Source organism: Streptomyces sp. NPDC001980, from assembly GCF_040296885.1.
Lineage (GTDB): Bacteria > Actinomycetota > Actinomycetes > Streptomycetales > Streptomycetaceae > Streptomyces.
The window spans coordinates 1-55,430 of sequence record NZ_JBEOYD010000027.1; the positions used below are offsets into that span (position 1 = coordinate 1).

The 55,430-nt window shown below is 69.9% G+C and carries 66 protein-coding genes and 2 pseudogenes (1 of these 68 running past the window's edge); 34 read left to right on the top strand and 34 right to left on the bottom strand.

Annotation, left to right across the window (positions count from 1 at the left end; all coding sequences use genetic code 11):
• The 6 genes from ABT137_RS33105 to ABT137_RS33130 form a co-directional block, all read right to left on the bottom strand.
• On the bottom strand, positions 1-989 hold a 989-nt coding region (locus ABT137_RS33105), incomplete at its 3' end, for a maleylacetate reductase (protein ID WP_351714800.1).
• Between the two features lie 28 nt (positions 990-1,017).
• Complete coding sequence (locus tag ABT137_RS33110) at positions 1,018-1,614, bottom strand: nuclear transport factor 2 family protein (protein ID WP_351714801.1); 597 nt, start codon at positions 1,612-1,614, stop codon at positions 1,018-1,020.
• Between the two features lie 245 nt (positions 1,615-1,859).
• Positions 1,860-3,350, bottom strand: coding sequence for an aldehyde dehydrogenase (locus ABT137_RS33115; RefSeq protein WP_351714802.1), 1,491 nt, complete (start codon positions 3,348-3,350; stop codon positions 1,860-1,862).
• A gap of 153 nt (positions 3,351-3,503) precedes the next feature.
• A complete protein-coding gene (locus ABT137_RS33120) occupies positions 3,504-3,911 on the bottom strand; it encodes a nuclear transport factor 2 family protein (protein WP_351714803.1) in 408 nt (135 codons plus the stop codon).
• On the bottom strand, positions 3,908-4,870 hold the full coding sequence (locus tag ABT137_RS33125; RefSeq protein ID WP_351714804.1) for a PDR/VanB family oxidoreductase: 963 nt from the start codon (positions 4,868-4,870) through the stop codon (positions 3,908-3,910). The genes ABT137_RS33120 and ABT137_RS33125 overlap by 4 nt, the downstream gene beginning before the upstream one ends.
• Positions 4,871-4,879: 9 nt before the next feature.
• A complete protein-coding gene (locus ABT137_RS33130; protein ID WP_351714805.1) occupies positions 4,880-6,172 on the bottom strand; it encodes a Rieske 2Fe-2S domain-containing protein in 1,293 nt (430 codons plus the stop codon).
• A 335-nt stretch (positions 6,173-6,507) separates the two neighbouring features.
• On the opposite strand from ABT137_RS33130, the gene ABT137_RS33135 reads away from it, so the two are divergent.
• Both ABT137_RS33135 and ABT137_RS33140 read left to right on the top strand, forming a co-directional pair.
• Positions 6,508-7,149, top strand: a complete 642-nt coding sequence (locus tag ABT137_RS33135) for a TetR/AcrR family transcriptional regulator (RefSeq protein ID WP_351714806.1) — start codon at positions 6,508-6,510, stop codon at positions 7,147-7,149.
• Positions 7,150-7,335: 186 nt separating this feature from the next.
• Complete coding sequence (locus ABT137_RS33140) at positions 7,336-7,758, top strand: GlcG/HbpS family heme-binding protein (protein WP_189323844.1); 423 nt, start codon at positions 7,336-7,338, stop codon at positions 7,756-7,758.
• A 300-nt stretch (positions 7,759-8,058) separates the two neighbouring features.
• Here ABT137_RS33140 and ABT137_RS33145 read toward each other — a convergent pair whose 3' ends face one another.
• Positions 8,059-8,940, bottom strand: coding sequence for a LysR substrate-binding domain-containing protein (locus ABT137_RS33145; RefSeq protein ID WP_351714807.1), 882 nt, complete (start codon positions 8,938-8,940; stop codon positions 8,059-8,061).
• A 70-nt stretch (positions 8,941-9,010) separates the two neighbouring features.
• On the opposite strand from ABT137_RS33145, the gene ABT137_RS33150 reads away from it, so the two are divergent.
• From ABT137_RS33150 to ABT137_RS33160, 3 genes are read left to right on the top strand one after another with little or no spacing between them, the layout of a single operon-like run.
• A complete protein-coding gene (locus tag ABT137_RS33150) occupies positions 9,011-10,216 on the top strand; it encodes a thiolase family protein (RefSeq protein WP_351714808.1) in 1,206 nt (401 codons plus the stop codon).
• On the top strand, positions 10,213-10,908 hold the full coding sequence (locus ABT137_RS33155) for a 3-oxoacid CoA-transferase subunit A (protein ID WP_351714809.1): 696 nt from the start codon (positions 10,213-10,215) through the stop codon (positions 10,906-10,908). Before ABT137_RS33150 ends, ABT137_RS33155 begins: the two co-directional genes overlap by 4 nt.
• A complete protein-coding gene (locus ABT137_RS33160; RefSeq protein ID WP_351714810.1) occupies positions 10,905-11,588 on the top strand; it encodes a 3-oxoacid CoA-transferase subunit B in 684 nt (227 codons plus the stop codon). The genes ABT137_RS33155 and ABT137_RS33160 overlap by 4 nt, the downstream gene beginning before the upstream one ends.
• Here ABT137_RS33160 and ABT137_RS33165 read toward each other — a convergent pair.
• Positions 11,580-12,209, bottom strand: coding sequence for a helix-turn-helix domain-containing protein (locus tag ABT137_RS33165; protein WP_351714811.1), 630 nt, complete (start codon positions 12,207-12,209; stop codon positions 11,580-11,582). The two genes, ABT137_RS33160 and ABT137_RS33165, sit on opposite strands and share 9 nt — an antisense overlap.
• Before the next feature lie 588 nt (positions 12,210-12,797).
• Between ABT137_RS33165 and ABT137_RS33170 the strand changes: the two genes are divergently transcribed.
• The 3 genes from ABT137_RS33170 (at position 12,798) to ABT137_RS33180 (ending at position 16,032) form a co-directional block, all read left to right on the top strand.
• Positions 12,798-13,883 carry a PucR family transcriptional regulator gene (locus ABT137_RS33170; protein WP_351714812.1) on the top strand — a complete coding sequence of 362 codons (1,086 nt, stop codon included), beginning with the start codon at positions 12,798-12,800 and terminating at the stop codon, positions 13,881-13,883.
• Between the two features lie 268 nt (positions 13,884-14,151).
• Entirely contained in the window at positions 14,152-15,375 is a 1,224-nt protein-coding gene (locus ABT137_RS33175) for an acyl-CoA dehydrogenase family protein (RefSeq protein ID WP_351714813.1), read from the top strand.
• Positions 15,376-15,456: 81 nt separating this feature from the next.
• A complete protein-coding gene (locus ABT137_RS33180) occupies positions 15,457-16,032 on the top strand; it encodes a flavin reductase family protein (protein ID WP_351714814.1) in 576 nt (191 codons plus the stop codon).
• Positions 16,033-16,696: 664 nt separating this feature from the next.
• Here ABT137_RS33180 and ABT137_RS33185 read toward each other — a convergent pair.
• Both ABT137_RS33185 and ABT137_RS33190 read right to left on the bottom strand, forming a co-directional pair.
• A pseudogene (locus ABT137_RS33185) lies at positions 16,697-16,930 on the bottom strand (3-oxoadipyl-CoA thiolase); the annotation flags it as partial.
• 114 nt (positions 16,931-17,044) lie between these two features.
• Positions 17,045-17,509 carry a MarR family winged helix-turn-helix transcriptional regulator gene (locus tag ABT137_RS33190; protein WP_351714815.1) on the bottom strand — a complete coding sequence of 155 codons (465 nt, stop codon included), beginning with the start codon at positions 17,507-17,509 and terminating at the stop codon, positions 17,045-17,047.
• Between the two features lie 140 nt (positions 17,510-17,649).
• Here ABT137_RS33190 and ABT137_RS33195 point away from each other — a divergent pair, with 140 nt between their 5' ends.
• From ABT137_RS33195 to ABT137_RS33205, 3 genes are all read left to right on the top strand, one after another.
• Complete coding sequence (locus ABT137_RS33195) at positions 17,650-18,252, top strand: ester cyclase (protein WP_351714816.1); 603 nt, start codon at positions 17,650-17,652, stop codon at positions 18,250-18,252.
• A gap of 437 nt (positions 18,253-18,689) precedes the next feature.
• Positions 18,690-19,160 carry an MMPL family transporter gene (locus ABT137_RS33200; RefSeq protein WP_351714817.1) on the top strand — a complete coding sequence of 157 codons (471 nt, stop codon included), beginning with the start codon at positions 18,690-18,692 and terminating at the stop codon, positions 19,158-19,160.
• The gene (locus ABT137_RS33205) at positions 19,145-19,492 is read left to right on the top strand and encodes a hypothetical protein (protein WP_351714818.1); all 348 of its coding nucleotides are present in this window, start codon (positions 19,145-19,147) and stop codon (positions 19,490-19,492) included. Before ABT137_RS33200 ends, ABT137_RS33205 begins: the two co-directional genes overlap by 16 nt.
• A gap of 59 nt (positions 19,493-19,551) precedes the next feature.
• Here ABT137_RS33205 and ABT137_RS33210 read toward each other — a convergent pair whose 3' ends face one another.
• From ABT137_RS33210 to ABT137_RS33305, 20 genes and pseudogenes are all read right to left on the bottom strand, one after another.
• Positions 19,552-19,953 (bottom strand): transposase, encoded by a 402-nt coding sequence (locus tag ABT137_RS33210; protein WP_351714819.1) that lies wholly within the window; start codon positions 19,951-19,953, stop codon positions 19,552-19,554.
• Between the two features lie 196 nt (positions 19,954-20,149).
• Positions 20,150-20,353, bottom strand: a pseudogene (locus ABT137_RS33215) (transposase); the annotation flags it as partial.
• A 72-nt stretch (positions 20,354-20,425) separates the two neighbouring features.
• Positions 20,426-21,430 (bottom strand): SpaA isopeptide-forming pilin-related protein, encoded by a 1,005-nt coding sequence (locus ABT137_RS33220; RefSeq protein ID WP_351714820.1) that lies wholly within the window; start codon positions 21,428-21,430, stop codon positions 20,426-20,428.
• A gap of 37 nt (positions 21,431-21,467) precedes the next feature.
• A complete protein-coding gene (locus ABT137_RS33225; RefSeq protein WP_351714821.1) occupies positions 21,468-22,271 on the bottom strand; it encodes an SPDY domain-containing protein in 804 nt (267 codons plus the stop codon).
• A gap of 58 nt (positions 22,272-22,329) precedes the next feature.
• The gene (locus ABT137_RS33230; protein WP_351714822.1) at positions 22,330-22,818 is read right to left on the bottom strand and encodes a hypothetical protein; all 489 of its coding nucleotides are present in this window, start codon (positions 22,816-22,818) and stop codon (positions 22,330-22,332) included.
• A gap of 30 nt (positions 22,819-22,848) precedes the next feature.
• Positions 22,849-23,721, bottom strand: a complete 873-nt coding sequence (locus tag ABT137_RS33235) for an SPDY domain-containing protein (protein ID WP_351714823.1) — start codon at positions 23,719-23,721, stop codon at positions 22,849-22,851.
• On the bottom strand, positions 23,718-24,947 hold the full coding sequence (locus ABT137_RS33240) for an ATP-grasp domain-containing protein (RefSeq protein WP_351714824.1): 1,230 nt from the start codon (positions 24,945-24,947) through the stop codon (positions 23,718-23,720). Before ABT137_RS33240 ends, ABT137_RS33235 begins: the two co-directional genes overlap by 4 nt.
• A 52-nt stretch (positions 24,948-24,999) precedes the next feature.
• Positions 25,000-25,302: a hypothetical protein gene (locus ABT137_RS33245; protein ID WP_351714825.1), complete on the bottom strand. Its 303-nt coding sequence runs from the start codon at positions 25,300-25,302 to the stop codon at positions 25,000-25,002.
• Between the two features lie 32 nt (positions 25,303-25,334).
• Positions 25,335-26,570 (bottom strand): MFS transporter, encoded by a 1,236-nt coding sequence (locus tag ABT137_RS33250; protein WP_351714826.1) that lies wholly within the window; start codon positions 26,568-26,570, stop codon positions 25,335-25,337.
• Complete coding sequence (locus tag ABT137_RS33255; RefSeq protein ID WP_351714827.1) at positions 26,567-27,046, bottom strand: regulator; 480 nt, start codon at positions 27,044-27,046, stop codon at positions 26,567-26,569. The genes ABT137_RS33250 and ABT137_RS33255 overlap by 4 nt, the downstream gene beginning before the upstream one ends.
• On the bottom strand, positions 27,043-27,885 hold the full coding sequence (locus ABT137_RS33260; protein WP_351714828.1) for a winged helix-turn-helix transcriptional regulator: 843 nt from the start codon (positions 27,883-27,885) through the stop codon (positions 27,043-27,045). The genes ABT137_RS33255 and ABT137_RS33260 overlap by 4 nt, the downstream gene beginning before the upstream one ends.
• Positions 27,886-27,928: 43 nt before the next feature.
• Positions 27,929-28,342 (bottom strand): hypothetical protein, encoded by a 414-nt coding sequence (locus ABT137_RS33265; RefSeq protein ID WP_351714829.1) that lies wholly within the window; start codon positions 28,340-28,342, stop codon positions 27,929-27,931.
• A 10-nt stretch (positions 28,343-28,352) separates the two neighbouring features.
• Entirely contained in the window at positions 28,353-28,796 is a 444-nt protein-coding gene (locus ABT137_RS33270; RefSeq protein WP_351714830.1) for a hypothetical protein, read from the bottom strand.
• Positions 28,793-29,275, bottom strand: coding sequence for a hypothetical protein (locus ABT137_RS33275; protein WP_351714831.1), 483 nt, complete (start codon positions 29,273-29,275; stop codon positions 28,793-28,795). Before ABT137_RS33275 ends, ABT137_RS33270 begins: the two co-directional genes overlap by 4 nt.
• 97 nt (positions 29,276-29,372) lie before the next feature.
• On the bottom strand, positions 29,373-29,717 hold the full coding sequence (locus tag ABT137_RS33280) for an SH3 domain-containing protein (protein ID WP_351714832.1): 345 nt from the start codon (positions 29,715-29,717) through the stop codon (positions 29,373-29,375).
• Positions 29,718-29,864: 147 nt separating this feature from the next.
• Entirely contained in the window at positions 29,865-30,563 is a 699-nt protein-coding gene (locus tag ABT137_RS33285; RefSeq protein WP_351714833.1) for a hypothetical protein, read from the bottom strand.
• A 57-nt stretch (positions 30,564-30,620) separates the two neighbouring features.
• Positions 30,621-31,319, bottom strand: coding sequence for a hypothetical protein (locus ABT137_RS33290; RefSeq protein WP_351714835.1), 699 nt, complete (start codon positions 31,317-31,319; stop codon positions 30,621-30,623).
• 18 nt (positions 31,320-31,337) lie between these two features.
• A complete protein-coding gene (locus ABT137_RS33295; RefSeq protein ID WP_351714836.1) occupies positions 31,338-31,823 on the bottom strand; it encodes a hypothetical protein in 486 nt (161 codons plus the stop codon).
• Entirely contained in the window at positions 31,820-32,362 is a 543-nt protein-coding gene (locus ABT137_RS33300; RefSeq protein ID WP_351714945.1) for a DUF4913 domain-containing protein, read from the bottom strand. The genes ABT137_RS33295 and ABT137_RS33300 overlap by 4 nt, the downstream gene beginning before the upstream one ends.
• A gap of 388 nt (positions 32,363-32,750) precedes the next feature.
• Positions 32,751-33,533 (bottom strand): hypothetical protein, encoded by a 783-nt coding sequence (locus tag ABT137_RS33305; RefSeq protein ID WP_351714837.1) that lies wholly within the window; start codon positions 33,531-33,533, stop codon positions 32,751-32,753.
• Positions 33,534-33,703: 170 nt separating this feature from the next.
• Here ABT137_RS33305 and ABT137_RS33310 point away from each other — a divergent pair, with 170 nt between their 5' ends.
• Positions 33,704-34,219: a hypothetical protein gene (locus tag ABT137_RS33310; protein ID WP_351714838.1), complete on the top strand. Its 516-nt coding sequence runs from the start codon at positions 33,704-33,706 to the stop codon at positions 34,217-34,219.
• Between the two features lie 26 nt (positions 34,220-34,245).
• On the opposite strand, the gene ABT137_RS33315 is transcribed toward ABT137_RS33310, so the two are convergent.
• The 4 genes from ABT137_RS33315 to ABT137_RS33330 form a co-directional block, all read right to left on the bottom strand.
• Positions 34,246-35,436: a hypothetical protein gene (locus ABT137_RS33315; protein ID WP_351714839.1), complete on the bottom strand. Its 1,191-nt coding sequence runs from the start codon at positions 35,434-35,436 to the stop codon at positions 34,246-34,248.
• Positions 35,437-36,621: 1,185 nt separating this feature from the next.
• A complete protein-coding gene (locus tag ABT137_RS33320) occupies positions 36,622-36,948 on the bottom strand; it encodes a helix-turn-helix domain-containing protein (protein WP_351714840.1) in 327 nt (108 codons plus the stop codon).
• Positions 36,945-38,090: a tyrosine-type recombinase/integrase gene (locus tag ABT137_RS33325; protein WP_351714841.1), complete on the bottom strand. Its 1,146-nt coding sequence runs from the start codon at positions 38,088-38,090 to the stop codon at positions 36,945-36,947. The genes ABT137_RS33320 and ABT137_RS33325 overlap by 4 nt, the downstream gene beginning before the upstream one ends.
• A gap of 80 nt (positions 38,091-38,170) precedes the next feature.
• On the bottom strand, positions 38,171-38,938 hold the full coding sequence (locus ABT137_RS33330; protein ID WP_351714842.1) for a DNA-methyltransferase: 768 nt from the start codon (positions 38,936-38,938) through the stop codon (positions 38,171-38,173).
• Between the two features lie 515 nt (positions 38,939-39,453).
• Between ABT137_RS33330 and ABT137_RS33335 the strand changes: the two genes are divergently transcribed.
• The 22 genes from ABT137_RS33335 to ABT137_RS33440 all read left to right on the top strand — a co-directional run.
• Positions 39,454-40,578: a C40 family peptidase gene (locus ABT137_RS33335; RefSeq protein WP_351714843.1), complete on the top strand. Its 1,125-nt coding sequence runs from the start codon at positions 39,454-39,456 to the stop codon at positions 40,576-40,578.
• A gap of 70 nt (positions 40,579-40,648) precedes the next feature.
• On the top strand, positions 40,649-41,005 hold the full coding sequence (locus ABT137_RS33340) for a hypothetical protein (RefSeq protein ID WP_351714844.1): 357 nt from the start codon (positions 40,649-40,651) through the stop codon (positions 41,003-41,005).
• Between the two features lie 246 nt (positions 41,006-41,251).
• The gene (locus ABT137_RS33345) at positions 41,252-41,566 is read left to right on the top strand and encodes a DUF6112 family protein (protein WP_351714845.1); all 315 of its coding nucleotides are present in this window, start codon (positions 41,252-41,254) and stop codon (positions 41,564-41,566) included.
• Entirely contained in the window at positions 41,566-42,258 is a 693-nt protein-coding gene (locus tag ABT137_RS33350) for a hypothetical protein (RefSeq protein ID WP_351714846.1), read from the top strand. The genes ABT137_RS33345 and ABT137_RS33350 overlap by 1 nt, the downstream gene beginning before the upstream one ends.
• A gap of 36 nt (positions 42,259-42,294) precedes the next feature.
• A complete protein-coding gene (locus ABT137_RS33355; RefSeq protein ID WP_351714848.1) occupies positions 42,295-43,665 on the top strand; it encodes an SCO6881 family protein in 1,371 nt (456 codons plus the stop codon).
• Between the two features lie 81 nt (positions 43,666-43,746).
• Positions 43,747-45,219, top strand: coding sequence for an SCO6880 family protein (locus tag ABT137_RS33360; RefSeq protein WP_351714849.1), 1,473 nt, complete (start codon positions 43,747-43,749; stop codon positions 45,217-45,219).
• A 100-nt stretch (positions 45,220-45,319) separates the two neighbouring features.
• Complete coding sequence (locus tag ABT137_RS33365) at positions 45,320-45,781, top strand: DUF6238 family protein (protein WP_351714850.1); 462 nt, start codon at positions 45,320-45,322, stop codon at positions 45,779-45,781.
• Between the two features lie 28 nt (positions 45,782-45,809).
• Positions 45,810-47,324: a VirB4 family type IV secretion system protein gene (locus ABT137_RS33370; protein WP_351714851.1), complete on the top strand. Its 1,515-nt coding sequence runs from the start codon at positions 45,810-45,812 to the stop codon at positions 47,322-47,324.
• Positions 47,325-47,338: 14 nt separating this feature from the next.
• Positions 47,339-47,911, top strand: coding sequence for a hypothetical protein (locus ABT137_RS33375; RefSeq protein WP_351714852.1), 573 nt, complete (start codon positions 47,339-47,341; stop codon positions 47,909-47,911).
• A gap of 121 nt (positions 47,912-48,032) precedes the next feature.
• Positions 48,033-48,200, top strand: a complete 168-nt coding sequence (locus ABT137_RS33380) for a hypothetical protein (protein WP_351714853.1) — start codon at positions 48,033-48,035, stop codon at positions 48,198-48,200.
• On the top strand, positions 48,190-49,113 hold the full coding sequence (locus ABT137_RS33385; RefSeq protein ID WP_351714854.1) for a hypothetical protein: 924 nt from the start codon (positions 48,190-48,192) through the stop codon (positions 49,111-49,113). Before ABT137_RS33380 ends, ABT137_RS33385 begins: the two co-directional genes overlap by 11 nt.
• A 512-nt stretch (positions 49,114-49,625) precedes the next feature.
• A complete protein-coding gene (locus ABT137_RS33390) occupies positions 49,626-49,835 on the top strand; it encodes a hypothetical protein (RefSeq protein ID WP_351714855.1) in 210 nt (69 codons plus the stop codon).
• 48 nt (positions 49,836-49,883) lie between these two features.
• Positions 49,884-50,381 (top strand): hypothetical protein, encoded by a 498-nt coding sequence (locus ABT137_RS33395; RefSeq protein ID WP_351714857.1) that lies wholly within the window; start codon positions 49,884-49,886, stop codon positions 50,379-50,381.
• A gap of 99 nt (positions 50,382-50,480) precedes the next feature.
• Positions 50,481-50,906, top strand: a complete 426-nt coding sequence (locus ABT137_RS33400; protein ID WP_351714858.1) for a hypothetical protein — start codon at positions 50,481-50,483, stop codon at positions 50,904-50,906.
• Positions 50,903-51,748, top strand: a complete 846-nt coding sequence (locus tag ABT137_RS33405; protein ID WP_351714859.1) for a relaxase/mobilization nuclease — start codon at positions 50,903-50,905, stop codon at positions 51,746-51,748. The genes ABT137_RS33400 and ABT137_RS33405 overlap by 4 nt, the downstream gene beginning before the upstream one ends.
• A 13-nt stretch (positions 51,749-51,761) precedes the next feature.
• Positions 51,762-52,457 carry a hypothetical protein gene (locus ABT137_RS33410; RefSeq protein WP_351714860.1) on the top strand — a complete coding sequence of 232 codons (696 nt, stop codon included), beginning with the start codon at positions 51,762-51,764 and terminating at the stop codon, positions 52,455-52,457.
• Between the two features lie 23 nt (positions 52,458-52,480).
• On the top strand, positions 52,481-53,239 hold the full coding sequence (locus ABT137_RS33415; RefSeq protein WP_351714861.1) for a hypothetical protein: 759 nt from the start codon (positions 52,481-52,483) through the stop codon (positions 53,237-53,239).
• Positions 53,236-53,517, top strand: coding sequence for a hypothetical protein (locus ABT137_RS33420; protein ID WP_351714862.1), 282 nt, complete (start codon positions 53,236-53,238; stop codon positions 53,515-53,517). The genes ABT137_RS33415 and ABT137_RS33420 overlap by 4 nt, the downstream gene beginning before the upstream one ends.
• Positions 53,518-53,721: 204 nt before the next feature.
• Positions 53,722-54,105, top strand: a complete 384-nt coding sequence (locus ABT137_RS33425) for a hypothetical protein (protein ID WP_351714863.1) — start codon at positions 53,722-53,724, stop codon at positions 54,103-54,105.
• Positions 54,102-54,899, top strand: a complete 798-nt coding sequence (locus ABT137_RS33430; RefSeq protein WP_351714864.1) for an SPDY domain-containing protein — start codon at positions 54,102-54,104, stop codon at positions 54,897-54,899. The genes ABT137_RS33425 and ABT137_RS33430 overlap by 4 nt, the downstream gene beginning before the upstream one ends.
• A gap of 28 nt (positions 54,900-54,927) precedes the next feature.
• Complete coding sequence (locus tag ABT137_RS33435) at positions 54,928-55,284, top strand: hypothetical protein (protein WP_351714865.1); 357 nt, start codon at positions 54,928-54,930, stop codon at positions 55,282-55,284.
• On the top strand, positions 55,275-55,430 hold the 5' portion of the coding sequence (locus ABT137_RS33440) for an SPDY domain-containing protein (RefSeq protein WP_351714866.1). It continues 663 nt past the right edge of the window; only the first 156 of its 819 coding nucleotides appear in the window; its start codon is at positions 55,275-55,277; its stop codon lies beyond the right edge, outside the window. Before ABT137_RS33435 ends, ABT137_RS33440 begins: the two co-directional genes overlap by 10 nt.

A 55,430-nucleotide genomic window follows, 5' to 3' on the forward strand; every position in this document is an offset into this window, starting at 1 on the left:
GCCGGGATCGCCTTCATGATCGGCCCCAGCGCTTTGGCGATGCCGTCCTCGGGCATGCCGTAGTCGCGCAGTGCCCGCGGCGCGTTCAGCGCCTGGCGCAGGGCGCCCAGCCCGGCGCTCGCCCCGTCGGTGGGGAAGACCGTGCCGAAGGCCTGGGCGATACGCGACTCCGCCTCGGGCGCGTGCGGGGAGTTGAAGGCCAGGACGTGGGGCAGCACGACGGCGTGGGTCTGGGCGTGCGGGAGGTTGAACATGCCGCCGAGGACATGGCAGATCTTGTGATGCATACCGGAGCCGGCCGAGGCGAAGGCGACCGCGGCGAGGTAGGCGCCGTACAGCGTCTGCTCGATGCCCTCGACGCTGGTCGAGTCCTCGGCCACCGCCGGCAGGCCGGTCGCCAGGGAGCGGATGCCCTCCTGCGCCAGCGCCCGGTCGATCGGGTCGGCACGCGGGCCCCACATCGAGTCCACGCAGTGCGCCATCGCGTTCAGGCCGCTGGCGACCGTCATCTCGCCGGGCAGCGTGGTCAGGAGGCCTGCGTCGTACACGACCGACGCGGGCAGCACCTTGTCGTCCACACCGGTGGTCTTGGTCTCCCCCTCGGTCAGCCCCCAGACGTTGGTCGCCTCGGAGCCGGCGTAGGTGGTGGGTACCGCGACGATCGGCAGCCCGGTGGTCAGCGCCACCGCCTTGGCCAGACCCGTGGTCGAGCCGCCGCCGACACTGACCAGGATGTCCGCGCCCGCGTCGGAGGCCGCACGAAGGGCTCGCCCGGCGACCTCGACCGGTACGTGCATCACGACCTCCTCGTGACGCAGTACGAGCGGGATCTCCTTGGCGATCGGATCGGCCAGTTCCCTCTCACGGTCCGACGCGATCAGCATGACCTTGGAACCGCCGAGTGCCTCGACCTCCGCCGCCACAGCGGCGGGCGACTCCCCGGCCGCGAACACCACCCGCTGGGGAAGGGTCTCGTGCGTGAATCTCATCGCTTGCTCCTTCGGTGGCTCTGCGGCCTCAGGCCCCGGCCAGCCATCGCGTGCCTTCGGAGTAGAGGTGCTCGACCGCTGGGCCGGTGAGACCGGGGAGCCCGTCCTTCACCATGAAGCCCGCCTTGGTCTGCAGGTAGGCCAAGTGCCGGTAGCCGACCGGGAACCGGTCCAGGAGCTCGGGATCCAATGCCAGTGAGACAGCGGGGTCGACGACGTCGAGCCGGTCCTTCTCGTAGATCGGTTGCCGGCGCACGAGGGTCCAGCGCCCCTCGTGCCGGGAGAGGAAGTCGTAGAAGCGGCCGGTGCAGACGACATCGACCTCGAAGCCGTCGATGGTCTCGCGCTGGTTGATCGTCATCTTCGTCTGGGCGATGGCCCGTTCGCCGACGATGTCCGCGGTGTGACCGCCCAGGAAGTGGAGAATGCTGACTCCGTTCTCGAAGCCCTCACGACTGGCCTTGATGAAATCGGTGGCACTTCCCTGGAACCAGGTGGCGCTCATCCAGCCGTCGCGCGGATGCCAGACCGTGGCGAAGCGGCCCCAGTCCCCGGCATCGCGCCATAGCGCCCAGTTCTCGATGAGCTGCCGGATCTCGTGGCGGTCGCTGTCGACCTGCGACATTGTTGACTCCTTGGAAGGGTGGAGATCCCTGGTACAGGGGCCTCGTCAGAAGGACCGGAGGAACTCCTCCACCTCTCGGTGGAGCTGCTCGAGGGCCTCTGTCTCTCGGACCTCCGCCAGCCATGCCGCTCCTACCGCCGGGCTGAAAGCCGCGGCAAGGCACCACATCCACCCGGGCAAGGCCCGGGGGCCCGGCGCACGCCGTGTCACGTGCGCCCTACGACCTCGTCGGCCTGGTCGCATCGTCAGATGGGGTAGTGGCGGGATCCGGACTGGATGGTGATCCAGCGCAGCTCGGTGAACTCCTCCAGCGCGGCGCGGGAGCCGAAGCGGCCCCAGCCGCTGGCGCCTACACCGCCGAAGGGCATCTGGGGCTCGTCGTGCACGGTGGCGCCGTTGATGTGGCAGATGCCGGACTTGATCCGGCGGGCGACGTCGAGTGCCGCGGCCGCGTCCTTGCCGAAGACCGCTGCGGAGAGTCCGTACTCGGTGTCATTGGCCACCGTGACGGCTTCGTCGGTGGAGTCGACCTCGATGATCGAGACGACCGGTCCGAAGGACTCCTCGCTGTAGATGCGCATGTCCGGGGTGACACCGCGCACCACGGTGGGCTGCACGAACAGGCCGTCGGCCGTGCCACCGGTCAGGATCTGCGCGCCCTTGGCACGGGCGTCCTCGATCAACGCGACCACGTGGTCCCGGGCGACGGCGTGGACCAGCGGGCCGATCTGTGAGGCGGGATCGCTCGGAGGACCGACGACCAGCTTCGCGGCACGCTCGGCCAGGCGGGAGGAGAACTCGTCGGCGACGGTCCGGTCGACGATGACACGCTCGGTCGACATGCAGATCTCGCCCTGGTTCATGAACGCACCGAAGCTGGCCGCGGCGGCGGCCTCCTCCAGGTCCGCGTCGGGGAGCACCAGGAAGGGCGCCTTGCCACCGAGTTCAAGGACCACACGGGTCAGGTGGCGGCCACCGAGTTCGCCGATGACACGGCCGACGCGGCTGGAGCCGGTGAAGTTCACGCGCCTCACGGCGGGGTGGGCGATCAGGGCCTCGACGACGCGCGGACCGTCCTCGGGCGCGTTGCTGATGAGGTTGACCGCTCCGGCGGGCACGCCGGCGTCGTGCAGCACCTGGACGATGGCGGCCTGGGTGAGCGGCGTCTGCTCGGAGGACTTCAGGACCACGGTGTTGCCCCATACCAGGGGCCACACGACGGCACGCACACCGAGGATCAGCGGCGCGTTCCACGGGGCGATGCCGACGACGACGCCGACCGGCTGACGCACGCCGAGGGCGGTCAGGCCGGGCACGTCCGACGGAATGACCTCGCCGACGGCCGCATAGGCCTGGGCGGCCGCCTCGACGAGCATGCCCTTCGCGACGTGCACGTTGAAGCCGCACCAGGGCAGAGTGGCACCCATCTCACGGCTCATCGTGGCGACGATCTCGTCGGTGCGCTCGCCGAGCAGGACGGCCGCCCGCTCCAGGACCGACCGCCGCGCGGCCGGCGGAAGGCCCGACCACTCGGGAAGGGCGGTCGCCGCCGCGTCCACCGCGCGGTTGACATCGTCGACGGAGGCTGCCGCGACCCTCGCGATCGGCTCACCGGTCAGGGCCTCGATCGTCTCGAAGTAGCGGCCGTCCTTGGCCGGGACGTGCTCGCCCGCGATGAGGAGGTCGCTGGTCCGGACCGCGCCGGACGTGGGTGCCTTGATCTCAGTAGCTGACATTGTTGTCGCCTCGCCTCCACAACAGCGGCGATCGTCGTCGATCGCCGCGGGAACCTTCATGTCGAACTCTCTGCCGCCGGCCGCCCGCCCTGAAGCCTCTTGTCCGTTCATCGAACAGCGGTGTGAGGGGGATGCTGCCGGCCTTCCCGGGTGTCAGGCCGGCGGCATGCGCTTGGACTGGTGCATGTGCGCCAGGCGCCAGCCCTCCGCGGTCTTCTCCCAGACCCGGGTCATCACCTCCTGTACGGGGAAGGGCGGGAGGTTCTCGTCGAAGAAGATGTGCATCTCCTGGAGACACGTGGTGATCGCGGTGTCGCCGTGGACCGTGATGCTCAGTTCCTCGGCCTTGGCGAAGACGGTGCGGCGGCGGGTCGAGGCGAAGTGGGCGAAGGCCTCCCGGCCGTCGATCTTCCCGACCGGGCCGTGGACGACGTGACTGTCCTCGAGCATGAGGGCGATCAGCGCCTTCTCGCCCTCGACGAGAGCCACGAGCCAGGCGGCCTCCGCCTGTTCGATCGCCTGGAGGGTCGCGGTGGGTGCGGTGGACGTGGTCGTTGTCATAGGTCCAGCTCCAGAATCGGTGAGAGTGCTCGCGATGAGCAGGTGGTGAACATGCCGTCGGCGCGTTCCTGATCGGTGAGGACGTCGTCGCGGTGGTCGGGCTCTCCGGCGAGGACACGCACGATGCACTCACCGCAGATTCCCTGCTGGCACGAGTAAGGGGCGTCCACGCCCTGGGCGAGCAGGACGTCGAGGACGCTCTGGCCTTCCTCGATCCGGTACTCGCCGCCGGTCCTGGCGAGCCGCACCCGGAAGGCCCCGCCGACCTTGTGCGCCTCGGCGTCCTCGACGGGGGCGAAGCGCTCCTTGTGGATCGCTTCGGCAGGCCATCCCGCTGCGAGCGCGGAGGAGATCACGAAGTCCATGAAGCCTCCCGGCCCACAGACGTAGATCGCCGTGTGGGGATCGGGCCGGCCGATGTCGGTGCCGATGCCGAACCGCTGGTCGTCCGGGCCGTCGTCGAAGTGGAGCCGAACCCGGGGGTTGTGCTCCAGTTCGTCGAGGAACGCCGAGTCTCCCCGGCTGCGCGCGCAGTAGTGCAACTCGTATTCCGCGCCGCTCGCTTCGAGCGCGTGCGCCATGGCCAGCAGTGGAGTGATGCCGATACCGCCGGCCACCAGCAGATGGCGGCGTGCCTCGCCCGAGACTCCGAACCTGTTCCGGGGACGGGAGATCCGCAGCCTGTCGCCCTTGCGGAGCCGATGCATCCCCAGCGAGCCGCCGCGCGACGCCGTCTCGGCCAGCACCGCCAGTCGATAGCGGGTGCGATCGTGCGGCGGCCCGCACAGGGAGTACTGGCGGACCAGCCCGGCGGCACTGTCGACCAGTACGTCGACATGGGCGCCGGCGGCGAACTCCGGGAGCTCGGCATCGTCGGGACTGACCAGGTCGAGCACCACGATCCGGCTGGTCGCGTCGCGCCGCGCGTCCACGATGGTGTCGAGCCACTCGTTGCTCATTATGGTCGCTCAGATTCCCGCGGTGGCCGGGGCATCGGCGTCGTCGCCCGCCGGGCGCTTGCCGAGGGTGAAGAGCCCGGACTGGGTGCGGTGAACCTCCGAGGGGTCGCGGACGATGTTGATCGGGTCACGTCCGGCCTCGACGTCGTCGACCATCGCGAGCAGCATGCGGCGCAGCATGACGACGCCGCGGTCCGAGGTGGCCAGGGTCTCCGTGGAGTCCAGGGTGATCGCTCCCTGCGAGCCCTGGGCCTCCGCGTCACCGGGGAACTTCTGGCGCTCCTCGTCGGTGAGCTCGTGGTTCTGCTTGCCGTTCTGCGTGATGCCGATCACGAAACGGACCATGCGCTCGGGGTCGTTCGTGCGGATCGAGAAGAAGAGCCGGTTGGTGGTGTCGTCGGAGGGCACGAGCCACAGCAGCTGGTCCGGATTGTCGGGGCTGATCTTCACGTAGTCCGGCAGGCCGAAGATGTTGGGAAGGTGCTGCTCGACCGCGAAGCCGTACTCGGTGACCTCACCGTCCTCGCCCTCGACCTCGAATCGCTGGGTGTACTTCACGCCGTGGTCGGTACGCTCGTATGTCACGCGCTCGGCGATGGTGGCCGGGTCGAAGAAGCTCTCGGGGTAGCCGAACGTCCCGGTGCCCAGCATCTGGTACCCGCTGTGCGTGGAGTGGAGCCAGGTGACGTGCGTCGGGTCGGCGCCGTTCTCGTACATGTTGAGCCAGTTGAAGTCCGCCGGCATGCCGAGGACCGCGGCGTGCGGGACCGGCCAGCTGGCGAAGTACTTCTCGTCCTCGGCGGGGTTCTCCAGCGCGTCGTAGCGCGGGAGTTCGGGCTTGAGCTCGGGCGGGCCCATGTAGACGAAGACCAGGCCGTAGCGCTCCTGGACGGGGTACCACGGCTGGCGGGCGGCGTCGCGCCTGCGCCCCAGGGCCGGCTCACACGCCTGCTCGATGCAGCGGCCCTCGACGTCGAACTTCCAGCCGTGGTAGCAGCAGCGGATGCCGTCGTCCTCGACGCGGCCGTAGTAGAGGCTGGCGCCGCGGTGGGTGCAGCGCTCGATCACGACACCGGGTTTGCCCTGTCCGTCCCGGAACACCACCAGGTCCTCGCCCAGTACGCGGGTCTTCTGCGGCAGGGCACCGGCGACGAGCGTCTCCGAGCTGGCGATCGGGTGCCAGTAGCGACGCAGGGCCTCGCCCATGGGCGTACCGGGCCCGACCTCGCGCAGACGGGCGTTGTAGGAGGGCTTCGGACGACCGTAGCCGGTACCGGTGTCGACCTCTGAAGTGGTGGTCATCGTCTTTGACTCCCGTGCGGCTCGGGCGCACAGCTGGTGGCGCGTGCAGGGCTGTGGGGGCACCTGCGAGGGCACCGATCTGCGCGACCCTCGAATGAGATTGTTGATTCACATTCGCATTTCACTTCGCGGTGCGTCAAGGGTCATGTCCAGGTGTCCGCTCGGCGAGGAGAGGCCGATTTCCTGACGCTTGCGCCCCAGCTCCGAGCCGGTCGTGCACGGTGCCACCTCTGCACTGCGCTCGCTCGCCGGCCCGATCGCGCCACTGCTCACGGCCCAGCAATGCCAGGCGCAGGGCCGCCGGAACGAATGCCGGCGGCGTATACGCTGAGGCGGTGAGTACCGAACCTTCACTCGATCTGCCGCCGGCGCAGCAGGCGCGCAGCCGACTGACCCAGCAGCGGATCCTGGAAGCGGGTACGGCCCTCCTGACAGAGGGCGGCACCGAGGCGCTCACCATCGCGGCCGTCGCCGCTCGAGCGGGCGTCTCGGTGGGGAGTGTCTATCGACGGTTCGGCGACAAGGACCGCCTGATCGCCGCACTGCAGCACGACATGATCGATCACTTTCGCGCCGACATCATCCGCCGCTTCGCTCCGCTGCGCACAGACCCGACCACACTGATCGCCTCGGCGGTCGCCGGAATCACCGAGACGTTCGAAGCACACGCACGCCTGATGCGCGTCTTCATCACCGCTGGCACCACCGACCCCGCAGTGTCCGAAATCGGGTCCGACGCCAGCATTGACTCCGGCCAGGTGTTCCGTCAGTTCCTGGAACCGATCATGCCGATGATCAGCGCCCCAGAGCCGGACTTGCGGATGGATGTCACCTTTCGCCTGGTGTACGCGGCGTGCATGAACCGCGTGCTGCACGGCGAACGATTCGAGTCCGAGCGACCGCTGACATGGCGTCAACTCACCGACGAGCTGGCGAACATTGCCTGCCTGTATCTACTGGGCGCGTCGACGGAGTGAGCTCCCGGGCCTCCCGGGCTCCTTGATGCGAATGCGAGGTACGCTTCACATTCACCTCGGCCGCGACATACTGTCGCGGGTTTCCAGCATGCCCGGAACCAGCGATGACCTGGACTGTCGACGCTCCGGGGATCCCACGGAAGACGTCCGGTCGGCCACTCGGCCGCCAAGGGAAGGAACCGCCCCATGCGAGAGCCGCTCAGCTACGAGATCGCGCACGGCGCCGCTCTGGCCGCTCTGGAAGCAGGAAGGGCCGAGGGGCACAAGGTGTGCGCCGTCGTGGTCAACCGAAGCGGAGTCACGAAGGTTCTCCTCAGCGACGACGGCGTTGGTCTTCTCGGTGTGGAAACCGCGCGACGCAAGGCTTACACCTCGGCCGTGAGCGGTGTCCCGACGGCCAAGTTCGCGGCCTTCGCCGCGTCCCCCCAGATGCAGGTGGCGCCTCCTCACCTGGTTGATGCCAACCTTCTGCCGGTCGCCGGCGGCGTGCCGATCGTGACGGCCGACGGCGAGGTCATCGGCGCCATCGGCGTGGGCGGGGCGGACGACGTCACTGACGACCGCATCGCGCACCAGGCGCGAGACTCCGTCGCGAAGATCGTTGCGTAGGCATTCCTCCCGGTCGGTGAGGCAGCGACGTCGGGCCTTGCGGCAGTCGTCGCGCGCCTTGCGCATGCCCGGAGCGCGTGTGCGCCTCGCTCAGTAACCGCCGGCCGGCCTGAAGGTGTCGCTTCCTCGCATTGCCCGACGAGACCAGGAAACGGCCGTCGAGGAGGCGCTCCGCACGCCGATGACTCCGACGGTCCGACCCGACCCGAGGCCCGCACCGGGCCGCCCGCACTCCCGCCACCCACAAGGCAGGGCTGTTGCGCCATGCCAGGGCCGGCCCATCCAGCTTCGGTCGATCCGTCAGAACATCGACTCAATGATCCCTACGGTGCGCACAAGGTGCGGTTCGGAGCGGTCGGCGCGGTGGGCGACGGCCAGTTCCACCCGCGCGTCGGCCCCGGCCAGCGGCAGGTAGACGACACCGTCGAGGGTCAACGCGGTCACGGGCTCGGGCACGACGGCGACGCCGAGACCGCCGGCCACGAGCGTGACCAACGTCGAGGTCTCGCCGACCTCGTGGCGAATGTGCGGTTCGACGTCGGCGTCGCGCAGCAGGCCCAGCACGACGTCGTACATCACCGACCGGCGGTCGGCGGAGTGGACGATCAGGTCGGCACCGGCGAGGTCCGCGGCGCGCAGGCGTTTCCGGCGGGCGAGGGGGTGGTCGACCGGCACGGCGACGACGAGCCGGTCCCTGCGCAGGATGCTGACGGTGAGGGAGAGGTCGGCCACCGGAGGACGCAGCAGCCCGACGTCGATGGCGCCGGTGCGCAGCGCCTCGACCTGGTCCGGCGCGAGCATCTCGCCGCGGAACGAGAAGTCGACGCCGGGCAGCTCCTCCGAGAGCCGCCGCGAGAGCGCGCGCAGGAGGCTGTACGTCGCCGAGCCCACGCACCCGATCGCGAGGCGGCCCACCGAGCCCGCGGCGACGAGCCGCGCATGCTGGGCGGCCTCGTCGACGTCGGCGAGGATCGCCCGCGCCCGCTCCAGGTAGGCCCGTCCGGCCTCGGTGAGGTCGACCCGGCGCGTGGTGCGGTGGAGCAGTTCGACGCCAAGCTCGGTCTCCAACCGGCGGATCTGCTGGGAGAGCGGCGGCTGGGCCATGTGGAGCCGCTCGGCGGCACGACCGAAGTGGCGCTCCTCGGCCACCGCCACGAAGTACCGGAGATGACGCAGATCCATATGTCACTCATCTCAATCGGCACGCATATGTGTACTTCAGAGTATCGCGTGCCGGGGCTAGCGTCGGTGCATGAGCGCTTTCATCTACGCCGCGACGCGCACGCCGTTCGGCCGCTTCAACGGCGCGCTGGCCGGCGTCCGCCCCGACGACCTCGCCGCCGCCTCGATCACCTCTACGCTCGCCCGGGTACCGGACCTCGACCCCGCCGCGATCGACGACGTGGTGTGGGGCAACGCCAACGGCGCCGGCGAGGAGAACCGCAACGTCGGCCGCATGGCGGCACTGCTCGCCGGGCTTCCGGTGAGCGTGCCAGGCACCACGATCAACCGGCTGTGCGGCTCGAGCCTCGACGCGGCGATGACGGCCAGCCGGACCATCGAGTCCGGCGATGCCGAGGTGGTGCTGACCGGCGGCGTGGAGTCGATGACACGCGCGCCGTGGGTGCTGCCCAAGTCGGCGAAACCGTTCCCGGCCGGCGATGTCACCGCGGTCTCGACCACGCTCGGCTGGCGGCTGGTCAACCCGCAGATGCCGAAGGAGTGGACGGTCAGCCTCGGCGAGTCCAACGAGCAGCTCCGCGAGCGCTTCGGGATCTCCCGCGAGCGGCAGGACGCGTTCGCCGCCCGCTCCCACCAACTCGCACACCAGGCTTGGGAGTCGGGCTTCTACGACGACCTGGTGGTACCGGTCGCAGGCGTCGACCTGACGCGTGACGAGGGCATCCGGCCCGGATCCACGCCGGAGGTGCTGGCCGGTCTCAAGCCGGTCTTCCGGACCCAGGAGCAGGGCGGCACCATCACGGCGGGCAACGCCAGCCCGCTCAACGACGGCGCCTCCGCAGTGCTGCTGGGCAGCGAGAAGGCTGCGGCTGCCATCGGGGTCGACCCGATCGCCCGTGTCGCCGGCCGCGGAGCGATGGCGCTGGAGCCGCAGGCCTTCGGCTACGCACCCGTCGAGGCCGCCAACCGTGCGCTGGCCCGGGCCGGGATCGGCTGGGAGCAAGTGGGCGCGGTCGAGCTCAACGAGGCCTTCGCCGTGCAGTCCCTCGCCTGCCTCGACGCGTGGAAGGTCGACCCTGCCATCGTCAACCAGAAGGGCGGCGCCATCGCGATCGGCCACCCGCTGGGCGCCTCGGGCGGCCGCATCCTCGCCACGCTGGCCAAGGTGCTGCGCGAGACGAAGCAGCGCTACGGCGTCGCCGCGATCTGCATCGGCGTCGGCCAGGGCCTGGCTGTCGTTCTCGAGAACTGCGACGCTACGGGTGCGGGCCGGTGAGCCGGGCGGAGATCGTCGAGAGCACGGACGCGGCGGTGGCCGGGATCGAGGACGGGTCCACCGTGCTCGTCGGCGGCTTCGGCCTGGCCGGGATGCCGTTCGATCTGATCGACGCGCTGATCCGGCAGGGCGCGAAGGACCTCACGATCGTGTCCAACAACGCGGGCAACGGCGATGTCGGACTGGCCGCGCTGCTGGCCGCGGGCCGGGTGCGCAAGGTGCTCTGCTCCTTTCCGCGCCAGGTCGACTCCTGGGTCTTCGACGGCCTCTACCGCGCGGGGAAGATCGAACTGGAAGTGGTGCCGCAGGGCAACCTCGCCGAGCGGATGCGCGCGGCCGGTGCCGGGATCGGAGCGTTCTACTGCCCGACCGCGGTCGGCACACCGCTGGCCGAGGGCAAGGAAGAGCGGGAGATCGACGGCCGGAAGTACCTGCTGGAGTACCCCATCAAGGGTGATTACGCGTTGATCGGCGCGCACACCGCGGACACGCTGGGCAACCTCGTCTACCGCAAGACCGCCCGCAACTTCGGACCGGTCATGGCCACGGCCGCGACGACGACCATCGTCCAGGTCGACCAGGTCGTCGAGCCCGGGAAGCTCGACCCGGAAGCCATCGTCACCCCGTCCATCTACGTCGACCGGGTCGTCCAGGCGACGGCCCGTCACTACACCGTGCAGGGGGCACGATGACCACCACGTACACAAGGGCGCCGACGGGCGCCGACCACCGGCTCTCGATGGACGAACTGGCCGCCGTCATCGCACGCGACATCCCGGCCGGCGCCTTCGTCAACCTCGGTATCGGGCAGCCCACCAAGATCGCCGACCATCTGCCGGCCGACTCCGGCGTGGTGCTGCACACCGAGAACGGCATGCTCAACATGGGGCCGAAGGCCGAGGGCGACACGGTCGACCCCGACCTGACCAACGCCGGCAAGGTGCCGGTGACCGAGCTGCCGGGGGCCGCGTACTTCCACCATGCCGACTCCTTCGCCATGATGCGCGGCGGACACCTCGACGTCTGCGTCCTCGGCGCCTACCAGGTCGCCTTCAACGGCGACCTCGCCAACTGGACCACCGGCAGGCCCGACGACATCCCCGCCGTCGGCGGCGCCATGGACCTCGCCATCGGCGCCAAGGACGTCTACGTGATGATGACGCTCTTCACCCGGACCGGCGAACCGAAGCTCGTACCGCGCTGCACCTACCCGCTCACCGGCATCGGCTGCGTCAGCCGCGTCTACACCGACCACGGCGTCTTCGACGTCGGCCCCGACGGCATACGGATCCGGGAGACGTACGGCATCAGCGCCCACGAACTCGCGGAACGACTCGGCATCACGCCACCGGCGCGTCAGCTTTCAGTATGAACTGGATGTGTTTGAGCAACTGAGGTCGTACGGCAGATGGACGCGTTCGTCGCAACCATCCAGGGTTACCTCAAGTGCGACCCGAGCGACAGCGCCATTTGAGGTACTCCGTCTGCGCGGTTCGGCGGACACAGGTTCACAAGGCCCCGCCGCGGGCTCTTCTGCGACCGGTACCAGGCCGGACTCATAGGCGAAAGCCACCGCCTGGACGCGGGCACGGATTCCGATCTCGGCGTGGATGTGACGGACGTGGGACTTGACTGTGGTGCGAGGCGCCGGACAACTGTTCGGCGATGTCGTCGGCATCGGTTGGCCCGACGCCACAGCGGTGAGGACGTCACATCCGCGTCCGGTGAGGGTGTCGAGACTGATGTCGCGCTTGACCGGGCGGATGGTGGGTCGTCGGCGGACGACCTCGATGAGCACGCCGGGCAGACGGTGAGCGACCTGGTGGTAACAGCGCGTACCGCGAGGAGCTTTCAGGGCTTCGGTGACACCCTCGGGGACCTGGACGTGGCCGTCGGCGAACTGTATATCGCCAGCCACGAAGGTGACGCCGAGGCCCATGGCGCACATTGCCCCGGCCCGCAGCTCGTAGGTCAACCACTGCGGCTCGATCACCCCCGGCCCCCATGAGCACGAACTCGCCAAGCTCGACGACCAGGAACACGGGCCCCGCACACTTCCGCGATGAACGATTCCGGAGCCGGGTTGCGGCATCCATCGGCTCGGCGGCACCCGAGAACGGGCGGCGCCGAGAACACCGACGACGAGGCTCGTGCGGTCAGACAGTGGGCATCATGCCTCGGCGGGGGCTGTTCCGCGGACGGCCACTGTCCGCCGGTCAGTTCGACGTAGGGGGTGCCGCTGACCGGGCCCGCGGTGGCTGCTGCGCGCGGGCGGTCGAGGTGGTCCAATCTTCATATTCATCTGAGAGCCGTCAAACCGAGCCACGTGGACTGGCACAGGCTCGTCGCAGGACGGCCGGGACGGGAGGCGGGGTTGGGCGAGCACATCGGAGCGTGGGTGAGGCGGTTGCGCCCGGCCGTGAACCCCGGAGAGCCCACCTGCACTCGGGAGACGGTACGCCGTGCGACCGACCAGGTCGGTGACCAACCGGTCGCGTGGGCGGTCAGGGTGGCGGTCGACATCGTCCAGGGCGGTGCATTCACAGATCTGACCGGCGCCGGCCTGAAAGGCGCGCAGGTCATGCGCTCCACCATCGAGTCGATCGTCATCGCGACGCTCCTCGCCATCGAGGCCGACGGCCACCCGCCGGCGCAGCTCCCGCCCGAGGCGGAGGCGCAGATCGTGGATCTGGTCCACCGCCGGGTTCCTCTCGACCTGATCCTCACCCATCAGCGCAGGATCCACTCACAGCTGGCCGACCACTTCATGGGCGGCTGCCGCTCCTTGGTATCGCTCCCCGATCTCGCGGCATCACTCGAGCACGTGTCTCATGTGCTCTTCGAGTTCGCCGACACGTTCGCCACCATGAGCGCCGAGTCGTACACCGCCGAGAACGAGCGATTCCTGAGAAGCACCGCCGCCGCCAGGTACCAGACGGTTCTGGCGTTGCTGGCGGGAGAGGGCTCCGTCGACGTGGCGTCCCGACAGCTGGCCTACCCCCTGACGAACGCGTACCACATCGGCCTGGTGCTGCATCCCGCGACCTCGCCGAGCCATGCCGCGGATCATCTGGACCAGGTGGCCCGGTCCCTCCTGCGCGGCATCGGCGCGGACGCTCAGTTGGTGGTGGCGGTGGACCGGACCGAGGCATGGGCGTGGGGAGCGTTCAAGGCAAGGCCACCGCGTGAAACACCGCTGCTACCCGGCGGGTCCGACGTGATGGTGGGCATGGCGTCCCCCCACCGAGGCGTCCAGGGCTTCCGGTGCACCCACGAGGAGGCCCTCGACGCGGCGCGGGTGGGGGCTTTCGGCGTGCGCTCGACGGCGGACGCGAGTGTCGTCCGGTACGACGAGGTCCGGTTGCTCTCGCTGCTGATCGCGGACCCCGACAAGGCCGCTCGTTTCGTGCGGGACGAACTCGGCGCACTGGGATCGAGCGCGGGTTCCACGCGGGTTCTCCGCCGGACGGTTCGGGTCTACCTCGACTGCCACGGCAGTCCGCAGGAGGCCGCCAGGGAGCTGCAGGTCGCGAAGAACACGGTCATCTACCGGGTCAAGCGGGCCGAGGAACTCCTGGGCCGCTCCGTCCGGGACTCCCAGCTCGAGCTGCACGCGGCGCTCCGCCTCGCGGAGCTCCTCCCCGATCTGGACGACACCGGTCACTGACGGGCTCACGTAACGCATCCCGCCCGCCGCTCTGGCCGTCGGGCTCTTCGCCACGCGCCGGAGGTGCGGGCTGATCGGCCTCCGGCTCGCGCCGTTCGACCTGTGAGCGCGGCAATCGCACCACCGTTTTGGGCCCCGGGTCCAATCGGCGTCGAAAGCTTGGCGGGTCAGGCATACAGACCTGCGTCACACGCGGACTTCAATCAACAGCAGGACGACACGACCGGCCACCGCTTCGGCAGGTGAGCCGCCGAGGCAAGGAGGCCTCATGACGACTCTTGACGACGTCACGACGTTCGGACCGGAGACGCAGGGCGAAGCTCGCGAACGTCTCCTGCAGACCGCCCGCGACCTGCGGCCGCTCCTGCGTGAGCACGCCGACGAGTCCGAGCGCAACCGCCGTCTGGCCGAGAAATCGGAGCAGGCCCTGCGCGAGTCCGGGTTGTTCCAGGCCCTGACGCCCCGCCGGTCGGGCGGGGCGGGCGGAGACGTCCGGACCCTCATCGAGCTGTCGGCCGAGATCTCGCGAGGGGACTCGTCCGCGGGCTGGGTCGCCTTCATCGCCAACACGACCGCGTTCGGCATGGGCCTCTTCCCCGACGACGTGCGCGAACTGATGTACGGCCCGGACCCTCGCAACGTCGCGATCAGCCAGTTCGCACCCGGCGGGACCGCCGAGAAGGTCGACGGTGGCTACCGCATCAACGGCAAGTGGGGTTTCGCCTCGGGCTGCTACCAGGCCCAGTGGACGCTGAACGCGTTCCTCGTCCTCGACGCGGAGGGCCGGCCCTCGGAGGTGCGGTGGGCGCTGATGCCGCTGGCCGACATGCGGATCGAGGACACGTGGTACGTCGTCGGCATGGCGGGGACCGGCAGCAACACCCTCGTGGCCGAGGACCTCTTCGTCGAGGACCGGTGCACCCTGGACCTCGAGACGTTCATGGGCACGGCCGTCTTCCCGATCTGGCACGAGGACGAGACCAACTACCGGGCGTCGCTGAACAGTCTCGCCTGTCTCGGCCTGTGCGGTCCGCTGCTGGGCATGGCCGAGGCCGCCTGGGACTTCACGGTGGAGAACATCGGCAAGGGCCGCCCCATCAGCTACTGGGCCTACTCGGACCGCCGGGACGCCCCCAGCTACCGCCTCGCTCTTGCCGACGCGCGGGTCGCGATCGACGCAGGCAGGATGCACCTGCTCAGGTCCGCCGACGAGATGGACACAGCCGCCCGAGAGGGCCGGGTCCTCGACACGGCGGCCCGGGCGCGGATCCGCGGCGACTCCGAGATCGCGACGCGCAACTTCCGCCAGGCCGTGACGCTCATGCTCGACATCGTCGGCACGAGCAGCTTCGCCCAGTCCAACCCGCTCCAGCGCGTCTGGCGTGACCTGACCGTCGCCAGCGGCCACGGCCTGAACAACCCCCTGCTGAACCGGGAGGTCTACGGCCAGAGCCTCGTCGGTCGCGACACCGCGGAGATCGGTTCGCTCTGAGGTCGTCACGGGCCTGGGCCCTCGTGGCCCGGCCCTCGGGCCTCCACGGCGCGACTCGACACGTCGAAAGGAACTTCCGCCATGACGACATTCGCCATGCCCTCGCCCGCTCATCCCCCGATCCACCTGACCGCAGCGGAACGGACGGAGTCACTGCCGGCCGAGACTTTCAGGTCGGCGTTCCGGATGCACCCCTCCGGCGTCGCCGTCGTGACCGCCGACCTGGGTGCGCGGCCGGTCGCGATCACAGTCAGTTCACTGGCGTCGATCAGCGCCGAACCGCCGCTGATCGTCTTCTCCGTCTCCTCGGGGGCCTCCAGCAGCTCGGTCCTGCGGCGGGCCGACAGCGTCGTCGTCCACATGGTGGGCAGCGACCAGCTCTGGCTCGCGCAGCTCGGGGCCACCAGCGGGGTCGACCGCTTCGCCGATACGAGTGCCTGGACGCGGTTGGCCACGGGCGAACCGGTCTTCACGGCAGCCCCTGTGTGGGTACGAGGGAAGGTGGTCTCCCGTATCGAGGCGGGAGAGGCCTCGATCTTCGTCGTCCACGCGGTGGCGGCGGCCGTGCCCGAAGGGGCCGCCGAGCCCGTGGCGGCTCCACTCGTCTACCACTCCAGGTCCTGGCACCGGCTCGATGAAGGCTCGAAGCTGGCGTGACCCGGGCTGCGGTTCCCGTGACCGAGCGTCCGCCCTTCGACGAGCAGCGCTCGGTGGAGAGCGTGGCCGCCGGCTTCGCGCGGTGCCAGGACCCCCGACTCCGAGATCGTCACCGTCGTCGGTGCCCCATCCGATCTCCGCGGCATCCGCGCACAAGTCGTCTCCGATCCACGACAGCCTCCGAGCAGATCTGGCGGCCGTCGGCGTCGGCCGTGTGACCGCCGTGGAGAACGAGCCGGCCGAGCAGATGGTTCAGGCACCGTCGAGTGCGGTGTCGGACGAGCAGCTCGTTGTGATGCCGGTTGACCGGGCCCGGGGGCTGTGAGCAGGGCGTCCGTCGGTCCGACGGCCTGCTCGCTCCCGCGGCGGCGGTTACGGCGTGCCGGTGAGGTTGCGCATCACCGCGTGCATCTGCTGCGGGGTCAGCGGGGCGTCACCAGGACCTCGGTGACCAGTACCACCGACTGACCGGACCGGTCGGGCCGCTCCTTCAGCAGGCCGGGTCCGACTTGGAGATACGGGAATGCCGAACCGGTCCGTGAGGAGCGTGAGTCCACCGCGGACGGCGTCGTGGTCTAGGCCCAGCACGATGTGCTCGGTAGGTGTCTCTGCGAAGGGGGCAACGTAGGCGGGCCACGAGGGAGCTGGTGGCCGGGTCCCGGTGGAGGCAGGCGAGGGACTGCACGGCGAAGGCCTCGTTGAGCTCGACCGCGCCCACCTGGTCCCAGCCGATCCCGGCCCGGGCCAGCGCACGGTTGGCGGCCTCGACGGGTGCGTAGCCGAAGGCCTGCGGCTCCAGCGCCTTCACGCCGCGGCCTGCAATGCGGGCGATCGGGTCGGCCCCGATCGTGGCCGCGGCCTTCTCGCTGCCCAGCAGCACCGCGGAGGCGCCGTCGTTGGCGCCGACATCCTGGTGAACAACGCGGCCGCGGTTCTGCTGACCGATTTCGACCACGCCGAGGGCGCCGGCCCACAGCTCGCAGCCATTGCAGGGGCAACCGGTGGGCGCAAGCTACATCGTGTGCTCGATGATCCGGCGCTGGACCTCGGCGAAGCCTTCGGACAGGAGCTGCAGTTGCTCCGGGGTGAGGGCGTCGATCACCAGTTCGCGGACCAGACTGACGTGACCGGGTGCTGCGCGGCGCATCAACTCCCTGCCGAGTGGAGTGATGGTGGCGATCACCCCGCGGTCGTCCGTGGTGCAGGCTCCGCGGATGACCAGGCCGTCCTTCTCCAGTTGCACGATCTGGTAGGTCAGGCCGCTCTTGGTGACCGCCAGCGCTTCGGCGAGCGCCAGCATCCGCATCGACCCGTCGGGGGCACCGGTGAGGCGAGCCAGGATGCCGTACTGCACGTGGGACACCCCGGCATCGGTACGCAACTGCTGGTCGAGCACTCGGTTGAGCAGCGTGCTGGCGGTGACCAGCGTGAGCCACGCCTGCTCCTGGCTCCGGGTCAACGACTTGGATTTATTCACAGGCACAGACTATCAGGACTTGTTCAGATTGGAACTACGAGCTAGCGTCTCGGGTAGTTCAAGTTCGAACGTCTTGCTTCTGTTTGGTGCGGTCGAAAGCATCGAAGGATTCGAGACGGATATATCCGAGGAGGAATGTCATGATCAATCGCCGTGCTGTGCTCCGCGGCAGCGGCGCCGTCGCCGCGGGCGCCCTTGCCATCACCGCGGTGGAAAGCGGCAGCGACCCGGCGTTCGCGTCGGTCATGCCCGCACTGCTGGGCAACCCGGCCGAGACCGGCGGGTCCCTGGGCTACCCCAAGCACCTGACCCCCCAGGAGCGGCGCAATCTGGAGACCTTTGACGAACTGGACTTCGTCGTCTACTCCGGCCAGCAGTGGGACCGGGTCCGCGAAAGCCACTCGGACAACGTCCGTGCGCACTGGCCCGACGGCCACTACACCGACGGCCTGGCCAGGCACATCGAGGACATGAAGTTCAACTTCATCTTCGCACCCGACGCCCGTACCGCGCTGCACCCCGTCCGAGTGGCCAAGGGCAACTTCACCGCCGTGACCGGAGTCACCACCGGTACGTTCACCAATCCCATGCCCGACGGCAATGGCGGCTTCATCCCGCCCACCGGCAAGAAATACGCCGTCAACATGGTCACCGTCGGCATCTGGAACAGACGTGGCGTGATGGACGAGGAATTCATCATCTACGACCAGCTGACCTTCATGCGGCAACTCGGGCTGGCCTGACGCCACAATCCGTCCTCCAGCAGTCCCCACAGCCCCTCACGCGCTCGGCGCGCGCTGGGGGGCGGCCACCCTGCGCCCACCCACGGCCTGCACGGACATGCTGGTGCCCCACCCGCAGTCAGGGGCTGCCCGCCGACCGGCTCCGCTGGTTCGCCGGGCAGCCCCCGCTCGAGCTGACTCGTGAGGCCGGGGTCAGCTCGGCCACGTCGAACCGCCGCTTCAAGGGGGCGGACACCGTGGGACGCGTTGGCGGGGATCGCCACCCACGGTGCTCCGTCACGGCCCGCGGCAGACAGATCGGCTGGTGTCTACTGCGGGCGCAGTAGACACCAGTGTCCGCGAACGGCCAACGGCAGGAACCCCCGGCGACTGTGAGGGTGGAAAAGGGCTGGGACCGCCGGCTCACCCACACCATGTGCCCCTCAAAAGGCCCGTCGATGTCCTCTCTTGCCAGCTGGTGCCACAGGCACCGGCTCGTCGTCGTCCTGGCGTGGGTGGGGCTGTTGCTCGCCCTCGGCGGTGCGGTCGGCGCTGCCGGCGCCAACTTCGGCAACAGCCCGACCTCGCAGAACACCGGCTCGGCCAAGGCGACCGCCCTGCTGCAGAAGGCCGCCAACAGTGCGGCGGGCAAGAGCGGCCGCATCGTCTGGCAGGTGAAGGGCGGCAAGGTCACCGACTCCGCCACCGAAGCCAAGATGACGGACGCCGTGAAGCGGATCGAGGCCTCTCCAGGCGTCGCGGCCGTGACCGACCCCTATGCGGCCGCCGGAGCACGGCAGATCAGCCATGACGGAACGACCGCCTACGCGACCGTCACCTTCGACCAGGATGTCAGTGACACGCAGGTCAAGCACGTGGAGCAGCTGGCCCCACCGGGCCGGAGTCGCCGACGTTGGACATCGCGCTGAACGGACGGGCGTTCACGGTCAGCCCGAAGCCAAACACGGCTGCCGACGCCATGGGCATCGCCCTCGCCTTCATCGACCTTCTGTTCGTCTTCCGGGCGGTCTGGGTAGCGGTCCTGCCCATCAGCACGGTCATCGCCGGTGTCGGCACCTCCGCGGTCGCGGTGAACGTCGCCATCATCAACGACATGGCCGTCGGAGCGGCCATCACGGTGGTTCTGACCGTGCTGGCGGCCATCACCACGTGGCACTCGATCCCGGGTTCGTCGAGCACGCGCGTAGCAAGGGCTGGGCCGTCCCAGAACTCAGCGACAGCGCCCTGGACGCGATGCTGACCGTACTCGTCGCGGACGAACTGGACTGAGATGGGCGTCAGAGGTCTCGACTGGTCACGTCAGGCGGAGGCGCGGGACAACGGCCGAGGACCTGGTCGAGATACCGGCCCAACCCGAGTCAGGCGACGGGCCATGATGCCGATCATCGCCCAGCGGATCATCGTCTCCGAATGGGCTGGGCTGGCTTCGTAGTCGCGGGCGAGACGCCGATTGGCGGTGAGCCACGAGAGTGTGCGCTCGACCGCCCACCGCTTGGACTGAACCTGAAATCCGCGCTGACCAGGTTCTTTGCGGACGATTTCCAGTTCCCGGCCGAGGATCCGGGCGGTCCAGTCGACCAGACGGCCGGCGAAGCCCTGGCCGGCCCAGATCTTCTGGACCCTGGGATAGTCCAGGCGGGTCCACAGCAACGGGCGGCGAGCGCCATCGCGGTCCTGGACACTGGCCGCGACCACGTGCACGGCCAGGAGCAGGCCGAGGGTGTCGGTGATGAACCGGGACTGTGTCGGCGGTTCGGACGGACTGGGAGTCGGTCAACCCCGCACTAGGCTCGGCGTTGCGACCGTCGGCTTCGCATACCCTGCCACGCAGCGCATCATGGATGCGCACAACAGTGCCGTCGTCATGCCACCACGTGAAGTACCAGTAGACCGTCGGCCAAGGAGCGAAATCCTTCGGCAGCTGCCGCCACGCGCAACCAGTCCGAACGACATAGAAGATCGCGTCGACGATCCGTCGCCGTGAATGCTTCTCCCGCCGCCCGCCCTTCGGACCCACCCTCGGCAGCGGCAGCAACGGCTCGACCAGCGCCCACTGCTCATCCGTCAGGTCCGACGGATACCCACCCCCAGCACCGCTCACGACAGGCTCAACGACCGCACCAGTGACTGTGGAATCCAAGGGCTCGGAGTCGTGCAAAGGGTGGAGGACCGGTCAGCTCTCGGTGGAGTCGCCGGTGGGACTGTCCGTGCGGCTGCGGCGTGCCAGGAGAAGAACGCCTCCGCCTGCTGCGACCAGCACGGCCGCACCGCCGATCAGCCACCGTGTGGCGTCGGCTCCGGTGTGGGCGAGGGAACCCGTCGGCGCCTTCGACGTGGAGTCCCCGACCGGTGTCGAGCCCACCAGTGTGTCGCTGCCCGAGGCGGAGGGCGCGGCCCCTCCGGTACCGCTGCTCGGCTTGCCCGGACTGGACGGGGAGTCGGTGGGCTTGTGCGTCGACTTGTCTGAGGAGTCAGGCTTCGGGTCGGTGGTTGTCATGGCGTTGGTGACGGTCACGGTCACCGGGGCGCCGGGTCCCGCCGTGAACGTCTTCGTCGGCTTGTAGAGGTCGTAGCCGGCGGGGGCCTTGATCTCCTTGACCCAGAACTGCGTCCTGCGGCTCGACACGGGCAGTTCTCCGGAGACCGTGCCCTTGGCGCCCGTGGTCAGGGTGAGCAGCGTCGACGTGCCGGTGCCGATGTTCACGGTCGCGCCGGGCAGGAGCTTGCCGGTCTTGTCGTCCTTGGCCCGCAGGAGGACCTTGGCGGCCTTGAACGGATCGGTGATCGTCAGCGGGGTGGCGGTGCTGGGGGTGACGATGACGTCCTGGTCGGCGACGACCTCGTGGAGCGGGCTGCCAGAGGCCGTCTGCTTGAGCCGGTAGACGCCCGGTGCAAGGTCGGGGAAGGTCAGTTTCCCCTTGGCGTCGCTCTGTCCGCGTCCGGCTTCCTGGCCGGTGGAGTCGAGCAGCAGGAACGGCGCGCCGGGCAGGGAGTCTCCGGCCGTGTCCTTCGTGGTGATCTCGACGCTGCCCGCGTCGGCGGCGGGGGTCTCGGCGGGAGCGGCGGAGGCCGAGGGGGGCGGTTCGGAGGGCTCGGCGCTGGCGACTGGCGCCCAGGTCAGGGTGCTGGCCGCCACGACGGCGACGGCAGCAGCGGATCGGACGCAACGTGCGTGCACGAGGAAGAGGACTCCTTGGGGCAGGGGACGGGGAAGGTCATCGGGTGCGGCCAGAGACCGGGGCGGGAGGTGTCGGGGGGACGGGTGTGCTGCCATGCTGTTGCTTGCCTGTCGGGGTGGCGACGTAGAGGGCGCGGCGGGTGTGGACGGGGACGTCCTGGACGGTGCGCTGGAGTGGTTCGGTGGAGATGAGCGAGGCGGTGAAGGCCGCGACGAGCGTGGTGGGCGTGCCGAACGAGAAGTGCGCCCTCCAGTACGGCTCGCTGGGGAGTCCGCCCCAGGCCCGCCAGGCCGGTCCGCTGGAGCCGCTGATGTCGTAACGGTGGCGTATGGCGCCGAGTCCGTCCGGGGTGAGGAAGGTCTGTGTGCCGTCAATCTTGACGGCGTGGCTCCAGCCGCGGGTGAGCAGCGGCGCGTACGCCTCGTGCGGCGCCGTCTCGTCCTGGAATAGCCGGTCCTGGTCACTGTGCCGGTCTTCAAGGTAGAGGTCGAGCAGCTCGGTGTGGACATCGTGGAGCAGCTCAACGGGGGTGGTGGCGTCGAAAGTGATCCACCAGGCCGGCGGGGTGAAGTCCGGCGGGGTGAACGGGGCCTGGTGCGCGCTGATGGTCCACGTGCCCTTGCCGGGCTTGTCGGGCTTGGGTTCGTAGGTGGTCTGCAGTCGCAGGCACGGGCTGAAGGCGGCGGCCGTGCCGTCGCCGGTCTGGGCGAACGGCCAGCCCTCGTCATAGGGGAAGGCCCATGCGGCGCGCGGGTCGACGGCGCCGGGCCCGGCAAGGTGGCGGGGAAGGACCTGCACGCGCTGGGCCGGGTCGAGGTTCTCCAAGGGGTGGGTGATCACAGGCAGGGCTCCTGCGGGAAGTAGGCGGAACGCCGGGGCTGACGATGTGGGTTGCCGATCAGCGGGCACGGGTGCCGCTGCGGGTGACCGGCGCAGCGGGCGCCGTGTGCGCGGTCCGGCCTGTGGTGCGGCTGGGCGCGGACGCGGTCCAGGCGCCGGGGAACCAGACGGCGGTGTACTGCTCGATGGCGTCGCGCAACCCGGTGGTGACGGCTCCCTCCCACGGTGGCCGTCCCGGGCGGTGGTAGGTGCCGAAGGTGCCGTGCTGCTTGGTGTTGGGCCGGGTGTTGGTCGCTTCATCGCGGCGGTGGAAGGTGCCATGGTCGAGAAAGCTGAGGGCGACTGCGTCGATCTCGCCGCGGTGCGGGTGGACGAGTGCCAGGCGCAGGCCGCCGTAGGTGTCCGCGTGGATGGTGGCGGTGAAGTCGATCCTCAGCCGTAGCGGCAGACCGGGGACGGGGGCGGCGAAGTAGGTGTTGCCCACGACGGTGTGGTCGTGGAAGGGGAGGCACAGCTCGGCGAAGAACTCCGGGGCCTGCAGGGACAAGAGGGGTCTCCGGTGGGGCGCGGGCCGGATTTATCGGCGGGGACCGGGCAGGGCTGGTCGGCTGGTGGTGCTCCAGCGCGGGACGCTGGCCGTGGGGAGCGCGGCCGGGCGGCGGGAGGCGACGGCCCGCCGCACGTCGAGCGGGGTGGGAGCTGGTGGTCCGGGCGGAAGGATCGGGGTGAGCTGGGCCATGCCCTTGATGTAGCTGAAGGTGTCGTCGCGCCACCGGGGCAGTGGATCCGGGTCGGCGATGCTCTGGGTGACGGCGGTGAGCAGGGCGACGGGGGTGTCGGTGCTGGCCGTGGCGTACCAGGCGGGCCGGTCGATGGAGTCGCCAGCCCACAGCTGCCAGCGTGCGTCGCGCGTGGTCAGTTCGGCTTCCGGATCGAGGTCGCCGGTGGTGAACTCCAGGCCGGCGTGCCCGTCCGGGGCCTGGATGGCGAAGACGCCCCAGCGAGGGCGGTCGATCTCCCAGCATTCCTTCAGAAGCGGCACGACTGCGAGGAAGGGATCGTGCTCGTCGTTGCCGGAGACCGGCCGGGCGAGGTAGGCGTCCGGTCCCTGCTCGTACGCCGTGGCCAGGACGGTGGTAAACGCGGTCACGAACTCGGTGGGGACACGGTCGTTGAAGCAGACGCCCCACGCGGGCGGTCCGAAGGAGTCCTTGTAGGCGTTGATCCGCCAGAGTCCGTCGTCCTCGCCTTCGGGCAGATAGCCCAGGCGTACGCGCCGGTCGGGCGCGCTCACGTACACGTTGGAGTCCTCGTCGTACCGCAGGTCCCAGCCGAGGTCGATGAGCGGGGCGAGGGCTGAGTCGCCGGTTCCGGTGGTGGAGGCGAGGTGGCGCGGCCAGACGTAGACGTCGCCGTCGATCTCGTGGTGCGGATCGGGCTGTGGGTTCATCGGTCTGCCCTCGTGGTGACGGTGATCTCGTCGGCGGCGGTGTCGAGGCGTTCGGTGACCTCGGCGGTGGTACGGCCGGTGACGACGTAGAACCCGGCCCGGGCGGTGAACAGGTCGCCGTCGGGCGGCAGGACGAGTTGGTCGCCGATCTCGCGGATCCACTGCACCTGCCGCAGCCAGGGAGTGTGGGCGGCGAAGGGTTGGTTGATGTGCCGGGCGGTGAGGGTGCCGGAGGTGTCCGGGTAGAGCATGCGGATGCCTGCGGCTCCGCTGCGGGTCGGGGTGAGGTCCGGTGCCCGGCCGCAGGCGAGGTCGGCGGCGGCCCGGGGCAGGTCGATGCCAGTGGCGAGACGGACGAGGTGGCCGATCATGTCGCCGCCGATGCGCGCGTTGACCTCGATCAGCCGCGGACGGCCGTCCACCAGGCGCAGCTCGACGTGCTGCACGCCGTCGGTGATCCCCAGGGCCTTGACCGCAGCAGCGGCGGCCGGGGCGACCTGGGACAGGAGCGGGTCGGCGGCGTCGACGGTGTGCCCGGTCTCGTCGAAATACGGGGCGGGGCCCAGGCGCTTGCGGGTCACAGCGACCGCCGTGCTTACGCCGCGGTGGGTGACGCATTCGACCGAGACTTCCGGCCCGTCGAGGTACTCCTCGACCAGGACCCCGGTGTCCTCGCGGCTGCGGCTCGCGCCGGCCGAGGCGAACGCGAACGCGGCGGGCAGTTCTTCGGGCTGGTCGACGCGGATTACGCCGATGCTGCCCGCGAACGCGGCGGGCTTGATGACTGCCGGCAGGCCGAGGGTCATCGTCGCCAGGCCGGCCTCCAGCAGGGTCCGCGCCCTCATCGAGGCGGCCGAGGGCACGCCGTGGCGGGCGAACAGGGTGCGTGCGGTGGCCTTGTTGCGGCAGGCCCGCATCACCTCGACGGACGTCGAGGACAGACCGAGCGCGCGGGCGAGACGGGCGGTGGGGACGAGGTGCCACTCGTCCCAGGTGACCACGCCTGCAAGGTCGTGGCGCTCGGCCAGCGCCCGGCCGCCGGCGAGCAGTGCTGCGGGGTCGCTCAGATCGACCACGGTGTGGTCGACGACGAAGGGCTTTTCCCACGACGGCTCGGTGCCGGTGAGCAGGACGACGTCGTACGCGGCGGCCACCTGCTCCAGGCAGTAGCCCCGATAGGTCTCGTCGCCGGGAGAAACGACGAGGACGAGGGGACGAACGGACAAGAAGGGGTTCTCCGTATCGGTGGACGGCGGGACGAGGGAAGAGAGGGGTGTCTCAGGCGGCACGGCGGCGGCGCAGCTCGAACGCCGCAGCCCAGTGTGGGTGTTCGCTAATCAGGCGGCGGGCGTAGAGGGCGGTGTAGTTCTTGTCCAGCCCGGCGACTCCGTGCGGGAGCTGGCGGCGCAGGTCCTCGAACAGGTCCTTCAAGCTGACGCGGGTGGCGCCGGCGGCCAGGCGGCGGGCGGCCATGCGTTCCAGGGCCCGGTAGACGTGCGGGTTGTGGGCGTCGAAGGCGTGGAGCTGCTCGGTGATGGTGCGACCGGTCGCGCGGTGCGATCCGAGGGCGGCAACGGACATGAAGTTCTCCACAGGCTGGGGGCGCAGCGGGTTCAGGTGCGCAGGGCGGGATCGGTACGCAGGCGAGCGAAGGCGCAGAGCAGACCGAGGGCCTGCAGCGCGGCGCAGACGGTGATCACATGGCCCAGCGCGTCGGGCGGGGTGAGTGCGGTGAGCACACCGGCGACGGGAAAGGGCAGCAGGAGGATGAGGATCGTCGCCGACAGGGTGCTGCCGAACTTCTCCGGAGGGATCAGGCGGGAGCGCAGGGTGCGCAGGACGACTGCTAGGCCGCCATCTGCTGCCATGAGGAGGGCGACCAGGACGAGGTAGGAGCGGTAGTCGGGGGCCTGGGCGGCGGCGAGGCAGGTGAGCGAGGCGAGGGCGGCGCAGGTGGCGCCAACCGGCCACAGGCCGAGGCGGTCGAGCGCGAACCGGCAGAGCGTGACGCTCAGGAGCGTCGCTGCGGCAGCGGCGGACCAGACGAGGCCGACTGCGGTGGTGGACCGCCCGAAGTGCTGGACGACGATCACGGGACCGGCCGCTTGCAGAAGGCCGGTGGCCAGGTTGGACAGGGTCAGCCCGGTCACGAGCCAGCCGAGCGCGGGCAGCGAGCGGATGATGCGCCACCCGGTGAGCAGTCCGGCGCCAGAGCGCCGCTTCGGCGCACGGGCCGGTACCACGGGCGAGGGCGGGGTGCGCAGGGCGAGCAGCGCGCCAAGCAACGAGAGCACGGTGATCACCGCGAGCATCGACGGCGGACCGGCAAGCAGGAGCACTCCGGCGAGCGCCGGACCGGCCAGGGTCGCCGTCTGGTCGATGCCGAGCAGGACGGCCTGGACACGGTGGGCCCGCCGTCCTGCTCGGCGTCCGGCGGCGGCGCCCGCGGTCTCGGCCGCGATATAGCTGAACTCGGTGAGCACGCCGGTCGTCGCCGCCAGCGCCATCACGGTCGCGCTCGCCATCGTGCCGGACGGGTGGAGGTACAGAAGGACCGCGCCGGTGGCGAGGACCAGCGCCCGGCCCAGGGAGGCCAGGTGGAAGACCACCACAGCACCGCGCCGGTCGACAACCGATCCGGCCCATGCGAACGCTGCCAGCCGCGGGATCCACTCCAGTGCGAAGGCTGCGCCCGTCAGCGTGGCGGAGCGCGTCGTGGCCAGGACGAGCAGCGGGATGCCGTAGGTGGACATCGCGAACGCCAGCGCGTCCGCCGTGCGCGGCAGGTAGATACTGCGCATCAGCCCGCCGGTGTGGCGTGCGTGCCGGGGTGTGACCGCTTCGCTCACGCGATCGGCTCATGTTCGGACACCCTGGCCGCCTGGGGGTTGTCGGCCAGCCACTGGATCAGGAGCGTGCGCAAACGGGCCAGGCCCGCCTCCGCTTCGTCGGCGCGCTCGGTGGTGAGCGACGGTGCCAACAGGTCAAGGACGCAGCGGATGCGGCTGCTGAACTCGCAGACGGGGGCCGGAACGGCGTGACGCCGGGCCCAGCGGGCCATCGCGTCGTACAGGTCGGCCAACTCCATGCCCGCCTCGGTCAGTTCCAGACCGGTGCCGGGCGCGATCCGGATGAGACCGTGGCCTCGGGCCGTGTCGGATGCGCTGCGCAGTTGGTGCCTGGAGAGGTCGGGCAGGGTGCCGGCCAGCCGTCGCGGCGATATGGCGCCGTTGTCGTCGATCTCGGCGACCAGGCGGACCAGAGGTCGCGAGGCGAGCAGTTCGACAGCGCGCTGCGCTTCGGCAGAGGCAAAGGGGGTGCTCATCGGCGCGGGCCTCCCGCCGGGAGGGCTGCCTTGGGGCGGGCGGTCGTGGCATGCGAGAAGAGATCCCCGTTGTGCCAGGCGGGAGGGGACTGTGGTGTCCGAGTGGGCGGGAGCGCCGTGGAGGCCGGCCGGGACTGGCTGCTGATCCACGCCCTCGGCGCGGGCTTCGCCTGCGGGTGCCCCCAGACCGGATGCTGGGCCGCCTGGTCGAGGGGCTGCCCGGCGGACCATGCGGACAGGGTGCCGAGCACGGGGCCCAGGCCATCGCCGGCCGCTGACAGCCGGTAGGGCTGGCCCATGCCGTCGGTGTCGACCAGGCCGTCGAAGACGAGCTGCCGCAGAGGCGGATAGATATTGGTCCAGTCGCTGCTGGGCATCACGATCCGGGCCAGAGCCCGGCCGCTGACTTCCTCACGGGACTTCAGCACCCACAAGATGGCGGCGGCATGGCGCCGGGTGAGCAGGGTGAGGCTGTCCTCGATCTGCTCGATCGCGGGCAGCGGGAGGTCCGCCTTCTCCAGGTGTTCCTCGGCCCAGGTGACGATCATCGGCAGGACCGGCAGCAGGGCAACGCCACGTTCGGTGTGGCCGTAGGTCACATGCCGTGTGGTGTGTTCGGTGCGTTCGACGAGTCCGGCGTCGCACAGCGAATTGAGCTTGAGGTGGAGCTGGCCGTTCTGCAGCCAGGGCACCTTGGCCGCCAGCTCGCTGTAGCGCAGCGGCGGGCCGGAGAGGGCCAGGAGGATCCTCACGTTCCAGCGCGGGGTGATCATGGCGAGGGCCTCGGTGACCCTGGCGATGTCGGCGTCGGTGTCAGGGGGCAGTGCGGTGATGGCCAAGGGAGGAACTCCTGGGTGAATGAAAGGGGGGATCGCCTGCGGGTCAGCGGCTGTGCGCCGGACTCGGGGCCGCAAGAGGCGGAGCCGGAGCAGGCGGTGAGGGAGCCGGCGGGGTCGGCGTCGGGGCCGGGACGCGTGCCAGGCTCTGCAGGACGGCGGCGACCGATTTGGCCTGGACGTCGCGGACGGCGACGGCTTCGGCGAGCCGGCGGGTCCCGTCGAGGAGGTGGGAGACCTCGTGTGGGCCGATCTGCCGCTCGGGGTGGATGAGCCGGGCGAGGTGGTCGCGGTGGACGTCGATGCTGCGCTCGGCGAGGGCGAGGTCGTCGTGCATGCCGATCAGGGCGGAGAGCATGCCGGGCGGCTGGTCCTGGGCGTGGGCTGCGAGGTCGGCGAGCGGTGCGCCGTACAGGTCCTCGATCCGTCCGGCTATCTCGGCGGACGTGAGGTGGGGCAATCGGGGGCTTTCACGGTCGGCGGGCCCGGGCCGCCCCGGCACGATGGGGTGCCGGGGCGGCAGACGGGGGCAGGATTGCGGTGGCCCTGAGCTGAGCCGTGCGGACGGGCCGTGCCTGCTGGGCGGGCGGGGGCATGGTGCGCAGCAGCTCACCGAGGGCGGCGCGGTAGCCGTTGCGGGCCTCCAGTGCCGCATCCAGCCACTGCGTGTCGAAGCGGAGCTTGTCCGTCGACAGTTCGCCCATGTCGCGGTCCGGATCCATGTCGGCGCGTACGCGGTCGCGTACGCGGGCGACCTGCTCCTCGGTGAGCGCCAGGAAGGACCGCAGTTCCAGGGCCCGGGCGAGCGCGGGCGAGGCATCGTGGCCGGCAGCCGCCTCGTACAGCTCGGGAACCGGCTTACCGAAAACCGTCTGCAGGTCGGTGTCCATGGTGCTGGCCTTGTCCCGGCTCAACGGGCGGTCCTTGCCGATCGCCACGCCATGGCCGGTGCGGCTGTACCCGCGGGCCGGTTGGGGACGCTGGTCTGCACCGCCGGCCCGGAGCGGGGCCGAAGGCGGGCGTGGCGCTCTGCGGCAAGGTCCTTCTTCCCCGGGGCGTCCGGGTCGAGGAGCCATCGCACGACCAGGGCCCGGCCGTCGCGGGCGGTGACGGCTGCGTTCACCCGGTGGGCGAGGCCCATCGTCGGGTCGTCGACTTCGCTGGGCTGAGTGTCCAGTGCGGCGAGGAGGTCGTCCTCCGCGCGCTCCAGCACCAACTGGGCCTGGACGAGAAGGCCGTGCCACTTGACGACGTCGGTGGCGTCAGGATTCGTGGTCGGCGCGGCGGCGACCGCGGCCTTCAACTGGTCCATGCCCATGCCGAAACGCGCTTCGATCCGTTCGGTGAGCACGCCCACGATATCCGCAGAATCCTTGGATATGCCGTCGGACAAAAGGGGATCTCCTGTTCTGGAAAGGCCGATGCGCAGGGAATGTGAGGGGCCCCGTACTCGGCGATCAGTCGCTTGCCGGGACCGTGCTGAAGTCCGGTCAGTCCAGGCACATACGGACGTCGCGGTAGACGTACATGCCGGAGACCCAGCCCTTGATGCCGGTCGTCTTGTCCTTGATGTAGAGCCAGTTCCCGCTCCTCTTGGAGACGGTGAACTTGTGGTTCTTGTAGAGCACGCCGACCGCGGTGGACTTCGTGGTGGCCTTGGACCGGATGGTCACGGCCTTCGTGTGGAACGCGTACGGCAGCGGCGGGAGGTTGTGGCAGTTGGTGATGAAGGCCGCAGCCGGGAGCGGGGTCGCGCCGGCGGTAGTGGCAGACAGCATCGGCAATGCGAGTGCGCCGAGCATCGCCACGGATATGGCAATTCGGGTGGAGCGCATGCAGAAGAAGCCTCCGTGAGGGAATAGGGATTACGGGGAGAGGTGCCGCAGGGTTGTCCCGGCGGCTGTATAAGAGTCCGGAGAATCGCCGGTTTGGCTAACCGGCGATCGTCGGCTATGTTGCGCCGCCCGCCTCGGGCTGAGCGCTCAGCGCCAACGGCCGGGCGGGCGCGCGGCAGGGGCCTTCGCCACACCGGACGGGCGGCTGGCGGCAGCTGCAGGGCGGACCGGCGGGAGAGGGCCGGTCTCGCCGGTGAGCCGGTCGTCGCACCATTGCAAGGCCTCGCCCACCGTGTCGAAGCCGCCCTCGCGCAGGGTGTGCGTCCACGTCTCGGCGTCGACCTCTTCGACCACGACGCGAAACGGCGCCGGGGCACGCTCGTCCAGGGCACACAGGGCCACGACGACGACCATGTCGTCCGGGTCGTCGCTGGTGTAGGAGTAGCCCATGGCGTAGTGGTCGCCGTCGCCGGCGAGGCGTCGCTCCAGCGCTCGCGTGGCCTCGTCCGCCGGTGGCGGGCCCAGTTCGGGATCGAGGCCGATGGCATCGGTCGGGCAGCCGCGGTGGATGAGCCAGGACTGCGCCATCGCGGACAGCGGCAGCGGAGCCTGCTCGAAGCTGAACGTCCGCTTCTCGTAGTCCCGTTGCAGATGCACGGCGAGCACCCGGTGCATGCCGGGGTGTCCCCCGACTCGGTCGAACAGGACGTAGTAGCTGTGCGGCCCGTCGTGGTGTTCGGCGAGGGGAACGAGCATGTCCTCGTGGACACCGACGTTGCGGTAGAAGTCGAGGTACTTCTCCTCGTCGGCGTCGAGGTCGTCCAGATCGAAGTCGACCTGGGGCATGGGCTTCCGGACCGGCTCCGGTTCGGTGGGAGACAACAAGGGGCCTTTCGGTGGAGTTCAGCGCCGTTGCGCCGGAGTTGACGGCGATGTGCCGGGGCGAGCTGGGACCTTCGACGCCTGCGTCGTGGGGGTCCGGCGGGCGGCGAACAGTGCGGCTCGTCCGGCGTCGGTGAGCGCGACGGGCTGGCCGGCGTGTACGGGGTGGCCGGTGTCCCGGGCAACCAGGCCAGCGTCTTCCAGCCGCCGTAGCTTGGCGTGGGAGATCCGGGTGCCGGAGGCGGCTGTGACGGACATCCGGCCGGTCAGCAGGTGTTCGTAGAGCTTGGCGCCGCCCGCGATGGCGAGCAGCGCTGCCTGGTCGTCCGTCGAGAGCTGCTGCGCGTCGGGCGCGGTGGACGCTGCTGCGGCTTCGATGGGTTCCAGGGCGGCGAGCATCGCCCGGGCGGCGGCGTCCCGGGCGTCGGCAGCCTCTGCCAGCTGGTCCACGGTGCGGTCGATGCGCGTGAACAGGGCGCCGTCGACGTCGAACTCGCCGCTGGACAGGCGGTTGAGGAGGCGCAGGTAGAAGATGACGCCGGTCTGGGTCTTGGCCAGCTCCCGGTGCCGGTCGACCAGCAGGGCGTGCTGCTCGTCGAGGACGCCGCGGTCGCGGTAGGCCCACAGGGTGTCGATGTCGTGCCCGGTGGCGGCTTCGAGGCGATGGTCGAGCGGGGAGACCGCACGCCGGGTGGGTGTCGGCGCCGGTTCAGGGGGCATAGGCGACGCTCCGTGTGTTCAGCGGGTTGGATGGGGCGCGGGGTTCGGTGCGGGACGGGGCAGACCTGGCGTCGCGGTGGGCGGCGGACCGGGCGGGGGCACGGGCGCGCGGGTGGCCAGCTGCGGGGAACGGGAGCGAGCCGCATGGGTGCGGGCGCTCAGCGGCCGGCGGGTCATGCCCAGGCGGCGGCCGACCTCGTCGTAGACGTCGTTGCCCGCGCGCGGCCGGATCGCGACGACGTGGATCTCCTTGGGATGGGCGGACTCCGCGGGCGCCGGGCGGACGGCGTAGACAACACGCCAGTCCTTGCGTGAGTCCACGTACAGCTTCCGAAATCCCTGCAGGTCACCGTCGAGGCGCAGTCCGAAGCGCTGCGCGTTCACGACTTCCTGCAGGTAGGCGAGAGTGAGGTCGCGGATGTCGCTGGGGGCCTGGAGGAGATCGGTCAGCGCGCGCGGATCGAAGCTCAGTCCGAAGGCGGGCTGTCCCTGTCCCGCGGTCATGACGTCGGCTCGTCCTGGTCAGCGGCTTCCGCCGTGGCCGCCGTCTCCGTGCGTACGGACGGCGGCGGGCCGGGCAGGAGACGGTGTGCTGGCCGGTCGGGAGAGGTCATGCATGCCGACAGCGGTCCGCCCGGTGCCCGGATCGCCGCGACAGCGTGGGTGAGGAAGTCCCGGTGCCACACGAACAGGCCGGAGAGCCCGGATTCGGGGTCCTTGTGCTGCTGGTAGGCGAGCCACAAGGCATGGAGCCAGGCCACGACGTCGTCGTGCTCCTGCCACTGCAGGCACCAGGGCGCCGCGGTGGTGACCTCTGCCCCATAGACCGGGAGGAAGAAATCGTCGACCCAGTCGGACAGGGCGTCGATTTCGTCCTCGCGTTCCTCGCCGTCCAGTTCCAGGATCGGGCGGGGCTCCGGAGGAACGGCGGCCGGCGGGCCACCGAGTCCCGGCATGCCGAACGCGGCGAACGGTGATCCGCCCGGCGACGGGGCGGAGGCGAGATGGTCGAGCTGCTGAGCCTGTTGCGCCGACTGCTCCATGAGCCGCCGTACGCTCGCCTCGATTCCCTCCAGCTGCGGATCCGGAATACGAATCGGCTCCAACTCTCCGTCGCCGGACGGTTTTACGGATTCGGGCATTGAGAAGTTCGGCCTCCTACGAGACGCGGAATGAGGGAAATGCGGGCCTCGCGCGGCGCCGTCGGCGGATTGCACGGTGCTCCGGCGGTATGGCCCCGACGGCTGCGCGCGGGAGGTGGTCGACTCGGTGACGGGCCAGGGCGAGGCTCAGGCGGTGAGAACCACGTCGTCCTGCGTGAGGGTTGCGCGGATCGTCTGGGTGAGCCGGTCGGCAACTGGCACAGTGAGGTTTTTCGAGACGTAACTATTCCTCGTCGGCAGACGGCCCGGGTCGGGCTCTCGTGTCTCACTACGCGATCAGCAGGTGCACTGCTGGCGCGACAAGGGGGCTCGCTGGCAACCCCGGGCGGAGCCAAACTTGATCAAGGACGCGTGCGTTCTTCTCACGGTGTTCTCGGAGGATCGAGGCAGCCACGCCGGCCACCACGGTCGGTGATGCCATCCACACGGTGTGGCTTTGGGCACCTGGTCGGGGGACTTGATCCAGGAGGAGAGCAGTTCGGTAGCCCGCCTCCCGGGCTTTCTTTAGTTGCCCGTCCAGCTTTTTGAGCAGTGGCTCACGGAGACCTGCCGTAACTTGGGCCGATACCAGAGGGTTCCCTGTGGTGTCAGTGAAAGGGGTGAGTACAGCGCCGGGCGTTTCACTGGGGATGGCTTGGACGGTGGCGAACCCGTCATCGCCGGAGACCAATCCTCCTGTTGCAACTGCTCGCTTGCCCAACTCGATGATTTGCTTGTAGTAGTCCTCGCCCCACCGTTCTCCCACCGCGCCAGCCTGAGGTAGGTAGCTGGCAACAATCATCTGGCCGCTAGCCACGGCGATCTGATCAAGTTCCGCTTGGAGCGCCGACTCTGCGGCCCTCATCGCAGCGGGAAGAATCTGGGAACGAGAGAGAAGGCAGTGGTCCACAGCCCACTCGTCGCCGTCCACTCTGATCAACGCATCGACGCTGAGCGGATGGCGAGGATCCCGGTCGGGATGAGCCGTGATCGTTGCCTGGAGGCCCCGCGCCGTTAGCTCACTGCACAAAAGTCGTAGGGCTTCGTCTTCGTGCTCGAATTTTGCGGTCATGGATCGATAGTCCCTTTTGCTCTCTGGTGATGTTCGGGGTGTGGCCTGTCCGGGGGCGACGGCATGCCTGCCACTCGGCGCCGGAGCGAGACAAAGGAGCCGAACCATGCTCTGACAGTCGACCCTTCAGGGACAGAGACAGGAGAACGGCGTCGCGGTAGGTTCGCTTCGTGATCAGCCTCGTTCTCAGCATCATTGCCCTCTGCGTCGGCGTCGCCAACCTGACCTGGCAGCTCGCGCTGTTCCTTCTCAACGGCCCCCGAATCAAGATCCAGATGAAGATCGGCGCGGTTGGGCGTGGCGGGATGGCGACCATGCCCGTTGAGAACGTGCAGAACCTGGAACAGCAACTCCTCTCTCTCCGCAATCAGGGTTTCGACGAGCCAGTTCTTGCCATCGAGGTAGTGAACACTGGGCGTCTCGGAGTTGAGTTGCTCAGCTATGGAGCTGAGCTCTCGAAAGGAATCAGTTTTACGCCCGTCCGAGATGCCATCACCGAGACTCCGATGCCGTATTTCCTGGAGCCGCACAGGCAAGCCACCTGGGCCATGCCACTCAGCAGCGCGGTTCGCGTAGTTGAGACCACTCGGGCTACATTTCCTGAGGAAGACCCGGGCCCTGTGCGCATGTATGTTAGGCGCGCAGGCGGCAAAACCGTTTACGCTAAACGCTCTTTGCGGCTCTAGTCCCGCACCTCTCCTTTCAGGAGTATTCAGGGATCGATGGACGCTGGGCCTTCTCCCCGATCTGTCTGGTGTACTTTCCGGCGAGCGTTCTCGGGAGCCATGGTTTCGTCCTTGTTGATATCCGCGGCGCGGGCGACGAGATAGCTGCTCCAGTCGCGTTGCGCGTGGTGGGCCCACTTCAGGGCAGTGTGGATGTGGACGCCGAGGAGGTCGGCCAGAACGGGGGCCGGCAGTTCGGCAGCGAGGGCGATCAGGGCCGCTGTCCGAGCGGGTCTGGTCTGGATGCCCTGGCGTACGAGTTGATCGTTGAACGCTTTGCGGCTGAGGGGATGCCCGGGCAGCACGCCAGGGAACAGCCACGAGGGCTGGTCGGCCAGGTGGCAGGTGAGGGCCGATCGCTGGCGGGGCATCTGGGCAAGTTGATGGAGGAGTTCGGCCAGGCGGGGTGGGATCCACAAACTGCTGGGACCGATGCGGAGGAACGTCTTGTAAGGCGCTGAGCCGTGTATCTCGTCGGTGGTCATTTGGCGCTGGTGTTCGCCGGAGACGCCGTAGAGGAGGACGAGGGATCCGGCGACACGGACTTCGAGTGGCAGCGCGGCATCGGTGAGGCAGCGTCGGAGCTGTCGCCAGCGGTCTTCTTCGGTGAGGACCGGGCCAGCCGCCGCATTGGTCGGGGTGGTGATGGTGTGGAGGCCGGTGAGACCGTGTTGGGCGGCCCAGTCGAGGAACTGCTTGACCTCGTAGTGCGACCGGCTGGCACTGAGCCAGGTGTCGAGTAGGTCCTGGTCCAGCGTGGCGAGGTCGAGATGCTGGGCGTCGAGCCAGTCGAGCAGCTGCAATGTCTGGCGGACCCGGCGGCGGATGCGCTGGGCCGCGGAAGTTGTGTGAAGGCGGTCAGCGGCTCGGCGGCGGGCTCGCCGCAGCAGTACCCAGGTGGTGAACGGGCGGACGAGGCGGCCGTGGTGCGGAGGTCGGTCGGCGAGCAGGCCGTCGAGCCAGGCCGGGATGCGTTCAAGGTCATCGTTGCGGGGCGGCAGGATGCCAGTGGCGATCAGAAGGTGGCGCAGGTAGCGCTCTGCGTGGCCGGATGGGAGTTCGTCCAGGAGGTTGTGGCTGATCGGCTGGTGGGCGGTGGCCAGGTGGATCAGCAGGCGGGCTGAGGGGCTGTCGGACAGCCAGTGCAAGGTGCTGACCGGCTGGGCGGCGTCGCTCAAGACGTCGAGGAGCGGGGTGAGTTGGGGGTGTGGGGTGCCATCGGGGCGATTGATGCGGTCGCGAACACGGTGCCGCACCACGCAGCGAAGGCACTGGCCGTCGGTGTAGGTGCCTTCTTCGTTTCCGCAAGTGGTGCAGGGTGGGGTGGGGTCTGCTCCGGCGCAGGGCCCGCAGATTCCGGCCCCGTCGGCGAGGTGGGCGGTGCCGGTGAGAGGGCGGCGGGTGCCGCACTGTGCGCAGGGTTCGGGGCGGGTGCGGATGCGCTGATAGCAGGGTGGACAGACAGGGCCCATGGGCCAGTTCGCTGCGACGGGACGTGAACGCTTGCAGCGAGTGCAGGTCCGCCGCGGCAGCGGTCTGCAAGGCCAGCAGGTCAGCGTGCCGTCGCGCCGTCGGTAGCAGGGTCGCCGACGTCCGCAGACCGCGCACGCGGCGTCGGTGGTGGGCCGCCGGTAGCAGCGGTAACAGATCTCCCCGGCTCCATCGGCCGGACTGCTGGCGCGGCGGCTGATCCGGGTGAACTCCCCGCAGTTGGAACAGATCCGGCGGGGTTGACGGGTGCGCTGGTAGCACCGTTGACATAGCGGTCCGTCCGGCCCGTTCGCCTTGGTCGGCGCCAGTGCGCCGCACTCCGCACAGGTCCGCAGTGGGCGTCCCCAGCATCGGGCGCAGACGGGACGCCCCTGGTCGTCACGGCCGGCCGGCGGGCGCAGTCGCGTGCAGCGGGCGCACAAGGCGAGCACGGCCGGGTCCTGGCGATAGCACCGGTTACAGATCCCTCCTTCTGCCCTGCGAGCCATGATCAATGCTGTGCGTCCGCATCGCGCGCACGTCTTGGGTAGCCGCCTGGGCGCGCACCGCAGGCACGCCCGGCCCTTCGGGCCCGGCCGCAGATCGGCCGTCGGCGCGCCGCAGTCGGCGCAGACGGGGAGCACGACCGGATATCCGGCGGCGTGCAGCACGCGCGCGAGGCGGACCCAGGCCAGCGGGAAGTCGTCCACCGCCTCGGTGGCGGCCTTCGGGCTGCGCAGGAAAGCCTCCAGCTCCTTCACGGGCCTGACCTCCAGCGCCCTCGCCTGCGCCAGGAAACCCGCCGCGCGTTCTTCGTCCAGCCCCGCCACCCTCGCGACCAGGGCGGTGACCACCCGGGCCCGGGTCTGCGCCAGCGAGACGGCGGGCATGGCTCACAGTCCCTCCGGGCGACGGATGCGGGTGCGGCGGACGGGCGGTGGCGAGCCGCTCGCGCCGGATTCGGCGCTCTTGCGAACCTCCGAGCCGACTACGGTGACCTCGATCAAATCGTTGGGCGTGCAGGCGAGGATGTCGCAAAGCGCGGCCAGGGTGTCCATGGACAACCGCTGCGGAGGCTGCGTGACCAGCCGGTAGACCTGCTCGCGCGAAAGGTGGACTCCCCGCTCGGCCAGTAGCGGTCCCAGTTCCGAGGTCTGGAACATCCCCGCATCCGCCATCAACTTGCGCAGGTGCCACTGGTAGCCCATCTTCTTGATCACTGCGGTGTCATCCCCAACTCGTCGCCGTGTGCTTCCATGGCCCGCATCAGCAGCCTGGTCCGGAACTCGTCCGAGACCCCCGTATACAGCGCTGTCGTCGACGCATGCTGATGTCCGACCTGGTCCTGTACGAACCGCTCCGGATAGCCGAACTCGACCAGGTGGGTGATGTACGAGTGGCGCAGACAGTGCAGGTCCAACTCTGCCGGCAGCCCGGACGCCGCACGGGCGTATGCGAACGCCTCGTTCGCACAGTGCCGCGACAACCGGCCGCGCCGCTCGGTCATCCACAGCGCCGGATGCCGCCCAGGTGCGAACAGCGGACGGACCTCGTCCACCCACTGCTCCAGCGCCGGCACGATCCAGTCCATCTCCGGCACGGTCAGCACCGTGCGCCGCTTCGGCGGCCCACCCCGCGACGCCTTGCCGTAGCGGATGAACACCGCGCCGAACCGGCCGAAGGCCACCGCCTTTGGATTGTGCCGCAGGTCGACCAAGTCCAAGCCGCACGCCTCCTGACGTCGCAGACCATAGGCATAGATCGTCTTCAGCAGAGCGGCATCCCGCATCGCCGCCAGCGCCCCCTTGCGCCGCCGGCAGCGGATGTTCTCCACCCGACCGTCAGCGGCGTCGAACAACAGTTGCACCTCGTCGTAGGTCAGGGGACGCCGCCGCGGGTCACCCTCGTACTCGCTGACGTGCGCGATGCTGTTCCACTCGTGGAAAATCTGCTGAGGTGCCCGGCCGAACCGGCTCAGGCACTCCCGCGACCAGCTGTAGCGGGGATCGGTGACAAACTCGCAGAACAATCGCAGCACCACCTCGTACCCCCGGGCGGTTGACACTGCGACGGGCCGATCCGCGGTCGAACGCAGATGGCTGATGAACGCCTCGGCCTCGGACGGCTGCCAGTCCCACGGGTACTGGCCAGAGAACGCAGCGAACCGGCGCACCAGCGCTATCCGCGGAGCGATCGTCTGGGACTCCTGCAGGAACCGTGCCCGCTGTTGACGGGCCCACCCCGACAGCATCGCCTCGAACAACGCCGATTCCGGGTCCAGCAGGGTCACGCCCTCAACGAGCTCCAGACGGGCGGAGCCCGCCAAGTCGTCCGAGTTCGACACCTCGACCTCCCGTTGCATTCAGTGCAACATTGTTGGGGTCGACGCATCGTAGGGGCAACCCCCGAGGCAGCATCATCGAGGGTCGCCCTGATGCTCTGTCAGTCATCGCTCGGACCTGCGAGAACGAAGTCCTCACGGCTGCCAGTTTGTTGCATCGTCTGCAACAGTCGCTGTTCCGCGATCGACGCGTAGTGCTCGGTCTTCTCCACGCCGATGAAGTCCCGGCCTTCCAGCAGGGCTGCCACGCCCGTGGAGCCGGAGCCGGCGCAGAAGTCGAGGACCGTGCCGCCCTCGGGACTGATCTTGACCAGCTCGCGCATCACCTCGACCGGCTTCTGCGTGATGTGCTGGCGCTTCGCGCCCGAGGGCTGGGACGCCGAGTACATGCCGGGCAGATAGACGGGGTTGCGGGAGCCGTCGATCGGCCCCTTGCTGGCCCAGACGATGAACTCGCAGTTCTGGGTGAACCGGCCCTTCTGGGGTCTGGCCTGCGGCTTGTGCCAGGCCAGCACACCGCGCCACAGCCATCCGGCCGCCTGGATCGCGTCGGTCGTCGTCGGGAGCTGGCGCCAGTCGGTGAACAGCAGCGCCGTCCCGCCGGTCCTCGTCAGACGGTGGGCTTCGGTCATGATCTGCGTCAGCCAGAACGCGTAGGACCTCTGGTCCATGTTCTCGCCGGTGAAGTCGGCGAGGTCGTTCTTGGAGTCGGCGGAGCTGTACTTCTGCTTCGCGGAGCGGGTGGTGCGCTCCTTCGCGGTCCTACCGCCGCTGTTGTACGGCGGGTCGGTGATGACGGAGTCGACGCAGCCGTCCGGAAGGCCGGAGAGAACGGCCAGAGCGTCGCCCTGGTGCAGGGAAAAAGGCAAGGAGGAACCCCGATTCGGGTGCGGAAACGCGGAGGGAAATAGCCGCCTCGCTCAGGAGTCCTCGCGGGCCGGAAGCGGGCATGCAGACGCCCGGGGCCGCAGACCGAGGAGGGCGAGGGGGAGTCCAAAAACTGTAGAGGCGAAACCGCCGACGACCAAGAAGTGCCCTGTCGAGGTATCGGTTTCCGACACCTCGCGCCGGCTTTTTGGTCAACCGCCGATTGGCGCCTACTGTTTTTGAACCGCCCGGCGCACACCGCCGCTGGCTGCTCCCCTGCCACACCTCACGGAGGTACCCCCTGCCCCGGCACACCTAGCTCACGGCCCGGCCACCCGGAGCGAGCGGCAACTCGCGCCGCACCGGCCCGCCTCCGATCGTCCACCCCGGCTGGCGCGCCCTTCCGAGACGCCTCGCGCACGCGGCACGCCGGACACCGCACCCCCAAGGACACGTTCATGACGTCGCGCTACCCACCCATGCCCGAAACCGCTGACCGGCGAGCGGTCCGCTCGGATTGAAGGGGCTCGCCGCCGGCATCGGCGTCGTCTTCCTCTCCCCGATCCTGATCGCCGGCACCGGCATGATGCTGGCCTCCTCGGCCGACGCCGTGCAGAGCAGCGGCTCCTTCAGCAGCTGCCTGAGCGACATCGACAGCGACAAGGTCGCCGAACAAGTCACCAAAATCCTCGACGGCACCTCCGGCAAGGACGTGCACGTCGAGGGCCTGGACTTGCCCGCCGAGCAGGTCCCCAACGCGGCGACGATCGTGGCCGCCGGCCTCCCCCTCGACGTCCCCAAGAAGGGACAGATCATCGCGCTCGCCACGGCGATGCAGGAGAGCCGGCTGCGCAACCTTTCCTACGGCGACCGCGACTCCCTCGGCCTCTTCCAGCAGCGCCCTTCCCAGGGCTGGGGCAGCGCCGAGCAGATCCGCGACCCCACCTACGCGAGCGAGCAGTTCTACAAGCATCTGCTGAAGGTGAGCGGGTGGCAGCAGATGACCGTCACCCAGGCCGCCCAAGCCGTGCAGAAGTCCGGCCTGCCGGACGCGTACGCGCAGTGGGAGAAGCTGGCCACCGAGCTGCAGGCCGCCATCGCCAAGACCTTCCCCGGCGGCGGTGACACTGACGGCAAGGACACGGACCAGGACAAGCAGCCGGCCACGACCGGCTGCGCGCCGGGCCAGTACGGTTCCGGGTTCGGCCGCATCCCCGAAGGGAGCGTCCCGAAGGGTTACTCGATCCCCAAGGACGCGGATCCGAAGGCGCGCAAGGCCATCGCCTGGGCGATGCAGCAGCTCGGGACGCTCTACCAGTGGGGCGGATCCTGCACGAACTCGCACGGTCCCGACCCCATGGGCCGCTGCGACTGCAGCTCGCTGATGCAGCAGGCATACGCGCACGCCGGCGTCACGCTCACTCGCACCACGTACACGCAGGTGGGCGAGGGCAAAGCGGTCTCGCCCGCCCACCTCAAGCCCGGTGACCTGATCTTCAGCCGCGGCAGCGCCGCACGGCCCGAGCACGTCGGCATGTACATGGGCGAGGGCCTCGTCATCGAGGCACCCCGCACCACCAAGCCGGTCCGGATCACTCCAATCAAGGACTGGACGATCCTCGCCGCCCGCCGCGTCCTCTGATACCGGCCGGGGCGCGACCGCCCCGACACACCATCTCTGACCGAGATTCCCTCGACAGTAAGGAGCATCCTTGAAAACCCGCCACCGCGCCCTCGCGGCAGCCTCTCTGGGCCTGGCCGTCGCCGCCGGCGGCCTTGTCACCGCCACCACGGCACAGGCGTACGACACCGGTAAGACCACCATCAGCTGCAGTGCGGTCAAGATCCGCAAGGCACCGTCGAAGACGTCCGCGGTCGTGGGCATCGGCTACCGGCACGACAAGGTCGTCTACGACCAGTGGGCGTACAAGAAGGCCGAGAAGACCTGGTACACCCGGGGCACCGTGACACGGAAGTCCGACGGAAAGAAGGTGCGCGGCTACATGATCTACAACTGCGCGAATCCGTACGAGACCAACCCCGCGCCGAAGCCGTCGATCCCGAAGTAGTGCACCCCGGCCGCCGCCCCGCGGTGTGAGCCGCAGCGCTGCCGTCGGCAGCACCCGCCCGGACTGTGGGCTCGCCCGGCCCGGGACGACACCTGCGTGTCCTCGTGCACGCCGTGCTGCGGATGCCAAGCGGGCCAGCTGTTCGCGCACCGTTGTCGGCCTTCCTTCGCGAGGCAGTCGCCTCGCTCCTCCCCCTCCCCGTCGGCCCCCGCCTGGCCTGCGTACTCAAGGAGCCCTGCCACACCTATGTCCGTCCCTCTCGCAGACCGCGTCATGCAGCTCGCCTACGACCCAGGAATCTCGCCCCAGGGCGGTGGCCTGCCCGGCCTGAGCGTGCTGAAGAACGTCGTCAACAGCATCAACCTGTTCGGGATCATCGCCGTCGTCGGCGCCCTCGCCGTCTCGCTCGGCGTCTGGGCTTGGGGACACCACACCGGTGGTCACCAGGCCGAGGCCAACGGCAAGAAGGGCGCGGTCGTGGCCGCTGGCGCTGCCCTCGGTCTGGGTGCCGCGAACGGGATCGTGGCCTTCTTCTCCGGCCTGGGTTCGCAGGTCCACTGATGCGGAAACGATCCCCGTCCCTCTCGCTGTCCTCGTACGGCTCGGGGTGGTCGGCCAACCGGCGCATCGCGATCGTCGCCGCCGCCGTCGCCGTCCTGCTCGCCATCGCCGGGGTCGTCGCCCTGCTGACCGGAGACGGGAACAGCCACCAGGCTCCGGGCACCGCGGCGCCTGCCCCGACCGGCAGCCCGTCCGCCTCCAGGGCCGCATCGGAGCCTTCCTCCGGATCCGGTTCGGTGCCCAAGCCTCCGCAGATCGCCGAGCCGGTCGCCTACGCCAAGGCAGCAGCCCAGATGCTGTGGTCCTACGACACCCGTGACACCAGCCGAGACCAGCAGCTCGCCGGCATGCGCGCCTGGATGACCACCGAAACCAAGTACGCCGACTGGGCCTCGGTCTTGGGCCAGGTGCCCGACCCGGTGCTGTGGTCGCGGATGGCCGACCAGGACCAGCACGCCACGGCCCACGTCACCGAGGGCCACTACCCCGGCGCGTTCAAACAGGCGCTGGCCGAGGACCCGTCCGCGATCACCGAGGCATACATCTACGTCGTCACCGTCAACGGCAAGCAGACGCTCAGCTGGAAGCAGGGCGGCAGAGGGGCCGAGGAACGGGCCGTGACCCTCGCCGTCCAGTGCCGCCCGGACCACGACTGCACCCTGGCCGCCATCGCTCCGAGCGTCACGCAGTGACCCGCGCCTGAGACATGAAAGGAGGAGTAACTCCCCGTGGGTTTCTGTGATTACCCCCTGGCCGACAAGCTGTGCTCGGTCGGTGACGCGGTGGATTTCGCCTCGGACCCCGGCAAGGCCATCGGTGACTGGATGGCGAAGTCCGCCGGTGAACTGGCCGCCGCCGCAGCCGATCTGGCCGCCGAGGCGGTCGACACCACCACCAAGGTGGACCTGAACGCCTCGTGGTTCGTCGACAACTACGAGATGCTGCTGCCGCTCGGGCTGACTCTGCTGGTCGCGACCTTCTGTGCGCAGCTGGTGCGGGCCGCTGTCCGGCGCGACGGACAAGCCCTCACCCAGGCATTCACCGGCACCGCGTCCAGCGTCCTGTTCGCCTTCTGCGCCATCGCCCTGACCACGGTCGCCGTCGAAGTGGTCGACGCCGTCAGCGACGGCCTGTTCAAGACCGCCCACCTGAACATCGAGTCGGCCGTACGCCGCATCGTGAAGGTCGACCAGATCGGGTCGCTGACCGCCCTGGGCTGGCTCGTCCCCGTCGTCGCCGGACTCGGCGCCGCCATCGGCGCCTTCCTCTACTGGTGCGTGATGATGGTCCGCAAGGTCGGCATCCTCGTCATGGTCACCCTCGCCGTCTTCGCCTCCGCCGGCGGCGGCTGGGAGGTCGCCCGGCGCTGGCGCAAGGGATGGGTCGAAGCCACCGCCACCCTCGTGGTCTCCAAGCTCCTGATGACCGTGATCTTCATCCTCGGCATCGCCGCCATGGGCAAGACCGAGGCCAAGGACGGCATCGCGGCCCTCGCCGACGTCATGTCCGGCATCGTGATCATGATCCTCGTTCTGCTGTGTCCGTACGCCGTCTTCAAGTTCGTGCACTGGGCGGCCGACGGCACCGACGGCGAGTCCATCCACCGTGCCGGCGGCGCCGGAGCGCAGATCGCCAGAGCGCACGCCGAGAAGGCCGCCCGCAAGGCCGCCGCCGCAGCGGCCACCGCCGGAACCGGTGGCGCTGCCGCCGGCGCAGGTGCCGCACCACAAGGCCCCGACGGCGGAGGAGGCTTCCCCGGCGACATCGCCGCCAACCCGACCCGAGGCGGCGAGGGCAAGGAAGGATCGCAGAGCGGCGGAACGGGCGTCTCGCCCGGCGGCGACGCGGTCAAGTCCGGCCTGGACAAGGCCGTCCAGCCCGCGCCGACCCGCGTGTCCGACGACACCAGCGGCCAGGTGGGCGGCAGGCCGGGACCTGGCGGATCCGGCCCGCGTGCCGCCTCAGGGCAGAGCGGCGGATGGCAGTCCACCCCGCCGACGACAACCCCGCCTCCGCAGGGCGCACCGCCGTCCTCCGGAACGCATGTCGCCCCGTCCAGCGGGGCGAGCGGGCCACCGCCGCCTCCGACCGGCCTCTGATTCCCTGACCGACTCCCTGGGGCGGGACGTGCATGCTCTCTCCCGCCCCCGGGTTCCACTCACGCCTCCAGGACCCGCCCCATGACTGATCTCTCCGTCGCCCCGGTCACGGTGAAGTTCCCCCACCGGAGCCGCCGCGGCATCCTCCTCGGCCTCACCCTGCCCCAACTCGTCCTCGTCTCCTGCACGCTGGCGCTGCTGCTGATGACGGTGATCTCCACCGGACTACTCGGCGCCGTCGCCCTGGCCCCGCTGTGGGCCGCCTCCGGTGCGCTCGTCACCATCCGTCGGCACGGCCGCTCCCTCATCGACTGGGCGCCGATCGTCACCCGGTACGCGCATCGCCGCCATACCGGCCAGACCCTCTGGCTCGCCCGGCCCGTCACCCGGCCCCGGCAGGACGGCGTCCTCCATCTGCCCGGCACCACCGCCTCTCTCAAGGTCGTCACCCCCGGCGACTCCGCCAACGGCGCCGCGGCCGTCCACGACCCGCACCAGCAGACCCTGACCGCCATCGCCCGCGTCACCAGCCGCGCCTTCGCTCTCCTCGATCCCGCCACCCAGAACCACAACGTCAGCAGCTGGGGACGCGCGCTCGCGGGCATCGCCCGCACCGGACACATCGCCACCATCCAGGTGCTGGAACGAACCGTCCCCGCCAGCGGCGACACCCTCACCCGCCACTGGACCCACCACGGGCAGCCCCAGACCCCCGTCGCCGGACAGATCTACTCCGAACTGGTCGCCTCGGCTGGCCCCGCCGCCGCCCCGCACGAGACCTACCTCGCCATCTCCCTCAACCTCAAGGCCGCCCGGCGCCTGATCAGCCAGGCCGGCGGCGGGCTGCCCGGGGCATTCACCGTCATGGAGCAGACCACCGCGTCCATCGCGCAGGCCGCCCGCAACGCCGGACTCCAGGTGACCGGCTGGCTGAGCGCGCGGGAGATCGCCGCCGTCATCCGCACCGCCTACGACCCGAAAGCCCTCGCAGCGCTCCAGCAGTGGTCCGAGACCGGCCGCGCCGAGGCCGACCCCGCAGCCGCCGGACCCGTCGTCCAGGTCGAGGAGTGGGACCGCCTCGCCACCGACAGCGCACGGCACGCAACCTATTGGGTGGAGAACTGGCCGAGGACCGAGATGGGGGCCGGGTTCCTGCACGGGCTGATGTTCACGGCCGGTGTGCGCCGCAGCCTCTCCCTTATCTACGTGCCGCAGGGGCTCGAATCCGCGCTGCGCGACGTTCAGCGCAAGAAGGCCGCGATCATCGCCGACGCCAACGAGCGCGCACGCCGCGGCCAAGTCGATTCCGAAGAGGACTCCGTCGAGTACGCCGACGTCAAGACCCGCGAACGCCAGCTCATCGCCGGGCACGCGGATGTAGCACTGACCGGCCTGGTCACCGTCACGGCCGAGACCGACGCCCTCCTGGACGCCGCCTGCGCACAGATCGAAACCCACGCCGTCACCGCCGGCGTCGACCTCCGCCGGCTCAACTACCAGCAGCCGGACGCCTTCGCCCTCGCGGCACTTCCGCTCGCCCGCACTGCCCTGTGAACCAGCCGCGCCCGGGCACCCCCGCCCCACCGCACTCCGGTTCACCCGCGGCGGCGCGCCCCTCACCACCCTGCCTACCGGGCAGGAAGGACCACCTCCTTTGACCTCTCCTACGCGCCCCGACGACGCGCACCCCTACCTCCGCGCCGCGAGCGCCGGCATCCGCCACCACGCACGGACCTTGGCGCCGTCCGCCGGAGACCAGCCCAGGCCCGGGGACCGTGCGCACCTGGACGTGCTGCACGCCCACCTCACCGCTCTGCTCCAGCTTCTGGACCGTCTGGCCGACCACACCCGGCCCCCTCACCCGGCCGCCGGACGTCATCTGGTCACCGCCCACACCAGGCTCTGGCAGGCCACCAGCGAAGTCCACGCCGCCTTCCACCTGCTTCCCGGCACACCCCATGCCGACGCCGAGACAAGCGCCTGCCATCCAGAGCGGCTTCCCGAGGGCCCGCCCGTGCTGACGATCTGCCAGCGCCACCTCGCTGCCGGGCACGTCGTCCGCCGCAAGACCACTCCAACCGACCTCCGCCCGCACAGCACGGCCTGCGTGCGATGAGCATCGCCCGCAGAATCGAGGGCCCCCAATGAGTCACCGGCCCGCCCGTCGCGCCCGCCGCGCGTCCGCCTCTCCGTTGTTCACCCCCCACGGCACCAACCGCGCCAGCCGCAAGGCCGCCCGCCGCCAGCTGGCCGAGGCCACCGCCAAGGCCCGCGCCGAAGCCAGCGCTCACCAAAGCGACAGCACGCCCGCCGAGCACCAGATGCCCTCCCCGCTCTACCCAGCGGGCGGACGCCCTGGGCCCGCCTCTGCGCGCGGGAACCGGCTGAAAGTTCCCGCCCACCGCATGACCACCGCCATCGCGGCCGGCGCCTATCCCTTCCTCGCCGAAGGCGGCCTCGGCGCCGAGGGCATCTACATCGGCCGCGACGTCCATGCCGAAGCATCGTTCGTCTTCGACCCTTTCGCTCTGTACGGCCGCGTCGAGGGATTCACCAACCCCAACCTCCTGCTCGCCGGAGTAATCGGCCAGGGCAAGAGCGCGCTGGCCAAGAGCTTCGCCCTGCGCTCGGTCGCCTTCGGATACCGCGTCTACGTGCCGTGCGACCCGAAAGGCGAATGGACGCCGGTGGCACAAGCCCTCGGCGGCCGGTCCGTCGCTCTCGGCCCCGGGCTGCCCGGACGGCTGAACCCGCTGGACGCGGCACCCCGCCCGAAGGGTGTCGCGGAGTCCGACTGGGTGGGCGAGATCCGCAAGCGGCGCCTGCTCCTGCTCGGCTCCCTGGCCCGGACGGTTCTGGGCCGCGACCTGATGCCCATGGAACACACCGCCCTGGACGTCGCCCTCGACGCCGTCGTCACCCGCGCCACCGCCACCGGACACAGACCGCTCCTCGGCGACGTCGCCGCCACCCTCAACAACCCGGCTGACCTCGACGAGGCTGCAGGGATGATGTCGGGCCAACTCGCCGACGTCGCACGCGACTTGGCTCACGCGATGCGCCGCCTGGTCCACGGCGACCTGGCCGGCATGTTCGACGCACCCTCCACCGTCGCCTTCGACCCGGACGCGCCGATGCTCACCATCGATCTGTCCCGGCTCGGCGGCTCCGGCGACGACACCGCCCTTGTCCTGGCGATGACCTGCGCGAGTGCCTGGATGGAGTCCGCCCTCTCCGATCCGTCCGGCGGCCGGCGCTGGATCGTGTACGACGAGGCGTGGCGGCTGATGCGGCATGTCGGTCTGCTGCAGCGGATGCAGGCCCAGTGGAAGCTCAGCCGCGGCCTCGGCATCGCCAACGTGATGGTCATCCACCGACTGTCCGACCTGCTGACCGCCGGCGACGCCGGATCACAGGGCCGCGCCCTGGCCGAGGGACTGCTCGCCGACTGCTCCACCCGGATCATCTACCGCCAGGAGAACGACCAGCTGCACGCCGCGGCCCCCCTGCTCGGCCTGACCTCCGTCGAGACGGACGCCATCGCGCACCTCAACCGAGGGCGCGGTTTGTGGAAAGTCGCAGGTCGGAGCTTCATTGTGCAGCACCTCCTGCACAGCCACGAACTGGCGCTCTTCGACACCGACGCCCGGATGCACTGAGGACCAAGAGGCCCGTGAAGCCCGACTTCCAACGCGCCCTGATACCGCGCGACGAAGTGCTCCAGCTTATCGGCGCGCTCAACGTGATGAAGGACAAACTACTCAACGCTGCCCAGCAGTGGGAGTTGCTGGACGAGTACGGTCACGTACCGGCCGCGCCCTCCTACACCGCGCTGCTCCAGCACGCCACCGACGCACAGGACCTCTCCCGCGACGTCCTCCGGCTCACTGCTGACTTCGCCCGGAGCCCGCACCACACCACCCGCGCCGGCAGCACCGTTCTGAAGCATCTCGGCACGGCGGCGACCATGTCGAGCCACGCAGCACCACACTTCACCGAGACCGCGGAGTGTGCCCTGGTCTTGCACCGGTCTGCTAACTCGACCGACCGGCGCTACCTCGCGAACCGCATGGTCATCGAGCACGCCTCAGCCCGCGCCTTCCTACGGCGCACCTCGGAATCCCTGCGCGACGCGGCCAAGGAACTCGACGACCACCTCGGCTTCCAACGCTTCCTCGCGACGCTCACCCGTCAGGAATGCCCGTCGGCGCCTCCGCCACCCAGGCCGGGCGGTCGCCACCGCTGACCGCGCCTGCCCCGGAACCCGATCCACCCACATCCCAAGGAATGCCCTGAACCGCCCCGCTCATTTCAGCGACGCCGACAGGGCCGAATACCAGCTGTGCCAGGCCGAGCACAACGACCTCATGGCGCAGGTCGCCGACCGTGAAGCCCAGCTGGAACACGACCTGATCGCCGCCTACGACGAGTACGAATTCGACTTCAGTCCGGTGCCGAAGCCGGAAACCGGCCTCGCTCGCCGAACACCTTCGCCACACCGACCGGCGTCCCGCAGGAGAAGCCGTGGCCGCTAACGAGGCGAACGCCTCGGACACCCGCGCGGCTCCGCTCGCGCCGCTTCCCGACCACCGCGACGTGAACATGCCGTGGTGGCAGGAGCTGTGGCGTCGCCACGCGCACATCACCACGCCGCTACGGCAGCGCGGGCTGGAGTGCGACATCGAGTTCGGCCTGAGCGCGTATATCGTGCGCGCCTCGCTCCCCGACGACAGCCACCTGATCATCAGTCCGCCGCAGGAACCGCCCTCCGAGCGCCCGCCCGGCGACCCCGAGGGCTGGATCGCGACCCGCGAGCACCCCGACGACCAGACCCTGTTCGAGGTCCTGTACGACTCGGCCCCCTCCGACGACCCCGGCGCTCGCCAGCGGCCCGAAGCCCACCACGGCGGCAGCGCCCAGCCCCTGATCGACGCGATCGACCACCGCCTCGCCCAGCTCGGACTACTCCCGCACCCCGCCCTGCCCCATGAAAGCCCCCACGTGCACCCAGCCCAACCAAAACCCCCGCCCCAGGCCCGGGAGATCCCCGGCACACCAGACCGTGGACCCGCCTACGTCTACGGCGACGCGCTGCGCGCTCTGACCGACCGGCTCAACGGAGCCGAGTCGCACGCGGATGCCGCCGCCCTGCTGCACCAGATCCTGGAACCCACCGACGGCCTGCTGGCACAGCTCGGCGAGTTCTTCGAAGCAGCCGGAGAGAAGGCCAAGGAAGCCGAGCAGGACGACGGCTTCGACCTGTCCTACGATCTCGCCGACGCCGCCGCAGAGATCCGCACCCTCGGAGAGGATCTGCACACGGCCGAGGACCGGATGCGGGCCCTCACCCCGCTCACGCCCGCACCGCAGCTGCCCTCCACCCCAGCCCGCACACCGTCCCTTCCATCGCGAGCCCTCCCGCCGGCTCCGCCGCGGCACACGCGCTGACACCTCACCGCAGTCTTCCTCCAGGAACGCATGACCTCATCCCGCACTTGGTCCCCTGGATCTGGGACAGCGGCGAACTCGGCCGCGCCGTCCAGAGCGAGCGGATCCCCTACGCCGCGCTCCTCACCGACATGGTGCAGGGCACCATGCTGCTGTTCATCGAGCGTCCCGGCCGTCAACTCGACTACTTGTTGGGGGCCTTCTCGCCCGAGTGGCTCGAAGGGGCTACGGCGATCCCCACGCCCCGCGCAGCATCGTCCTGCCCCCCTTTGCGATCGGAGGCCATGAACGAGTGGTCCATCGCCATGGAAGAACATCACCAGCAGGCGACTGACCGTCTCCACGGCCCCGTTCCTGACCGGGTGGCTCGCGGTTCTTGCCCTCCCAGTCCGGTATGCAGCCACCGCCGCGGTCACCATGCCCGGTGCGTTCCTGACCGTCGTGGGCGCCCGCGCCTACGTCGCCACCGACGCCCTCACGCCCGCAGGCCGCAGGCCGCAGCGTACGAGTGGGTGATCCAGTCGATCGGCACCGGGCAGGCCGTCGGCACCTCCCTCGCCGGACGCCTCGGCGAGCGCCCTCTTGCCGACGCTGCGCTCCCCGCCGACGCGGCCTTCGCTCTCGCCATCCTTTTCGCCGTGCACCGGAGCCTCAGCCCTGCCGGACAAAGGCAGCGCGGCTGGCACCGCCGCCCACTCCGAGGCTGGCACAAGACGCCCTGATCAGGGCACAGCCCCCTTACTTTCCAACCCTTTTGAGGAGATCCATTTATGGCTGTCCGTACGCATTGGACTGTTGAGCACGCATGCTCTCACCAGGTGGTTCATGACCTTTCCAGCCGTCCTGCCGATACGCGAGCGGGGTTTGCCCGTTGGCTCGCGTCGAAGGACTGCTCCGACTGCTGGAAGGCGGCGCGCGACGCCGACTCGGAGTCGCGGGAGGAGCGGCTCGCGACCAAGCGTGCCGAGGAGCAGGCGGCAGCCGTCGCCTGGGCCAAGCAGTTCGACATGCCGGAGCTGGAAGGCCCGGAGAAGGCCCTGGACTGGGGCGAGCGCTCCCGCCACCAGCTGATGACGGCCGCGCACACCGCGCTTGTCATCGAGGGCACGTGGGACGAGGCGGACTGGGCGGAGCTGGAAGAGAAGGCCCGCTCCATTACCCGTGTTGGATGGTGGATCGACCAGCGCGACGCCGACGGCACTGACCTGCTCGAACTGCTCGATGCGGCCAACGAGGCGGACCGCGGGACGGAGAACCCGTTCCGCTGACGGCGGAGCAACATAGCCGGGAAACGCCGGTTAGCCAAACCGGCGTTCCTCCGGACCATTGATGCTCCCACCCCGCCAGCAATCGCGCGGAAGGAACTCATGTCCCAGCCCCCTCCCACCTCGGCGTCCGCGCCCACGCCCGATCCGCTCACCCCCGACCGGGACATCACCCACGGCCACTTCCAGGCCGGTGACACTGTCGTCGTCCTGAAGGGAGTGGTCGGCGGAGAACTGTGGGGCGACGCGATGCGCGTCGTGGCCCCGTCCTGGCATACCCCGACCGACGAGGACGGGTGGCGGCTGCGGGATGCGACGGGCGGCGCCCAGTCCTACGTCACCGCCCACCCCCGCTACCTCGTGCACCTCTCACGCCGCTGCCCTGACTGCCTGATCTACCTGCGGGCCATGGAGGACACTCTCCTCGCACGGTTCGCCGGCCGCGACGAGTTGATCGACTGCGGCTGGTACACCACCACCGCCCTGGGCCAACTCGTGCACATCGCCGACATCCGGAGCGGCCGGTGATCCCCCGCCTGCACGAGCGGACCCACCGTCCCCACCATCCGCTCGAAGAGGCGCTGGGGCGGCCGGTCTCACCGAACGAGGGCCTGACGGCACACACGATCGTCGCCCACTGGTCCGGCCTGGATTACTTCACCCTGGACGACGAGCAGAAGACCTGGACGTCCGTCCAGTGGGCCGAGCACCTCGAAGGCCCCTACCTGGAGCACCCGTTCGCCGCCAGCCCCGACGACGACCAGCGGGCGATCCTGCACCTCGATGTCCGCCTTCACCCCGACGACCGGGAGCTGACCGGACCGGAGTGGGCCGAGGTCGCTCACCGGCTCGCACGGGCCGCCGGCATCGAGATCCCCGGCAAGGACCATGGCTGCCGGTGGATCGCCGTCCAGGCCCAGCCCGGGCGCCTCGACCTGATCGCCAACCTGATCCACCTCGACGGCGCGTGGCACGCTCCTCCCGCCGGCAAACTGCTGCGCCTGGCACATGAGGCGCGTCGCAGCGAACAGGACCTCCACCTGATCCCTGTCCGATCCGACTCCCCTTCGCGGCCTGCCGTCCGCGCAGCGCTCACGGCATCAGCCCAGCTCTCGACCATCCTCACGCAGCTCGCCGACGAACAGGCCGGCCCTCTGGCGGCGGTACGCGGACTCGTCGAGCACACTTCGCACCGGATCGCCCGCCAGCCAGGAGCAGCCGGCACCGATACGGCGCAACGCCTGGAGCTGATCGCCCGCCGCCTCCACGCCATCCAGCAGGACCTGGACACCACTGCAACCCGCATGGTCCAGCCCCGTGCCGTCCCGGCCCCGGCCGGCGTCCGGCACAACACCCACCGATCACCGTAGGAGAAACGTCTCCTTGCCCCGCACCGACCGCTTCCTGGACATCCGCCGCGACCCGCACTCCGACGAACTCCTCGCCCGCGGCGGCGACTTTGAAGCGCACAGCATTCTCCAGCGCGCAGGGTTCGTCGCCGTCGTCCGCCTCCACGAGACGTACCACCGTGTCCCCACCGGCATGGTCGAGGACGACGAAGTCCGTCTCGCCACCGAGGCCGTCGCCCGTCTGCGAGCCGCCGGATACCACGTCGACTGCGACGCGGACCTCGACACCGACGCGCGTCCGGCGAGCTACCTGCCTCTGGGCGCCTCGGTCGCGCATCTCGCCGAGCGCCTTCGTGAGGCCACCACCACGGACGAGGCGGCCGATGCGCTGATCGAGCTGACCGCCGCCCACGACGGCATCCTCGCCGCGCTGGAGGAAGTCCTCACCGCCACCGCCGACTTCCACGACGGGCTCGGTCAGGCGGCCGACCCCTATGTCGCGCGGCGGCTGCGCTACCTCGCCGACGAGCACCTCCGCGTCGTCCGTAGCGACCTCTCCGAGACCCGCAACCAGCTCGCCGACCGGCACGCCCCGCATCCCGGCCGCAGCGCCTGCGCCGGGGAAGTCCCGTCGACCGAGCAAGAACGCTCTGCCATGTGCGCCTGCCCGCCCCCGCCGCGCACCCTCCCTGCACCGCCGCCCCCGGTGGCCGCCGGGCTGCGCCGCTGACTCCCCTCTCGCCCAAGGACACCATGCACGACCACAACGCCTCCGAGCGCCTCGCCTCCTACGCCGACGTTCTCGCTGGCGAACTCCCCGACAGCTGGACCAGCTCCCACCTGCCAGCCGACGCCAAGGACGACCTCGCCGAACTCGCCGACCGCATCTGGGACCTGGACCTGGTTGCCGCCTCTCTCGCCGAGCACCCCCTGCAGCAGGCCGCCGTCCTGAGCCGACCGGACGGTGCACAGCTCGTCCTTGTGGACCGGCACGACGAGCGCGATGGCTTCCTCATCGCCGCCGTCGCCCCGCGCGCCCTGCCCGACGAGGCGTACCGCGCCGTCTCCGAACCCAACGGCATCGCCCTGGCCGATGACCCGTTCCTGAGCGCCGAGCAGATAGCCGGCGACCTGCTCGCCCGATACGACAGCGCCCTCGCCCAGGTCCGCCACAACGCCCTGGGCGGCGTCCAGCCCTCTCAGCCGGACCGGATCGTCCTGACCTGGCAGCCGGACGGCAGCGTCGCCACCGCTCCCGCCGACGACCGCGCCAGCGCTGTCCTCACGGCCCACGGCTTCGTCCAGGACCCGCAGAGCGGCATCTACCGCCTGAGCGGTGATGACACCCGGGCCCAGGCCCGCGCCCTGCGCGAGATCGGCCCGCGCCTTGACGCGCTCGGCATCGGCACCGCACTGCAGCATCCCGCAAGCCGGACCGCGCCCACCGCCGCGCCCGCTTCCGTGCCGCCCGTCCCGGCCGGTCCCCGTACGCCGGCCGCCCGGTCTCGGTGAAGCAGAAGGAGCCCGACTTCTGGGTGCTGGAGTACATCACCATCACCAAGGACCCGCGCACCAACCTGGTCGTCGCCATCGGCGGCAACGAGCAGGCGGCAGACATCCTCCAGCGAACCGGCGGCTTCCTCTCCGCTCCCGGACCACGCGGCAACAGTCACCGATCGGCTCCCCCTCGCCTGCGGCACCGGCCCGCCGCACCCCGTAAGCCGCCTGGGCGGTCCCGCACCGCGCCGGGACCGCCCGCCTCACCACCCAACACCCGGAGAAACCCGTAGCACCCCGCACGCCCCCACCAATCAGCAACCGGCTCAAGCCCCGACTCGCCACGGCCCTCTTCCGCCGCTATCTGCGCGCCTGCCTTCCGACCGGCCTCGACCGCACCTCCCCGCTGGCCGGCGCCCGCCCGGAGGCCCTCCTCGCCGAGACACAGCGCCTCGGACAGCACCACCACCCCTGACCGTCCACCGACCCGGAGGAGCATGTCCCACCCCGCCCCCTACCCGGTGAGACTGGCCGACGAGATCACCCGCCAGCTCGGCCAGCTCGCCGACCACCTCGCGCAGCTTCCCCCGCCGCAGGCCGCGCAGGTCATCGCCCGCGTGCTCGACCCGGACAACGGAGTCCTCGGCGGTGTCACCCACCTCGTCGCCACGGGCAGCCTGTTCGCCAAGGACCAGGCAGAGCGCGGCGCGCTCCCCGCGGAGGTGTGGCTCGCCCTGGGCCGCGCCTCGAACGAACTCGGTGACATCACCCTCGACCTGGACGAACACAAAGACACGCTTAAGCGCGTCGGCGCCCAGCCCGCCGCTACGGCGGCGAAGCCCCCGGCACCCGTACCGCTCGTCGTACGGCGCCGCCGGTGAAGAGGAAGCAGTGGCAGGGCTCGGGCCCCGGCGAGCAGGCCGAGCAGCACTACCTCGTCCAGCCCCGCGCCCTGGCCGGCGGCGGCGACGTCCGGCACGTCTCGGAGTTCCTGCGCGTCTCCGGCTGGCGGGACAAATCCAAGACGGGCGGCCCCCTGCACATGGAGAGCCCGGACCGCATCGTCCGCATCGCCTACGACCCCTACGTCTCGCCCGGCGGCTGGACCATCCAAGGCCGGGCGGACGGCGAGTGGTCCGCCCACCTAGGCCGGCAAACGCCGGCGGAGATCGTCGCCGGCCTGACCGACGCCCTCACCCGCCCCCGCTCCGCCCACGCCCCCAACGTCTGGGCCCCGCTGCAGGAACAGAACTGGCACACGCGCTTCGAGGCCCAGGACTACATGGCGACGAGCCCCGACAGCACCACGTGGATGCAGTACCGGCAGAGCCCCGACAGCGCGGCGATGTGGTGGGCCGGAGCGCAGGACAAGCAGGGCAACGGCTGGACGGCCAGCTTCACGCCGAACACCCCGATGCACCTGGTGCAAGCCTTCTCCACCGAACTCGCCAGCCCGGACCCCGTGATGCGCCCACGCGGACGCGTGCCGATGAGCGCACAGATCCGTACCTGGTCGGTGTCCGTCACGCCCTCCCAGCTCGGGGCGTGGCAGCAGGCCCGCATCACGGCCGCCCGCGCCGCCACCTGGACCCGCAACAGCGCCCCAAGCACCAGCAGGCCGCGCACCAGCGCCCGCCCCTACACCCCAGCCGCCGGCGCACGCACCCGCCGCTGACCGCAACAGCCCCGCCCCGAGGAGCCCGATGCCCACACTCACCCCGGACACCATCCACACCCTGACCGAAACGCTCGCGGACCTCACCGACTACCTGCGCGAGAACCCCGACCCCGAAGAAGCCCTCGCCCTCGTCGAGCCCCTCCTCGACGAGTACACGGGCCTGCCCGTCCAGTTCGCCGACACGCTGCGCGCCCTCGCCCGCGCCGTACAGGACCACCCGGACACGCCGCGCACGGCGCAGGGCGACCTGCTGATCACCGAGCTGCGCACGGCCGCATGGGAACTGGCCGACCAGCACACCCTCCACTACGTGCTGGACGATCTCCGCGACCTGTACGGCAGTTCACCGACGAGCGAGCAGGAGTGCTGCTGGTGCCGCTGAGCGAACGGCAGCTCGTCGCCTTCGCCGACAAGCACGCCACGCAGATCCCGTACGACACCAGCCCCCGCCACCTCGCCGGTCCCGGAGACGCCCGCCACGTCACCCACGGTCTGGCCGCCGCCGGATGGAACACGGTCTCCGACCCC

Excerpts from the sequence above, each read along its gene's own strand:
- ABT137_RS33110 (WP_351714801.1), bottom strand. The coding sequence starts at position 1,614 with ATGTCGCAGGTCGACAGCGACCGCCACGAGATCCGGCAGCTCATCGAG.
- ABT137_RS33115 (WP_351714802.1), bottom strand. The coding sequence starts at position 3,350 with ATGTCAGCTACTGAGATCAAGGCACCCACGTCCGGCGCGGTCCGGACC.
- ABT137_RS33120 (WP_351714803.1), bottom strand. The coding sequence starts at position 3,911 with ATGACAACGACCACGTCCACCGCACCCACCGCGACCCTCCAGGCGATC.
- ABT137_RS33125 (WP_351714804.1), bottom strand. The coding sequence starts at position 4,870 with ATGAGCAACGAGTGGCTCGACACCATCGTGGACGCGCGGCGCGACGCG.
- ABT137_RS33130 (WP_351714805.1), bottom strand. The coding sequence starts at position 6,172 with ATGACCACCACTTCAGAGGTCGACACCGGTACCGGCTACGGTCGTCCG.
- ABT137_RS33140 (WP_189323844.1), top strand. The coding sequence starts at position 7,336 with ATGCGAGAGCCGCTCAGCTACGAGATCGCGCACGGCGCCGCTCTGGCC.
- ABT137_RS33145 (WP_351714807.1), bottom strand. The coding sequence starts at position 8,940 with ATGGATCTGCGTCATCTCCGGTACTTCGTGGCGGTGGCCGAGGAGCGC.
- ABT137_RS33150 (WP_351714808.1), top strand. The coding sequence starts at position 9,011 with ATGAGCGCTTTCATCTACGCCGCGACGCGCACGCCGTTCGGCCGCTTC.
- ABT137_RS33160 (WP_351714810.1), top strand. The coding sequence starts at position 10,905 with ATGACCACCACGTACACAAGGGCGCCGACGGGCGCCGACCACCGGCTC.
- ABT137_RS33170 (WP_351714812.1), top strand. The coding sequence starts at position 12,798 with ATGCGCTCCACCATCGAGTCGATCGTCATCGCGACGCTCCTCGCCATC.
- ABT137_RS33175 (WP_351714813.1), top strand. The coding sequence starts at position 14,152 with ATGACGACTCTTGACGACGTCACGACGTTCGGACCGGAGACGCAGGGC.
- ABT137_RS33180 (WP_351714814.1), top strand. The coding sequence starts at position 15,457 with ATGACGACATTCGCCATGCCCTCGCCCGCTCATCCCCCGATCCACCTG.
- ABT137_RS33195 (WP_351714816.1), top strand. The coding sequence starts at position 17,650 with ATGATCAATCGCCGTGCTGTGCTCCGCGGCAGCGGCGCCGTCGCCGCG.
- ABT137_RS33200 (WP_351714817.1), top strand. The coding sequence starts at position 18,690 with ATGTCCTCTCTTGCCAGCTGGTGCCACAGGCACCGGCTCGTCGTCGTC.
- ABT137_RS33235 (WP_351714823.1), bottom strand. The coding sequence starts at position 23,721 with ATGAACCCACAGCCCGATCCGCACCACGAGATCGACGGCGACGTCTAC.
- ABT137_RS33245 (WP_351714825.1), bottom strand. The coding sequence starts at position 25,302 with ATGTCCGTTGCCGCCCTCGGATCGCACCGCGCGACCGGTCGCACCATC.
- ABT137_RS33255 (WP_351714827.1), bottom strand. The coding sequence starts at position 27,046 with ATGAGCACCCCCTTTGCCTCTGCCGAAGCGCAGCGCGCTGTCGAACTG.
- ABT137_RS33280 (WP_351714832.1), bottom strand. The coding sequence starts at position 29,717 with ATGCGCTCCACCCGAATTGCCATATCCGTGGCGATGCTCGGCGCACTC.
- ABT137_RS33285 (WP_351714833.1), bottom strand. The coding sequence starts at position 30,563 with ATGCCCCAGGTCGACTTCGATCTGGACGACCTCGACGCCGACGAGGAG.
- ABT137_RS33290 (WP_351714835.1), bottom strand. The coding sequence starts at position 31,319 with ATGCCCCCTGAACCGGCGCCGACACCCACCCGGCGTGCGGTCTCCCCG.
- ABT137_RS33295 (WP_351714836.1), bottom strand. The coding sequence starts at position 31,823 with ATGACCGCGGGACAGGGACAGCCCGCCTTCGGACTGAGCTTCGATCCG.
- ABT137_RS33300 (WP_351714945.1), bottom strand. The coding sequence starts at position 32,362 with ATGGAGCAGTCGGCGCAACAGGCTCAGCAGCTCGACCATCTCGCCTCC.
- ABT137_RS33305 (WP_351714837.1), bottom strand. The coding sequence starts at position 33,533 with ATGACCGCAAAATTCGAGCACGAAGACGAAGCCCTACGACTTTTGTGC.
- ABT137_RS33325 (WP_351714841.1), bottom strand. The coding sequence starts at position 38,090 with ATGCAACGGGAGGTCGAGGTGTCGAACTCGGACGACTTGGCGGGCTCC.
- ABT137_RS33345 (WP_351714845.1), top strand. The coding sequence starts at position 41,252 with ATGTCCGTCCCTCTCGCAGACCGCGTCATGCAGCTCGCCTACGACCCA.
- ABT137_RS33350 (WP_351714846.1), top strand. The coding sequence starts at position 41,566 with ATGCGGAAACGATCCCCGTCCCTCTCGCTGTCCTCGTACGGCTCGGGG.
- ABT137_RS33360 (WP_351714849.1), top strand. The coding sequence starts at position 43,747 with ATGACTGATCTCTCCGTCGCCCCGGTCACGGTGAAGTTCCCCCACCGG.
- ABT137_RS33370 (WP_351714851.1), top strand. The coding sequence starts at position 45,810 with ATGAGTCACCGGCCCGCCCGTCGCGCCCGCCGCGCGTCCGCCTCTCCG.
- ABT137_RS33380 (WP_351714853.1), top strand. The coding sequence starts at position 48,033 with ATGGCGCAGGTCGCCGACCGTGAAGCCCAGCTGGAACACGACCTGATC.
- ABT137_RS33395 (WP_351714857.1), top strand. The coding sequence starts at position 49,884 with ATGGCTGTCCGTACGCATTGGACTGTTGAGCACGCATGCTCTCACCAG.
- ABT137_RS33400 (WP_351714858.1), top strand. The coding sequence starts at position 50,481 with ATGTCCCAGCCCCCTCCCACCTCGGCGTCCGCGCCCACGCCCGATCCG.
- ABT137_RS33415 (WP_351714861.1), top strand. The coding sequence starts at position 52,481 with ATGCACGACCACAACGCCTCCGAGCGCCTCGCCTCCTACGCCGACGTT.
- ABT137_RS33425 (WP_351714863.1), top strand. The coding sequence starts at position 53,722 with ATGTCCCACCCCGCCCCCTACCCGGTGAGACTGGCCGACGAGATCACC.
- ABT137_RS33435 (WP_351714865.1), top strand. The coding sequence starts at position 54,928 with ATGCCCACACTCACCCCGGACACCATCCACACCCTGACCGAAACGCTC.